Origin of the sequence: Enterobacter sp. JS8-1 (assembly GCF_049187015.1) — a bacterium.
Taxonomy (GTDB): Bacteria; Pseudomonadota; Gammaproteobacteria; order Enterobacterales; family Enterobacteriaceae; genus Enterobacter; species Enterobacter mori.
Genome location: NZ_CP185805.1, coordinates 4,224,782 through 4,279,818 on the forward strand (window position 1 = coordinate 4,224,782; position 55,037 = coordinate 4,279,818).

Consider the following 55,037-nt stretch of genomic DNA (forward strand, 5'->3'; position numbering starts at 1 on the left):
TGCCGTCACTTGCCCGGTCGTCAGAGAGTTATGCTCAATTGCCAGAGAAGCCTGGATTGTACGGATTCGATTCTCTTTGCGCAGTAGCGGAGAGGTTCTTCCTGAATGTGCAGCCCAGTGCCCTAATAGCTCACCGATCTCAACAACCTGATTGAGAATTGAGGGTGTGATGGAAAAAGGAGGCTGGTAGCGGCTCATCTGGACTACTCCCCCTGCTGCTCCAGCGCATACTTATACAGCGCATTTTTCTTCACGCCGTGAATTTCCGCCGCCAGCGCAGCGGCCTTCTTCAGCGGCAGTTCCGCCTGCAGCAGCGCCAGCGTGCGCAGCGCGTCGGCAGGCAGTGCGTCTTCCTGCGCTTTATGCCCTTCGACAATCAGCACCATTTCTCCCTTGCGGCGGTTTTCGTCTTCCTTCACCCACGCCAGCAGTTCGCCCACTGGCGCGCCGTGGATCGTTTCCCAGGTTTTGGTCAGCTCGCGCGCCAGCACCACGTAACGGGATTCACCCCAGACAGTCACCATATCTTCCAGGCTTTCCAGCAGGCGGTGTGTGGATTCGTAAAAAATCAGGGTGCGCGGCTCGGCCTCCAGATCCTTCAATACGTCGCGACGGCCTTTGGATTTAGCTGGCAGGAAGCCTTCATAGCAGAAGCGGTCAGACGGCAGACCTGCGGCGCTTAACGCAGCAATCGCCGCGCACGGCCCCGGCAGCGGCACAACGCGAATACCGGCTTCGCGACAGGTACGCACCAGGTGATAGCCAGGATCGTTGATCAGCGGCGTACCGGCGTCGGAGACCAGCGCAATGTTCTGCCCTTCCTTAAGTTTCGCCACCAGCGTTTCGGCTTTTTGTTGCTCATTGTGATCGTGCAGGGCAAACAAACGGGCGTTAATCGCAAAATGTTGCAGCAGTAAGCCAGTGTGGCGGGTATCTTCAGCGGCAATTAAATCAACAGCTTGCAACACGGTGAGCGCACGTTGGGTAATATCAGACAAATTCCCGATAGGAGTAGGTACAATATAAAGCTGGCCTTGAGAATTATCTGCCGTTTCGTGTTGTTTCATTGTTTCGTCCGTATTGCCGATTTAATATTGAGCATTGCGTAAAAAAAATCACTGGATACAGTATGGTACCGTTAACGTTTCTTCGAAAAAAAGCCACGCGCAGCGTGCCGCTTCTGCTCGCAGCCCTGATCTTTGCAGGCTGTGGCACCCAGGCACCCGATCAGACCGCTGCCCATATGCAGGGATCCGCTCAGGCTGATTCTGGCTTTTATCTGCAACAAATGTCGCAGAGCTCAAATGATACCAAGACCAACTGGCAATTACTCGCCATTCGTGCACTGCTGAAAGAGGGTAAAACCCAGCAGGCCGCCGAACTGTTCAATCAGCTACCGCAGGATCTTAACGACGATCAGCGCCGCGAGCAGGGTCTGCTCTCTGCTGAACTGAAGGTAGCGCAGAAAGATTATGCGGCTGCGAAGAAAATCCTTGGAGACATCGACGTCGGTGCGCTGGACAAAAACCAGCAGTCGCGCTTCTGGCAGGCGGGCATTACCGCCGAGCAGGGTCGCCCTTCCCTGACGCTGCTGCGCGCGCTTATCGCCCAGGAGCCGCTGCTCTCGGGTGCGGATAAACAGAAAAATATCGATGCGACATGGCAGGCGCTCGCCTCCATGACTCAGGAACAGGCGCAAACGCTGGTTATTAACGCCGACGAAAATGTTTTGCAGGGCTGGCTGGATCTGCAGCAGATGTGGTTTAACAACCGCAGCGACCCAACGATGCTGAAAGCAGGTATTACCGACTGGCAAACCCGCTACCCGCAAAACCCGGGCGCGAAAATGCTGCCGACGCAGCTGGTGAATGTGCAGAACTTTAAGCCAGCCTCGACCAGCAAAATCGCGCTGCTTCTGCCGTTGAACGGCCAGGCGGCGGTCTTTGGTCGCACCATTCAGCAAGGCTTTGAAGCGGCGAAAAACGGGACAACTGCCGTAAGCGGTAGTGCCGTACCGGCTCAGTCCGCACAGGCAGCCAACGTGAACGACGTTGTCAGCCCTTCTGCCGCTGAAACCAGCGACCTGACTGCAGCACAAGCGCCAGCGCAGGGGACAATGCAGAACCCGGTCACCGCGCCGACGACGCCACCAGCCGCAACACCTGCACCTGAAGCAGTACAGGCTCCTGCGGAAACTCAGGCTCCCGTGACGGCTGAACAGCCACAACCGCAAGCCGCGCCAGCAGAACAGCAACCTGCCACGCAGCCTCAGGCCGTGGCAACCACCAGCGCCAACCCGAGTGCTGAGCTGAAAATCTACGACACCACCGCTCAACCGCTCGATCAAGTGCTGGCGCAGGTGCAAAAAGATGGCGCGAGCATCGTTGTCGGTCCCCTGCTGAAAAACGACGTGGAAACGCTGATAAAGAGCAACACCACGCTGAACGTGCTGGCGCTTAACCAGCCAGAGAACGTGCAGAACCGTGCCAACATCTGCTACTTTGCTCTCTCGCCAGAAGATGAAGCCCGCGACGCGGCGCGACATATTCACGAACAGGGTAAACAGGCGCCGCTGCTGCTGATCCCGCGCAGCGCGTTGGGCGATCGCGTCGCCAATGCCTTTGCCGATGAGTGGCAGAAGATCGGCGGTGGCGTGGTACTGCAACAGAAATTTGGTTCCGCCTCAGAACTGCGCGCTGGCGTCAACGGCGGCGCAGGTATCGCCCTTAACGGTAGCCCGGTCAGTGCCAGTCTGCCGCAGCAGCAGAGCGTGACCATCGGCGGCCTGACCATTCCGGCCCCTCCTACCGACGCACAAATCAGCGGTGGCGGCAAAGTGGATGCGGCCTACATTGTCGCGACGCCGGAAGAGATTGCTTTCATCAAGCCGATGATTGCGATGCGCAACGGCAGCCAGAGCGGCGCAACCCTCTACGCCAGCTCGCGCAGCGCGCAGGGCACCGCAGGCCCGGATTTCCGTCTGGAAATGGACGGCCTGCAGTACAGCGAAATCCCAATGCTCGCGGGCAGCAACCCGCCTCTGATGCAGCAGGCGCTGAGCTCGGTACGTAACGACTACTCGCTGGCACGTCTGTATGCCATGGGCGTGGATGCGTGGGCGCTGGCAAACCACTTCACCCAGATGCGTCAGGTGCCGGGCTTCGAGCTCAACGGCAACACCGGCGATCTGACCGCCACTCAGGACTGTGTGATTAACAGGAAGTTATCATGGCTCAAATACCAGCAGGGGCAGATCGTCCCGGCCAGTTAAGCCGCAAAGCGACCGGCGATGCGTGGGAGTTAAAAGCGCGTCGCTGGCTTGAAGGCAAAGGACTGCGTTTTATCGCCGCCAACGTCCGCGGGCGCGGCGGCGAAATCGACCTTATCATGAAAGACGATCGGGTCACCGTGTTTGTAGAAGTGCGTTTTCGACAGTCCTCCCGTTTTGGCGGTGCTGCCGCCAGCGTGACGCTCGCCAAACAACATAAATTATTACAGACTGCCCACTTGTGGCTTGCCCGCCATAATGGGAGCTTTGATACTGTGGATTGCCGGTTCGATGTGATAGCCTTCACCGGAAATGAGATCGAATGGCTTAAAAACGCTTTTGGCGAAGACGCATAATTGAGATTTAAAGGGATAACGTGCTCGAAAGAATTAAAGTGTGCTTCACAGAAAGCATTCAAACACAGATTGCCGCGGCGGAAGCCCTCCCGGACGCGATCTCCCGCGCAGCAATGACGCTGGTACAATCTCTTCTGAACGGCAACAAAATCCTCTGTTGTGGCAATGGCACTTCAGCCGCCAACGCACAGCATTTTGCTGCCAGCATGATCAATCGTTTTGAAACAGAACGCCCGAGTTTACCTGCCATTGCACTTAATACCGATAATGTGGTCTTAACAGCGATTGCTAACGATCGTCTGCATGACGAGATTTACGCGAAGCAGGTGCGCGCCTTAGGCCATGCCGGGGACGTGCTGCTGGCCATCTCCACGCGCGGTAACAGCCGGGATATCGTTAAAGCCGTTGAAGCGGCGGTCACCCGCGACATGACCATCGTTGCGCTGACCGGCTATGACGGCGGCGAGCTGGCAGGTTTACTGGGGCCGCAGGATGTGGAAATTCGCATTCCGTCTCACCGTAGCGCGCGTATTCAGGAGATGCACATGCTCACGGTGAACTGCTTATGCGATCTGATCGATAACACGCTTTTCCCTCACCAGGATGATTAAGGAGTTCTAATGAAGGCTTTATCGACCCTTGCAGTCCTTATGTCTGCACTTCTACTTCAGGGATGTATTGCCGCTGCTGTTGTCGGTACCGCAGCTGTCGGCACCAAAGCGGCGACCGATCCGCGTTCTGTCGGGACGCAGGTTGATGACGGTACGCTGGAGCTACGCGTCAACAGTGCGCTGTCGAAAGACGAACAAATCAAGAAAGAAGCGCGTATTAACGTAACGGCTTATCAGGGCAAAGTGCTGCTGGCAGGCCAGGCGCCTAATACCGAATTAGCCTCCCGCGCTAAACAGATCGCGATGGGTGTAGAAGGTACAACAGAGGTGTTCAATGAAGTGCGCCAGGGCCAGCCAATTGGTTTGGGCGATGCGTCTTCCGATACCTGGATCACCACGAAAGTGCGCTCTCAGCTGCTGGGATCGGACCAGGTGAAATCGTCAAACGTGAAAGTGACCACCGAGAACGGCGAAGTGTTCCTGCTGGGTCTGGTGACTGAGCGTGAAGGGAAAGCGGCGGCGGATATCGCCAGCCGGGTGAGCGGCGTGAAGCACGTCACTACCGCGTTTACTTATATCAAGTAATTCACACCTGACGGTAAGCCCGGTAAGCGCCAGCGCCACCGGGCTTTTTTTTACATCAACGCAATACTGCCCACAATCACCCCACTCAACGCCACCAGCCCCGCCGTCAACCACAGCGCTTTCGCGGGGAATGACTTACGCAGCATGATAAGCGACGGCAGGCTGATCGCCGGCAGCGTAATCAGCAGCGCCAGCGCCGGGGCGGTCCCCATGCCAGCCAGCATCATGGTCTGGACAATCGGAATTTCCGCCGCCGTTGGGATCACGAAGAGGCAGCCTGCAACGGCCATCGCAATGACCCACATCAGCGTGTTGTCGATAGCGCCATCCGCATGCGGGAAGAGCCAGACGCGCGCCGCCCCCAATACCAGCACCGCCAGGATATAAACCGGGATGGTGCTCCAGAAAAGCTGCCACAGCGCGATACCCCAGCGCGCAAAAAAACCACCCTGCGGCTCACTGATGTCCAGCTCAACGGCAGCGGTCTCAGGCGCGTTGTCCTTCACCAGTTTTTGCACCAGCGTCGCCACCACCAGCACCGTCGCCAGCCCGGCAACCAGGCGGATCGCAGCAAAATGCCACCCAAGCACAAAGCCCATAAAGACCAGCGTTGCCGGGTTGAGTAGCGGGTTACCCATCCAGAACGCCAGCGCGCCGCCCATCGACACGCGCTGACGACGCATACCCGCCGCAACCGGTGCGGCGCAGCAGGAGCACATCATGCCCGGCAGGGAGAAAATCGTCCCCAGCAGCGTGCCCTGAAAACGTGGCTGGCCGAGTGTTTTCACCAGCCAGTTGCGCGGGATGAGCACCTGTATCAGCGAGCCCAGAATCACGCCCAGTACAGCGGCTTTCCAGACGGCAAGGAAGTAGACCATGGCGTAATCCCACGCCGCCTGAAGCGGGCTGGAATCAGCCTGGGCGAGAATAGATTTACCGATGCTGTGCGTTTCGGCGGCGGTGAAGGCTTTGCCGTAGTACGGCTGCCATTTCACATACCAGAGGCCAACAATGACCACGAGAAAGAAAAGTGCGGGCTTCCACCATTGAACAGGTGTTGCCGCCTGAGATGAAGACTGACCAGTCATAGCATTCCCCGGAGAGTATTAGGTTATTAGCCGGGGGAGTTTACGCCTCGTCCTGGGCGATTTCACGCAGTTTTGCCGAAGGGATAATGTTGACCCCGGCTTTCAACGGTGCCAGCCCTTCTTTTAGCATCGCAAGGGCGACGTCCCGCGCCTCGATAGATTTCAAGTTGCCGGGAAGGATCTTAAACAGCGGGGCCAGGATCGACTCGTTAAATCGACGTTCGTCCCTGTGGCCGCTGAGCATCGAGGGGCGCACAATCGTTAGCTGCTCCCATTTCTGCGCGATCAGCGCATCCTCCATCTTGCCCTTCACCTTGTTGTAGAAAAAAGGCGATCCGGCATTGGCACCCAGCGCGCTGACCACCAGAAAATGTTTGGCCCCCAGTTTTTTCGCCGTGAGCGCCGTGTCCACCACCAGCGTGTAGTCGGCATGGATAAATGCCTCTTTGCTGCCCGCCTCACGCCGCGTGGTACCCAGACAACAAAAGGCGATATCAATGGGATCCTGGACCTGCGCCAGCGCGTCCGTCAGCTGCGGATCGTGCGGGTTAAATACGCCGGAGACGTCCGCCAGCGGCCGACGCGTAGGCGCTGCAATGTAGTTCACGCGGCGATCCTGAATCAGCAACCGCAGCAGATGATCCCCCACCAGCCCGGTGGCGCCCGTAATCAGTACCTGACTCATCGTATCCCCTTTACAGAATTGTCCGTTTGCGAACTCAGCGTGGTCGACCACACTTAGAAGTCTGTTACAGGTAAGTATTTACCACAAGCGGAGAAAAATCAGTCTGAAGCCAAAACAACGGAGGAAGCATGGGCAAGAAAATCGCAGTCTTGATTACCGACGAGTTTGAAGATTCAGAATTCACCTCTCCAGCAGAGGCGTTCCGCAAGGCGGGACACGACGTCATCACCATTGAGAAAGAGGCGGGAAAAACGGTGACAGGCCATAAGGGTGAGGCCAGCGTGACGATTGACGAGTCAATTGATAACGTCAGCCCGTCCGATTTCGACGCTCTGCTGTTACCCGGCGGCCATTCACCCGACTCCCTGCGCGGAGATGAGCGCTTCGTCACCTTCACCCGTGACTTTGTGAGCACCGGTAAGCCGGTATTTGCTATCTGCCACGGCCCACAGCTGCTGATCAGCGCCGAAGTCGTGCGCGGGCGTAAGCTTACCGCCGTGAAGCCGATCGTTATCGATCTGAAAAACGCAGGCGCTGAGTTCTACGATCAGGAGGTGGTCAACGACAAAGACCAGCTGATCACCAGCCGGACCCCGGACGATCTCCCGGCGTTTAACCGCGAAGCGCTACGTCTGCTCGGCGCGTAGCCAGTGCAGCTTCTTGCCAAAGCCCAGGGTGTTGTCGGTAAATTTCAGCTCATCGAGGCGGATTTCCCACACCGGGGCTTTTAGCGCAGCGGCAACGGGAAAGCGGCGCGTGTAGTGCCTACGATGCGCGTCGCTCTCTTCTCCATCCAGCCGACGAATTTCACCTTTGAACTGCACGCCGCGGATCAGCGCGACCGTTTTCGGCTGGCCGTTCACCGTGCCTGCCACCTTTGCGTGCTGGCCGGTCATCTGCGCATGACGCGTGTTGTCTTCACTCATGACGTAAAAAGCCACGCGCTCAGGGTCGTAGTAGTAAAACGCGTTGGCGCACCACATCTCACCCTCGTCACAGACGCACCAGGTGACAACATGCTGCTTCGCCAGCCAGCGGTTAATGGCGGCCAGTGTTTCCATTTTCGTTCTCTCTCATGCTATGGTGCGTTCACCTTAACATACTGAATCTGTTTACCGTGTGCTGGTTTCTCTATCTTGTCCGAACCGCTGATAACGCTCTCTACACCGGGATCACCACCGATGTGGCGCGGCGTTTTTTACAACATCAAACGGGGAAAGGAGCAAAGGCGCTGCGGGGGAAAGGGGAACTGCAGCTGGCATTTTCAGCCGCAGTGGGCGACAGATCGCTGGCGCTCAGGCTGGAATACCGCATCAAGCAGCTCACGAAGCGCCAGAAGGAGCGCCTCGTCACCGGAGACGGCTCCTTTGAGGCGCTACGCGAGAGCCTGATTAAAAGCGATTGAAATGGTCGTGGTAGTCCACCAGGCCATTAACGCCGTTGAGGGCGTCGTCCGCCAGACGGTGCACCTGGAAAGCGGATTCCGTACCCGGCCAGCGGCAACGCAGGTCGTAATGTGCGGCCTGCTCGAAGCCTAATCGACCATAGAACGCCGGATCGCCCAGCGTGACCACGGCGGCATAGCCAAACTCATTCAGCGAGTCCAGCCCTTCATAGACCAGCTGGCGCGCCAGACCTTGCCCGCGATAGTTTTCATCTACCGCCAGCGGTGCCATTCCTACCCACTGAAGATCGTCGCCCTGAACGATGACCGGGCTGAAGGCAACATAGCCGACGACCTGACCTTCATCATCGGTAGCAACCAGACCCAGCGTGATCAGGCCGTCTTCACGGAGATCGTGGACCAGTTGAGCTTCCGCATCGCTCTCAAAAGAGCGGCGCAATAACGCATCGATACCCGGTGCATCAATCCCAATTTCGACTCGAATCAGCATGGCTCACCTACTGAAGTGTGTTTACTGTCCGGCGGGGTTTTCAGCCCGGCCTCAACAAAATCTGCCATTTGCATCAACATCACGCGCAGCGCTTTCGGCATCTGCTCCAGCTCAATGGCATCCATTAAATTCTTCACGTACAGGCCAAGCTCCGTGTCCCCTTCAATCACCAGACGGCGCTGGAAGAAGAGCGTATCCGGATCCTGCTTACGTGCGGCGATCATCAGCAGATCGCTGGCATCAGCGCTAAAGCTCACGTCCGCCTCTGCGGATTCGCACACGATCAGCTGGCCGTTCTCTACGGAGGTAAACCAGCGCAGCCCGATGTCGCGTACCTCAATGCTCAGCCAGCGGCCTTCCAGGAACTCCAGCTCGCCGTCCTGCAGTGCCTGGCGGAACTGCCAGCTCAGGACCTGCTCCAGCACCTGGCGCTTAAGCGCGAACGGTGCCAGCTTGACCGGCACGCTCAGCATAGATGGACCCAATTGTACGAGACGTGAACGCAGTTTCTCCAGCACGAGCTTTACTCCCTGATATCTGTAATCCCGCTATTTTGCCACATCCATTCCAGAACATAGCGGCGTAAATCAACAAACCGTCGTCCGGCTTACCTCATTATTGGTGTCATCAATACGCCATTAGCTGCCTTAAATCAAAAATTGTCGCCTGTGGGTTAATTAAAATCCCAGCTCGTTAACAATTTTGCGATCCCAGCGATCGAGAACATCAGGATAAATTATGGAGCTGCTCTGCCCTGCCGGAAACCTTCCGGCGCTTAAGGCGGCCATCGAAAATGGGGCCGATGCGGTCTATATCGGGCTAAAGGATGATACCAATGCCCGCCATTTTGCTGGCCTCAACTTTACGGAGAAAAAGCTTCAGGAAGCCGTTAACTTCGTTCATCAGCACCGCCGCAAACTGCACATTGCCATCAACACCTTTGCCCATCCTGATGGCTACGCCCGCTGGCAGCGCGCGGTGGACATGGCGGCACAGCTGGGTGCCGATGCACTGATCCTGGCCGACCTTGCCATGCTTGAGTATGCAGCAGAACGCTATCCGCATATTGAGCGCCACGTCTCTGTTCAGGCATCCGCCACCAACGAAGAAGCCGTGCGTTTTTATCATCAAAACTTCGACGTGGCCCGCGTGGTGCTGCCGCGCGTGCTCTCTATTCATCAGGTTAAGCAACTCGCGCGCGTCACGCCAGTGCCGCTGGAAGTTTTTGCCTTTGGCAGCCTGTGCATCATGGCCGAAGGCCGCTGCTATCTCTCCTCTTATTTAACCGGTGAATCGCCGAATACCGTCGGAGCCTGCTCCCCTGCCCGCTTTGTTCGCTGGCAGCAGACCCCTCAGGGGCTCGAGTCTCGCCTGAATGAGGTGCTGATTGACCGCTATCAGGACGGTGAAAACGCCGGTTATCCAACCCTATGCAAAGGCCGCTACCTGGTCGACGGCGAGCGCTACCACGCGCTGGAGGAGCCCACCAGCCTCAACACGCTGGAACTGCTGCCGGAACTGCTGGCGGCCAATATTGCCTCGGTGAAAATCGAGGGTCGCCAACGCAGCCCGGCCTACGTGAGCCAGGTGGCGAAAGTATGGCGTCAGGCCATCGACCGCTGCATGGCGGACCCGCAGAACTACGCTCCGCAGGCGAACTGGATGGAGACGCTCGGTTCGATGTCCGAAGGCACGCAAACCACCCTTGGCGCGTATCACCGTAAATGGCAGTGAGATAACCATGAAATATTCATTAGGACCGGTGCTCTACTACTGGTCAAAAGAGACGCTGGAAGATTTTTACCAACAGGCCGCCGCCAGCAGCGCCGATGTGATTTACCTCGGCGAAGCGGTGTGCAGCAAGCGCCGCGCCACCAAAGTGGGCGACTGGCTGGACATGGCGAAAAGCCTGGCCGGAAGCGGCAAGCAGGTGGTGCTCTCGACGCTTGCGCTGGTGCAGGCGTCTTCCGAACTGGGCGAGCTGAAGCGCTATGTCGAAAACGGCGAATTCCTGCTGGAAGCGAGCGATCTCGGCGTGGTGAACATGTGCACTGAACGCAAGCTGCCGTTTGTCGCGGGCCATGCCCTGAACTGCTATAACGCCGTGACCCTGCGCCTGCTGCTTAAGCAGGGGATGACGCGCTGGTGCATGCCGGTTGAACTCTCCCGCGACTGGCTGGCAAACCTGCTTAATCAGTGCGACGAGCTGGGCATTCGCAATCAGTTTGAAGTGGAAGTGCTGAGCTACGGGCATCTGCCGCTGGCCTACTCCGCCCGCTGCTTTACCGCGCGCTCGGAAGACCGCCCGAAAGACGAATGCGAAACCTGCTGCATCAAGTACCCGAACGGACGCAGCATGCTGTCGCAGGAAAACCAGCAGGTGTTTGTCCTCAACGGCATTCAGACCATGAGCGGCTATGTTTATAACCTCGGCAACGAGCTGGCGTCGATGGACGGTCTGGTGGATATGGTTCGTCTGTCGCCGCTCGATACTGGCGTGTTCGCGATGCTGGACGCCTTCCGCGCCAATGAAAACGGCGCCGCTCCGCTGCCGCTGACGGCAAACAGCGACTGCAACGGTTACTGGAAACGTCTCGCCGGGCTGGAACTACAGGCGTAAAAAAGGCTCACTTTGTTAACAACGGTTATCATTTTTTAATGCAGTATTAAAGATTCACCGTCGACAAAGTGAGCTGTTATGACTGACAAAACCATTCCGTTTTCGGTGCTGGATCTGGCGCCGATCCCTCAGGGCTCCTCGGCTCGAGAAGCCTTTTCGCACTCTCTCGATCTCGCTCAACTGGCCGAAAAGCGTGGCTATCACCGCTACTGGCTGGCCGAGCACCACAACATGGTGGGCATCGCCAGCGCCGCCACCTCGGTACTGATTGGCTATCTGGCGGCAAATACGACTACCCTGCACCTGGGCTCCGGCGGCGTGATGCTGCCTAACCACGCCCCGCTGGTGATTGCCGAGCAGTTTGGCACCCTGAATACGCTCTATCCGGGGCGTATTGATTTGGGCCTTGGTCGCGCGCCCGGCAGCGACCAGCCGACCATGCGCGCCCTGCGTCGCCATATGAGCGGCGATATCGACAACTTCCCGCGCGACGTGGCCGAGCTGGTGGACTGGTTCGACGCGCGCGATCCTAACCCGCACGTGCGCCCGGTCCCGGGCTACGGTGAGAAGATCCCGGTTTGGTTGTTGGGATCAAGCCTGTATAGCGCACAGCTCGCCGCGCAGCTTGGGCTGCCGTTCGCGTTTGCCTCGCACTTCGCACCGGATATGCTGCATCAGGCGTTGCATCTTTACCGCACGAACTTCAAACCGTCCGAGCGTCTGGAGAAGCCGTACGCGATGGTCTGTATCAACATCATTGCCGCCGACAGCAATCGCGACGCGGAATTCCTGTTTACCTCCATGCAGCAGGCATTTGTGAAGCTGCGTCGCGGTGAGACGGGCCAGCTGCCGCCGCCGGTGGAGAATATGCATCAGCTGTGGTCAGCCTCGGAGCAGTATGGCGTTCAGCAGGCGCTGAGCATGTCGCTGGTGGGTGATAAAGCGAAAGTGCGTCACGGGCTGGACGCGGTGCTGCGCGAAACGCAGGCGGATGAAATCATGGTTAACGGCCAGATTTTCGATCATCAGGCGCGATTGCATTCGTTTGAACTGGCGATGCAGGTGAAAGAAGAATTGGTGGGGTAGTTTTTTGCCGGATGGCGGCTTCGCCTTATCCGGCCTACGGTTTTCTCCCTCTCCCTTCGGGAGAGGGCGGGCTGAGGGGATCAGGCCGCACGGTTTAATGGTAAACAGGCAACAGGTTAAAACTCGACAGCACGTGTACCAGCGCGTTGCCAACGCCAAACACCAGGATCAGTGCAATCATCGGCTTGCCGCCCCAGACGCGGAATTTCGGGCTGCCGAAGCGTTTACGTGATTTACGCGCCAGCAGCGCCGGCACAATCGCCGCCCAGATGGTTGCCGCCAGTCCGGCATAGCCGATGGCGTACAGGAAACCGTTCGGCCACAGCAGACCACCCACAATCGGCGGCAGGAAGGTCAGCAGCGCGGTTTTGAAGCGCCCTATCGCAGAATCATCAAAGCCAAACAGATCCGCCAGGTAGTCAAACAGCCCCAGGGTCACGCCAAGGAATGAACTCGCCACCGCAAAGTTAGAGAAGACCACCAGCAACAGATCCAGGCTGCGGCTGTTCAGCACGCCGCTCAGGGCCTGCACCAGCACGTCGATGTTACCGCCCTTCTGCGCAATGCCGATAAATTCTGGACGTGGGATGTTGCCCATCGTCCCCAGCAGCCAAATCACGTACAGCCCCAGCGCCAGCAGCGTACCGTAGACCAGACACTTCACAATGGTGCGCGGATCTTTGCCGTAGTACTTCATCAGGCTCGGCACGTTGCCGTGGTAGCCAAACGACGCCAGACAGAACGGCAGCGTCATCAGCAGGTACGGCGTGTAGGAGGTATTCACTTCGGCGACGTTAAACAGCGTGGCGGGCGTCACGTGCCCCAGCAGGCTGCCGAAGGTCAGGAAGAAGGTGATGACTTTAGCGCCCAACACGATCGCCGTCATGCGGCTCACCGCCCTGGTACTCATCCAGACGATAAACGCCACGCCCAGTGCAAAGCAGAGCCCCGCCAGACGCGCCGGAACGTTCAGCGACATCTCAGCAAAAGTGTGGTGCAGAATCGAACCGCTCGCGGAGATATACGCATAGGTCAGGATGTAGAGCACAAACGCGATGGACAGCCCGTTCACCAGGTTCCAGCCTTTGCCCAGCAGATCTTTGGTAATGGTGTCGAAGCTGGAGCCAATGCGATAGTTCAGGTTCGCCTCAAGGATCATCAGCCCGGAGTGGAGCATGCAGAACCAGGTGAACACCAGCGCCGCCAGCGACCAGAAGAACCACGCACCGGACATGACCACTGGCAGGGAGAACATCCCAGCACCAATGATGGTACCGCCGATGATCACCACGCCGCCAAGCAGCGAGGGTGACGTTTGGGTGGTGGTTAGTGTCGCCATACAGCCATTACTCCAGTCAAAAATGTGGTATGCAGTTTAATGTGCAGCACTGTACCAGTACAGGAGTACAAAGGGAATAAAAAAAGCCCCGATAGCAATTATCGGGGCTGTATATATTACTTTACGTCAGTGGCGTAAGGCTTACGCGTCACGGCGACGGCTTGAGCTGTCATCACGACGTGGGCCACGGCTTTCACGGCGTTCGCCGGAGAAACGACGTGGTTCACCACGACCTTCGCTACGACCGCCTTCACGACGTTCGCCACCGAAGCTGCGGCCACCGCCACGACGCTCGCCACCGCGGTCAGAGCGAGGCTGTGCATCACCCATCAGCTGCATGTTCATCGGCTTGTTCAGGATGCGAGTACGCGTAAAGTGCTGCAGTACTTCGCCCGGCATGCCTTTTGGCAGTTCGATGGTGGAGTGAGTACCGAACAGCTTGATGTTACCAATGTAACGGCTGCTGATGTCGCCTTCGTTTGCAATCGCGCCAACGATATGACGAACTTCAACACCGTCATCACGGCCAACTTCAATGCGGTACAGTTCCATTTCGCCAGCGTCACGACGCTCGCGACGTGGACGGTCTTCACCACCACGCTCTGGACGGTCACCGCGTGGGCCACGATCATTGCGGTCATTACGGTCGCCACGACGTTCGAAACGATCGTCACGGTCACGGAATTCACGCTTAGGACGCATTGGCGCATCTGGTGGCACGATCAGGCTACGTTCGCCCTGAGCCATTTTCAGCAGTGCTGCAGCCAGGGTTTCCATATCCAGCTCTTCGCCTTCAGCGGTAGGCTGAATCTGCGACAGCAGCGCACGGTACTGATCCAGATCGCTGCTTTCCAGCTGCTGCTGGACTTTCGCGGCGAATTTTTCCAGGCGGCGTTTGCCCAGCAGATCTGCGTTTGGCAGGTCAGCTTCTGGAATGGTCAGCTTCATGGTGCGTTCAATGTTACGCAGCAGACGACGCTCGCGGTTCTCAACGAACAGCAGCGCACGGCCCGCACGACCCGCACGACCGGTACGACCGATACGGTGAACGTAAGACTCAGAGTCCATTGGGATGTCGTAGTTAACAACCAGGCTGATACGCTCAACGTCCAGACCACGTGCTGCCACGTCGGTTGCAATCAGGATATCCAGACGACCGTCTTTCAGACGCTCCAGAGTCTGCTCACGCAGGGCCTGGTTCATGTCGCCGTTCAGCGCTGCGCTGTTGTAGCCGCTACGCTCCAGGGCTTCAGCCACTTCCAGGGTCGCGTTTTTGGTACGAACGAAGATGATCGCCGCATCAAAATCTTCTGCTTCCAGGAAACGTACCAGCGCTTCGTTTTTGCGCATGCCGTACACAGACCAGTAGCTCTGGCTGATGTCCGGGCGAGTGGTCACGCTGGACTGAATACGCACTTCCTGCGGCTCTTTCATGAAGCGGCGGGTAATGCGACGGATAGCTTCTGGCATGGTTGCTGAGAACAGAGCGGTCTGATGACCTTCCGGGATCTGCGCCATGATGGTTTCGACGTCTTCGATGAAGCCCATACGCAGCATTTCATCTGCTTCATCCAGTACCAGGCCGCTCAGTTTAGAGAGGTCCAGAGTACCGCGCTTCAGGTGATCCAGCAGACGACCCGGCGTACCGACGACAATCTGTGGGCCCTGGCGCAGGGCGCGTAACTGCACGTCATAACGCTGGCCGCCGTACAGGGCTACCACGTTTACGCCGCGCATATGTTTAGAGAATTCCGTCATTGCTTCAGCAACCTGAACAGCCAGTTCACGGGTTGGAGCCAGGACGAGGATCTGCGGAGCACGCAGGTCCGGATCGATGTTGTTCAGCAGCGGCAGCGAGAACGCTGCGGTTTTTCCGCTACCAGTCTGGGCCATGCCCAGCACGTCACGACCGGCGAGTAAATGCGGTATGCATTCTGCCTGGATCGGAGATGGTTTTTCGTAACCCAGATCGTTAAGGGATTCAAGGATAGGAGCCTTCAGGCCCAGATCTGCAAAAGTGGTTTCGAATTCAGCCATGTAGTACAAGTGCCTCGATATTAATGGCGGCCAGTCTACATAACTCATCGTGAAAATTTTCGGTAATTTTCATTGAAAGTGTGAACCGGCTCAAAGTAGGTGTATTGACGAACAACAACGCCCTCACCAGTTAAGGTGATGGCAATCAAAAGATTACGGGCTGATGTTTATGTCGTCAGCTATTGCTGGTCCGATTCTGCCAGGTCGTCTTGCTCCTGGCCCAAGAGCGATAATTCCAACAATGCATAACGGTGCTCAACGAAGTTGTGTACGTTGTTAGCAACCGCTAATTTGAACAGTGCCGTAGCGCTGTCCATATCCCCCAGACTTAGGTAGTACTTACCTAAATAGAAGTTGGTTTCACTGAGATGCTCAGCGAGCGAGGTGTTATCCGTTGCGTCCGCCTTGAGGCGTTCCATTAGCGTTGCTTCGCTAATGTTGCCCAGGTAGAACTCGACAATGTTCCATCCCCATTGTTCCTTGTCCGATTTCTCGAAGCGCTGTTTCAGTGCTTCTTTGGCCTGCTTCTCATCGAGCTTCTGCTCAACGATGTAAAGCCACAGGCTGCGGAAAGGATCATTAGGATCGTCTTGATAAAACGCCAGCAGATCATCTTGCGCTAACTTATCACGACCGCCGTAATACAATGCGATACCGCGATTCAAGTGCGCGTAGTTGTAAGTTGGATCAAGCTCAAGTACAGAATCAAACGCTTCATAGGCAGCATCAAAATTGCCTGCCTGCGTTAAGTAAATGCCTAAGTAATTGAATACTTCAGGCATATCAGGTCGAATTGCCAGCGCTTGTGAAAAATCATTCCGCGCTAATGCCCTCAGACCGAGACTATCATACAACACTCCGCGCTCATATAAAAGCTGTGCGCGTTCGTCATCGGTTAAAGCCCGACTGGCAAGAATTTGTTCCATGCGTGCCAGAATCACTTCCTGCTGCAAAGTCGGTTGCAATGGCACTGCGAGGACTTCGCTCTTACGCCAGGCAGAGTTGCTGCATCCTGCCAGCGTTAAAGCTGTCGCAACGAAACACCAGCGCAAAAAAGGCTTCATTTCCCACTCCCGAAGACAACTATTGGATGAACGTCCTGTCCCCCGGCGGCTTAACAAGGCGTCCTGCCTGATAATAAACCCTCCGCCGAAGCGGAGGGCAAATGCTACCTTACTCGCCTTGTTCTGCGGCTGGCGCTTCTGGCGCAGCGGCAGGAGACTGCTCGGTTGCTTCTTTAATGCTCAGACGGATACGGCCCTGACGGTCAACTTCCAGAACCTTAACCGGCACTTCCTGACCCATCTGCAGGTAATCGGTCACTTTCTCAACGCGCTTGTCAGCGATCTGAGAGATGTGAACCAGACCTTCTTTACCGCCACCGATGGCAACGAATGCACCAAAGTCAACGATACGGGTCACTTTACCGGCATAGATACGGCCCACTTCGATCTCTGCAGTGATCTCTTCGATGCGGCGGATAGCGAATTTCGCTTTTTCGCCGTCGGTTGCTGCGATCTTCACAGTACCGTCATCTTCGATTTCGATCGTGGTGCCAGTCTCTTCGGTCAGCGCACGGATTACGGAACCGCCCTTACCGATAACGTCTTTGATCTTGTCTGGATTGATCTTGATGGTGTGGATACGCGGAGCGAACTGAGAAATGTCGCCACGTGGCGCGTTAATCGCCTGTTCCATCACGCCCAGGATGTGCAGACGCGCACCTTTAGCCTGGTTCAGAGCAACCTGCATGATCTCTTTGGTGATACCTTCAATTTTGATATCCATCTGCAGCGCAGAGATACCTTCGCGGGAACCCGCGACTTTGAAGTCCATATCGCCCAGGTGGTCTTCGTCGCCCAGGATGTCAGACAGAACAACAAAGTTGTCGCCTTCTTTCACCAGACCCATAGCGATACCAGCCACAGCGGCTTTGATTGGTACGCCTGCATCCATCAGCGCCAGAGAGGCACCACACACGGAAGCCATGGAAGAAGAACCGTTAGATTCGGTGATTTCAGAAACCACACGCACGGTGTACGGGAATTTGTCAGCTTCTGGCATCACTGCCAGTACGCCGCGCTTCGCCAGACGACCGTGACCAATTTCACGACGCTTCGGCGAGCCAACCATACCGGTCTCACCTACGGAGTACGGAGGGAAGTTGTAGTGGAACAGGAAGCTGTCAGTACGCTCGCCCATCAGTTCGTCGATGTTCTGTGCGTCACGTGCGGTACCCAGGGTCGCGGTAACCAGCGCCTGCGTTTCGCCACGGGTGAACAGTGCGGAACCGTGAGTACGAGGCAGTACGCCAGTACGAACGTCCAGACCACGGATCATGTCTTTTTCGCGGCCATCGATACGCGGTTCGCCTGCCAGTACGCGGCTACGAACGGTGTTTTTCTCGATAGCGTGCAGAATTTCGCTCAGCTCGTTAGCGTCCAGGGATTCATCTTCAGCCAACAGCGTCGCGATGGTTTCAGATTTGATGACGTCAACCTGAGCGTAACGCTCTTGTTTGTCGGTGATGCGGTATGCATCGCTCAGACGTGCGCCTGCCAGTGCAGCAACGCGTGCATTCAGCGCGTCGTTAACCGCTTCTGGCTGCCAGTCCCAACGTGGTTTACCGGCTTCTTTCACCAGGTCGTTGATGTTCTGGATAACGATCTGCTGCTGGTCGTGGCCAAATACCACAGCGCCCAGCATCTGGTCTTCGCTCAGCAGTTCAGCTTCGGATTCAACCATCAGAACCGCTGCTTCAGTACCGGCAACCACCAGGTCCAGCTTACTTTCTTTCAGCTCTTCCTGGGTTGGGTTCAGCACATACTGGTCGTTGATGTAGCCAACGCGCGCGGCACCGATTGGGCCATTGAATGGAATACCAGACAGTGACAGGGCAGCGGATGCGCCGATCATAGCAACGATGTCCGGGTTAACCTGTGGGTTAACGGAAACAACGGTCGCGATAACCTGTACTTCGTTAACGAAGCCTTCCGGGAACAGTGGACGAACCGGGCGATCAATCAGACGCGCGATCAGGGTTTCGCCTTCGCTTGGACGGCCTTCACGACGGAAGAAACCACCCGGGATTTTACCGGCAGCGTAGGTACGCTCCTGGTAGTTAACGGTCAGCGGGAAGAAGTCCTGACCTGGTTTAGCTTTTTTCTGGCCAACAACGGTAACGAATACCGCGGTGTCATCCATGCTTACCATAACGGCAGCAGTAGCCTGACGTGCCATCATGCCGGTTTCCAGCGTGACGGTATGTTGACCATACTGGAATTTACGAACTATCGGATTCAGCAAAGTTCTGTCCTTTCTTAAATGTATGACAGCACACCACAGGTGTGCTGACGATTTAACCCGACCTTCTTCGCATCCTCGCGACTAATGACAACCGACACCCCCTTGGGTGAAGCCTCTCATTAGCCGCGCGAACCTCTGCAATGAAGATCATTTATAGCAACAATACAATAGTTTCCAGTGAATTGCTGCCGTCTGGTTGAAAAAAGGGGCCATCAGGCCCCCTTTTCTGAAACTCGCAAGACTTAGCGACGCAGACCCAGACGCTCGATCAGCGCGGTGTAACGTGCAACATCTTTACGTTTCAGGTAGTCGAGCAGTTTACGACGCTGAGAAACCATACGCAGCAGACCACGACGGCTGTGGTGATCTTTTTTGTGCTCTGCAAAGTGACCCTGCAGGTGGTTAATCTGTGCAGTCAGCAGTGCAACCTGAACTTCGGTAGAACCGCTGTCGTTAGTACCACGACCAAACTCAGAAACGATTTTAGCTTTAGCTTCAACGCTTAGAGACATTTTCAAACTCCAGAATATAAAGAATGTAAGGATGCCGATCTCTAATTCAGCAATCCCAGTATACGACTAACACATTGTTAAACAATTTGCAGATCGTTAAGCGGCGATATTCTACTCGTCTCCCCTGCTTATCGCAAGGTGAGGTGTTATCGCCGTCACGCTTCGATCGGATACTCGACGACCAGACGACGCGGCGCAACGCGCCCTTCACCGTCCATTTCGCCCATACCGATGAATTTCCCGTCGTCACCTTCCGTCACGCGTACCAGCCCTTCAAGCGGCGCATCCGCCGTACGAACCGGGTTGCCGTTCTTAAAGTAAACGGACGATGTTAAAGGAAGATTAACGATCGGGAAGTCCGCCGCCGGACTGTCCATTGGCATCAGCAAGGGATCCAGCAATTCTGCTGGCGCTATTCCCTGCACTTCCGCCTGTTCAACCAGCTCGCGAAGATGCTCAAGCGTCACCATGCGTTCGACCGGATACTTGCTGACAGCCAGACGACGCAAGTAAATCACATGCGCCCCGCAGCCCAGCTTTTCACCGAGGTCATCGATGATGGTACGAATATAGGTGCCTTTCGAACAGTGTACTTCCAGCTCCAGCTCATCGCCTTCATGTCGAATGAACAGCAGTTCATACACGGTAATCGGACGGGCTTCACGCGGAACGTCGATGCCCTGGCGCGCATATTCGTAGAGCTTCTTGCCCTGATATTTCAGCGCCGAATACATCGACGGCACCTGCATCGTGTCACCACGGAAGCTTTCCAGCGCCGCATCAAGCTGCTCTGCGCTGAAGGTCACCGGGCGCTCTTCCACGACCTGGCCATCCGCGTCGGAGGTATCCGTGCGCTGGCCCAGTTTAGCGATAACGCGATAACGCTTATCGGAATCCAGCAGATACTGGGAGAACTTTGTCGCCTCTCCCAGGCAAACCGGCAGCATACCGGTCGCCAGCGGATCCAGCGCGCCCGTATGGCCCGCACGGTTAGCGTTAAAAATACGCTTCACTTTTTGCAGTACGTCGTTGCTGGATGCGCCCTGTGGTTTATCCAGCAGCAGTACGCCATGCACGTCGCGACCGCGACGACGAGGACGACTCATCAGTCCTCCTTGCTGTCGTCCGCTGGGTTCACACGACGCTCATCGTCATGTTTCACCACGCTGGTCACCAGGTTGGACATGCGCATACCTTCTACCAGCGAGTTATCGTAGAAGAAGGTCAGCTCAGGCACGATACGCAGACGCATCGCTTTGCCGAGCAGAGAGCGGATGAAACCAGATGCTTCCTGCAGCGCTTTAATGCCGTTTTTCACCGCGGCTTCGTCCTGATCGTTCAGGAAAGTCACGAACACTTTGGCATAAGCCAGATCGCGGGACATCTCAACGCCAGACACGGTGGTCATCATACCAATACGCGGGTCTTTAATTTCACGTTGCAGAATGAGTGCGATCTCTTTTTGCATTTCCTGCGCTACGCGCTGAGGGCGACCGAATTCTTTCGCCATAATAAATTCTCCAGACAAAAAAGGGGCTAAAAGCCCCTTTTAAAATTATTGCCGGGTGGCGCGAGGCGATCCCGGCTTACAATCGGTAATTAAGCGATGGTACGCTGAATTTCGATGATCTCGAACACTTCGATCATATCGCCAACGCGAACGTCGTTGTAGTTCTTCACGCCGATACCACATTCCATGCCGTTACGGACTTCGTTAACGTCATCTTTGAAGCGGCGCAGGGATTCCAGCTCGCCTTCGTAGATAACCACGTTGTCACGCAGTACGCGGATTGGGTTGTGACGCTTGATGTTACCTTCGGTAACCATACAGCCCGCGATCGCACCGAATTTCGGTGATTTGAACACGTCACGTACTTCAGCCAGACCGATGATCTGCTGTTTCAGCTCAGGAGACAGCATGCCGCTCATCGCTGCTTTCACTTCGTCGATCAGGTTATAGATGACGGAGTAGTAGCGCAGATCCAGGCTTTCAGCTTCAATCACTTTACGCGCAGACGCATCCGCACGAACGTTGAAGCCAACCAGGATAGCGTTAGAGGCAGCAGCCAGGGTTGCGTCGGTTTCGGTGATACCACCTACCCCAGAACCGATGATCTTCACTTTCACTTCGTCGGTAGACAGTTTCAGCAAGGAGTCGGAGATCGCTTCCACAGAACCCTGAACGTCAGCTTTCAGAACAACGTTCACTTCGTGAACTTCGCCCTCGGTCATGTTCGCGAACATGTTCTCGAGTTTAGATTTCTGCTGACGAGCCAGTTTAACTTCACGGAATTTACCCTGACGATACAGTGCAACTTCGCGCGCTTTCTTCTCGTCACGCACAACGGTCACTTCGTCACCGGCAGCCGGAACACCGGACAGGCCCAGGATTTCCACTGGAATGGACGGACCCGCTTCCAGGACTTCCTGACCCAGTTCGTTACGCATCGCACGAACGCGGCCGTATTCGAAGCCACACAGAACGATGTCGCCTTTGTTCAGCGTGCCTTCGCGAACCAGAACGGTTGCAACCGGACCACGACCTTTATCCAGGAAAGATTCGATAACCGCGCCGCTTGCCATACCTTTACGAACCGCTTTGAGCTCCAGAACTTCAGCCTGCAGCAGGATAGCGTTCAGCAGGTCGTCAATACCGGTACCCGCTTTTGCAGATACTGGGATGAACTGTGCTTCACCGCCCCACTCTTCCGGCATAACGCCGTACTGAGACAGTTCGTTCTTCACGCGATCCATATCGGCTTCTGGCTTATCGATTTTGTTGACTGCAACAACCAGAGGTACCTGCGCCGCTTTTGCGTGCTGGATAGCTTCAATGGTCTGTGGCATCACGCCATCGTCTGCCGCAACAACCAGTACAACGATATCCGTTGCCTGAGCACCACGAGCACGCATTGAGGTAAACGCTGCGTGGCCTGGGGTATCCAGGAAGGTGATCATGCCGTTTTCGGTTTCTACATGGTAAGCACCGATGTGCTGGGTAATACCACCCGCTTCGCCGGATGCCACTTTAGTAGAGCGAATGTAGTCAAGCAGAGAGGTTTTACCGTGGTCAACGTGACCCATGATGGTCACAACAGGTGCACGCGGTTCAGCCGCTGCGCCAGTGTCACGGTCGCTCATTACTGCTTCTTCCAGCTCGTTTTCACGACGCAGGATAACTTTGTGGCCCATCTCTTCAGCAACCAGCTGTGCGGTTTCCTGGTCGATGACCTGGTTGATGGTCGCCATTGCACCCAGCTTCATCATCGCTTTGATGACCTGAGAGCCTTTAACGGCCATCTTGTTAGCCAGATCGCCAACGGTGATGGTTTCACCAATCACAACGTCACGGTTAACGGCCTGAGCTGGCTTCTGGAAGCCCTGCTGCAGAGCGGAACCTTTACGCTTGCCGCCTTTACCACCGCGAACGGCTGCACGCGCTTCTTCACGGTCAGCTTTAGATTCAGCGTGCTTGTTACCTTTTTTCGCTGGACGCGCGGCTTTGGTGTTGCGACCACGGCCACGGCCGCCTTCAACTTCACGGTCGTTGTCGTCTTCAGCCTGACGCGCGTGCTGAGAAGTGGTCACATGATAGTCGCTGGTGTCTTCAGTCGTTTCAGCGGTATTCACGCCATTCTTCTCGTTTTCTTCTGCCATACGGCGCGCTTCTTCAGCAACACGGCGAGCTTCTTCTTCCAGCTTACGGCGGGCTTCTTCTTCCGCTTTACGCTTCAGCTCGGCAGCTTCATTTTCACGGCGGGCTTTTTCAGCCTGGGCGGTTTTGGTCATTTCGTCTGTCTGTTGATTGCTCACTTTGTCTTTTTCCGCAGCGTCACGCTTCACTTTATCACTTGCGTCGCGTTTCGCTTTTTCTGCGGCCTCACGTTCAGCTTTTAATTCTGCTTCACGTTTGGCGGTTGCTTCCGCCGCACGCTGAGCTTGTTCTTCCGCTTCACGCTGTGCCTGCTCTTCCGCAGCAAGGCGTTCTGCCTCTTGCGGATCACGTTTTACAAAGGTGCGCGTCTTGCGGACTTCAATTTGTACCGATTTACTTTTGCCACCGGTACCAGGGATGTTTAACGTGCTACGCGTTTTGCGCTGCAGCGTTAACTTGTCAGGCGTAGAGCCGTGTTCACGGTTCAGGTGCGTTAACAAGGTTTGTTTTTCTTGCGCGGTCACCGAGTCATCAGCGGACTTCGGGATCCCTGCATCAGCAAATTGCTGTACCAGGCGGTCCACGGAGGTCTGAATCTCAGCAGCCAGCGATTTTACAGTTACATCAGTCATGCTGTTCCTTCCTGCTACAGTTTATTACGCTTCGTCGCCGAACCAGCAAATATTACGTGCGGCCATGATGAGCTCGCCGGCTTTCTCGTCGGTTAAACCTTCGATATCAGCCAGGTCATCAACGCCTTGCTCAGCGAGATCTTCCAGCGTACAAACACCACGGGCAGCCAGCTTGAACGCAATCGCACGATCAAGACCTTCCAGATTCAGCAGGTCATCAGCCGGCTTCTTATCGCCAAGGCTTTCTTCCTGAGCCAGTGCCAGGGTGGTCAGTGCGTTTTTAGCGCGTTCACGCAGGGCTTCAACAGTCTGTTCATCCAGACCGTCAATTTCCAGCAGCTCTTTCATTGGCACATAGGCCAGTTCTTCCAGCGTAGAGAAACCTTCTTCAACCAGAACAGTGGCGAAATCTTCGTCAATATCGAGGTATTTAGTGAAGGTATCGATCGCCGCATGGGCTTCAGCCTGATGCTTAGCCTGCAGGTCGTCAACGGTCATCACGTTGAGTTCCCAGCCGCTCAGCTGTGACGCCAGACGTACGTTCTGACCGTTACGGCCAATCGCCTGCGCCAGGTTGCCCGCTTCTACAGCGATATCCATGGTGTGTTTGTCTTCGTCAACAACGATAGACGCTACATCAGCCGGAGCCATTGCGTTGATCACGAACTGCGCCGGGTTGTCGTCCCACAGAACGATATCGATACGCTCGCCGCCCAGTTCGGTCGAAACCGCCTGAACACGCGCGCCGCGCATACCGACGCAAGCACCGACCGGGTCGATACGCTTGTCGTTGGTTTTCACCGCGATTTTCGCACGGGAACCCGGATCGCGAGCCGCCGCTTTGATCTCAATAACTTCTTCACCGATTTCCGGCACTTCGATACGGAACAGTTCAACCAGCATTTCTGGTTTAGAACGGGTCACGAACAGCTGTGCACCACGCGCTTCAGGACGCACGGCGTACAGAACACCACGGATACGGTCGCCTGGACGGAAGTTTTCACGCGGCAGCATGTCTTCGCGCAGGATTACGGCTTCAGCGTTACCCGGCATCCCTTCGGATTTGATCTCCAGAGAGATGTTGTCGCGATTCACTTTCTTCACCACGCCGGTGATGATTTCGCCTTCCTGATCGCGGAACTGATCGACAACCAGCGCGCGCTCGGCTTCGCGAACTTTCTGCACGATAACCTGTTTAGCGGTCTGGGTCGTGATACGGTCGAAGGTCACAGATTCAATCTGATCTTCAACGTATTCACCCACGTTCAGACTTTCGTCTTCATAACGCGCCGCTTCCAGCGTGATCTCTTTGGTCGGCTGGGTCACTTCTTCAACGATTACCCAACGACGGAATGTATCGAAGTCACCGCTTTTACGATCGATTTCTACGCGAACATCGATCTCTTGTTCGTATTTTTTCTTGGTTGCTGTAGCCAGTGCACTTTCCAGCGCTTCGAAAATCTTCTCACGCGGCAGTGATTTCTCGTTGGAGACGGCTTCAACAACAGCCAAAATTTCTTTGTTCATCGCGGGCTTTTCACCTCAATCCAGACTGTTAAAAGTGGGGAACCAGGTTCGCCTTCTGGATATTACTCAGCGCGAACACTTCATCTTTGCCGTCGACTGTCACCGTGATCATTTCACCATCAACGGCTTTGATAATTCCCTGCCATTTACGGCGGTTCTGTACGGCCATACGCAGAACGAGAGCCACTTCTTCACCGGTAAAGCGCACATAGTGCTCGGCCGTGAACATCGGGCGATCGAGGCCAGGTGAGGAAACTTCCAGGTTGTACGCAACGGTAATCGGGTCTTCAACATCAAGAACCGCACTCACCTGGTGGCTAACATCAGCACAATCATCAACATTGATGCCATCTTCACTATCAATATAGATGCGCAGCGTCGATGTACGGCCGCGAACGAATTCGATGCCGACCAGTTCGTAGCCCAGTGCTTCGACCGGTGCAGTAATCATCTCTGTTAATTTTTGCTCTAATGTGGACAAGCCCACCCCCAAGACATAAAAAAAGGGCGTAAAGCCCAGTTATTCTGTAGTCAGATAACAAAAAACCCCGATAAATCGGGGCTTTAGATAACTGAACCCTATAGCCACAACTGTGGCCTGGAGCACTCTCCGAAAGAATTTTTTCAAATCCAGCTACGAAGGCTCTAAGTCTTCACAGTATATTTGAAAAAGAACTTTATGGGAAAGTGGTTGCGGGGGCCGGATTTGAACCGACGACCTTCGGGTTATGAGCCCGACGAGCTACCAGGCTGCTCCACCCCGCGCCTGAAACGTGGCAAATTCTACGCGTTTTAGGTAGAAAATGCAAATAATGCTGGGATTTGGTACCGAAGACGGGACGTAAAATCGGCGTTCAGTATATTGATAGTTGACCCCGCCTGTCAAGGCGACTTCCGCCAGATCGATTAGACCAAATTTTTTACAAAAAACGCATGAGTCTCTTCCGGTCTTCGGCAAAAGATGATTAAATGAATACTCACTTATTTTGCATAAAAATGCACAAGAGAGCGAAAGCGGTCTCTAATCAGTCAATCAAGCAGGGTTTTATTATATGACGACGATTCTCAAGCATCTTCCGGTAGGACAACGTATTGGCATCGCTTTCTCAGGCGGCCTGGATACCAGCGCTGCACTGCTGTGGATGCGCCAAAAGGGAGCGGTTCCGTATGCATATACTGCGAACCTGGGACAGCCAGATGAGGAAGATTATGACGCGATCCCTCGTCGTGCCATGGAGTATGGCGCAGAGAACGCACGACTGATTGACTGCCGCAAACAGCTGGTAGCCGAAGGTATCGCTGCGATTCAGTGCGGTGCTTTTCATAACACCACTGGCGGCCTGACCTATTTCAATACCACTCCGCTGGGCCGCGCCGTGACGGGCACCATGCTGGTTGCCGCCATGAAAGAAGATGGCGTGAATATCTGGGGTGACGGCAGTACCTATAAAGGCAACGATATCGAACGTTTCTATCGTTATGGCCTGCTGACCAACGCCGAGCTGCAGATTTACAAACCGTGGCTGGATACTGACTTCATCGACGAACTGGGTGGTCGTCATGAGATGTCTGAATTCATGATTGCCTGCGGTTTTGACTATAAGATGTCCGTCGAAAAAGCGTACTCCACCGACTCCAATATGCTGGGTGCAACGCACGAAGCGAAAGACCTGGAATTCCTGAACTCCAGCGTGAAGATCGTTAACCCGATCATGGGCGTGAAGTTCTGGGACGAGAACGTCAAAATTCAGGCTGAAGAAGTCACCGTACGCTTCGAGCGCGGCCATCCGGTTGCTCTGAACGGTAAAACTTTCTCAGACGACGTTGAGCTGATGCTGGAAGCTAACCGCATTGGCGGTCGTCACGGTCTGGGCATGAGCGATCAGATTGAAAACCGTATCATCGAAGCGAAAAGCCGTGGCATCTATGAAGCCCCGGGAATGGCGCTGCTGCACATCGCTTACGAGCGCCTGCTGACCGGTATTCATAACGAAGACACTATCGAACAGTATCACTCTCATGGTCGTCAGTTGGGTAAACTGCTGTACCAGGGCCGCTGGTTCGATCCGCAGGCGCTGATGCTGCGTGATGCACTGCAGCGTTGGGTGGCAAGCGCGATCACCGGTGAAGTAACGCTGGAACTGCGTCGCGGCAATGACTACTCCATCCTGAATACCGTGTCTGACAACCTGACCTATAAAGCAGAACGTCTGACCATGGAGAAAGGTGATTCGGTCTTCTCTCCGGATGACCGTATCGGTCAACTGACCATGCGTAACCTGGACATCACCGATACCCGTGAGAAGCTGTTCAACTATATTGAGAATGGCTTGCTTTCCGCGAACTCAGGTAACGGACTGCCGCAGGTTGAGAACCTGGAACACAGCGATAAGAAGTAATCGACTGCAAGACATGCAAAAGGCGCCCAACAGGCGCCTTTTTTATTTGGTATTTTTAGGGCGGGTAAGCGCAGCGCCACCCGTCATTTTGGCCGCCACCACAATATACAGACGAAAAAAAAGACGTCTTGCGACGTCTTTCTTCTGGAATATTGGTACCGAGGATGGGACTCGAACCCACAAGCCCGTTAGGGCACTACCACCTCAAGGTAGCGTGTCTACCAATTCCACCACCTCGGTACTGAATACTTACTGCGGGATATCGCTGGTCGGCTTAGCCGGTGCAGCTGGCTGAGTTTGCTCAGTTTTCGCTGGCGCGCTCAGATTTTCCCACTCGCTTCCTTTACTGGTCTTGTTGCTGTTGATATTACCCAGCACCAGACTGATGATGAAGAACAGCGTAGCCAGAATCGCCGTTGTACGGGTCATGAAGTTCGCAGAACCACTTGAACCAAACAGCGTACCGGAAGCGCCTGCTCCGAAGGAGGCTCCCATATCAGCGCCTTTACCTTGCTGCAGCATGATCAGCGCTACAAGAGCGATGGCTACAATAAGGAAAATAACTAAAAGAGCTTCGTACATAATCAACCTGTTCCTTGCGGATTTGCCGCATACCAATGCTTCGACCAATTAGCAGGATTTTTGTTTCCCACTGAAGCGGGTGTGAATACTAACCAAAGCGAATGACCTTCGCAAGGGCATTTTCGACGCATTGTATCAACTGCGGAAAAAAACAGCAAAAAGCCATTAAATGCTTAAAACAAAGGCGGCAAGCGCCGCCTTTTTAAACACTTACTGTGAAAAGTTATGCAGCTTTCACCGCATCCGCAATGCGATGCGCGAATTCAGTCACCTGCGCTTCGTCTTCGCCTTCAACCATCACGCGAATCAGTGGCTCGGTACCCGATTTACGCAGCAGTACACGGCCACGATTGCCCAGGGCCGCTTCAACGTCAGCCATCACCGCTTTCACGTTGTCATTTTCAAGCGGATCGCCTTTACCCGCTGTGAAACGCACGTTAACGAGGATTTGCGGGAACATCTTCATACCGCTGCAGAGATCGTGCAGGCTCATATGGTTGCGCGCCATGGCAGCAACAACCTGCAGACCCGCCACGATGCCGTCACCGGTGGTGGTTTTATCGAGCAGGATCACGTGACCGGAGTTTTCCGCACCGATTCGCCAGCCCTTCTCCTGCAATTTTTCCAGCACATAGCGGTCTCCCACTTTCGCGCGGACAAACGGAATACCGAGCTGTTTCAGCGCCAGCTCAAGGCCCATGTTGCTCATCAGCGTACCTACCGCGCCGCCACGCAGCTGCCCTTGACGCAGACCTTCACGTGCAATGATGTAGAGGATCTGATCGCCGTCGACCTTGTTACCTTCGTGGTCAACCATGATCACACGGTCACCGTCGCCATCGAGAGCAATACCCAGATCGGCTTTTTCCGCCAGCACGCGCGCCTGCAGGGCACGCACGTCCGTCGCTCCCACTTCTTCGTTGATGTTAAGACCATCCGGCTCACAGCCGATGGTGATGACTTTCGCACCCAACTCGCGGAAAACATTCGGAGCAATGTGGTAGGTCGCGCCGTTTGCACAGTCCACCACAATTTTAAGATGGGCCAGACTCAGCTCATTCGGGAAGGTGCCTTTGCAGAATTCGATATAGCGACCCGCGGCATCGACGATACGGTTCGCTTTACCCAGCTCAGCGGAGTCGACACAGGTGATCTCTTTTTCCATTTCCGCTTCAATGGCCTCTTCAACATCATCCGGCAGCTTGGTGCCGTCAATGGAGAAGAACTTGATGCCGTTGTCGTAGAACGGGTTATGAGAAGCCGAGATAACAATCCCCGCTTCCGCACGGAAGGTGCGCGTCAGGTAAGCCACAGCAGGCGTTGGCATTGGGCCTGTAAAGGAGGCAGAAAGCCCCGCCGCTGCCAGACCGGCTTCCAGCGCAGATTCCAGCATATAGCCTGAAATACGGGTGTCTTTACCGATGATGATCTTACGGGAACCATGACGTGCAAGCACCTTGCCAGCAGCCCAACCCAGCTTCAGGACAAAATCAGGGGTGATTGGAGCATCGCCTACGCGCCCACGGATACCATCGGTACCAAAATATTTACGATTACTCATAGCGTTTGTTTTCCTTCGCTGCCAGTGTGGCTTCCACCACACGCATGGCTTCTACTGTTTCTTTTACGTCATGGACACGAATAATGTGCGCGCCTTGCATCGCCGCGATCACCGCGCAGGCCAGGCTACCACTCAGGCGTTCACTCGGCCCCACATTCAGCAACTGCCCAATCATCGACTTTCTCGACATCCCCACCAACAACGGCAGGCCGAAGTGATGAAATTCTGATAAGCGCGCAAGCAGCGCATAATTGTGAGAGAGATTTTTACCGAAACCGAACCCCGGGTCGAGCAGCAATTTCTCTTTTGCGATACCCGCACGCTCGCAGCGCGCAATATGCTCAATAAAGAAGCGATTCACATCGGCAAAGACATCGTCGTACTTCGGCGCTTCCTGCATGGTTTTCGGCTGCCCCTGCATGTGCATCAGGCAGACCGGTAGGCCAGTTTCCGCCGCCGCCTCAATCGCGCCAGGCTCAGTCAGTGAGCGAATGTCATTGATAATGTGAGCGCCCACTCTCGCCACTTCACGAATCACCTCAGGTTTCGACGTGTCAACGGAGATCCACACCTCAAATCGCTGAGCAATAGCCTCAACCACGGGCACCACGCGCGCCAGCTCTTCTTCCACAGAAACGTCCGCCGCGCCCGGGCGCGTCGATTCTCCACCGACATCAATGATGGTGGCACCTGCATTGATCATTAAATTTGCGTGCTTAACCGCCTCGATAAGCGTGTTATGCGTGCCGCCGTCAGAGAAGGAGTCAGGGGTAACATTCAGGATCCCCATCACATGCGGATGCGAGAGATCGAGATGCGAGTCCTGGGCGAAGAGTTTCATGGCTAAAATCCCTGGTATTTATAAGGTTTAACGGATAAGAAAAACCCCGGAGCAAGCTCCAGGGTTTGAAGTACAGACAAACATTTCAACAGAAGAGACTTACTTGTCGCCCAACTGTTCTGACATGGTATTACCCGGGTTTGGCGTACGCGGTTCATCAACCGGGCGCGGCGCACGCGGGGTGCCATTATTGTCAGAATTGTTGGAAGCACCTGGATCTTCCCAGCCAGCTGGCGGACGCACTTCACGGCGTGCCATCAGGTCGTCAATCTGCGGTGCATCGATGGTCTCATATTTCATGAGCGCATCTTTCATCGAATGCAGGATATCCATATTGTCGTTCAGGATCTGGCGAGCACGTGCATAGTTACGCTCTACCAAAGATTTTACTTCCTGGTCGATGATACGTGCCGTCTCATCGGACATATGTTTCGCTTTAGCCACAGAACGGCCCAGGAACACTTCACCCTCTTCCTCTGCATACAGCAGCGGACCGAGTTTGTCGGAGAAGCCCCACTGCGTCACCATGTTACGTGCCAGGTTTGTCGCGACTTTGATGTCGTTGGACGCACCGGTAGAAACATGTTCAACACCATAGATAATCTCTTCTGCCAGACGACCGCCGTACAGGGTCGAGATCTGGCTTTCCAGCTTCTGACGGCTGGCGCTGATCGCGTCGCCTTCAGGCAGGAAGAAGGTCACACCCAGCGCGCGACCACGTGGGATAATCGTCACTTTATGAACCGGATCGTGTTCCGGTACCAGGCGACCGATAATCGCGTGACCTGCTTCGTGGTATGCCGTGGACTCTTTCTGCGCTTCCGTCATCACCATGGAGCGACGTTCCGCACCCATCATGATTTTGTCTTTCGCTTTCTCGAACTCCACCATGGACACCACGCGTTTGTTACCGCGAGCGGCAAACAGGGCAGCTTCGTTGACCAGGTTAGCCAGGTCCGCACCGGAGAAGCCCGGGGTACCGCGCGCAATAATTGCTGCGTCGATATCTGGCGCCAGCGGTACACGACGCATGTGGACTTTCAGAATCTGTTCACGACCACGAACATCCGGCAGACCCACCACGACCTGACGGTCGAAACGGCCTGGACGCAGCAGCGCTGGGTCAAGTACGTCCGGACGGTTAGTCGCCGCGATAACGATAATACCTTCGTTACCTTCGAAGCCGTCCATTTCAACCAGCATCTGGTTCAGCGTCTGCTCACGTTCATCATGACCACCGCCCAGACCTGCGCCACGCTGGCGGCCTACGGCGTCGATTTCATCGATGAAGATGATGCACGGTGCTGCCTTCTTGGCCTGTTCGAACATGTCACGCACACGAGATGCACCCACACCCACGAACATTTCTACGAAGTCAGAACCTGAAATAGTAAAGAACGGCACCTTCGCTTCACCCGCGATAGCTTTCGCCAGCAGGGTTTTACCGGTACCCGGAGGACCCACCATCAGAACGCCTTTCGGGATCTTACCGCCCAGTTTCTGGAAACGGCTCGGCTCACGCAGGTATTCAACCAGTTCGCCCACTTCTTCTTTTGCTTCGTCACAACCTGCAACGTCAGCAAACGTGGTCTTGATCTGATCTTCCGTCAGCATACGCGCTTTGCTCTTACCGAACGACATGGCACCTTTGCCACCGCCGCCCTGCATCTGACGCATAAAGAAGATCCAGACGCCGATAAGAAGCAGCATCGGGAACCAGGAAATGAAGATAGAAGCCAGCAGGCTTGGTTCTTCTGGCGGCTCGCCGACCACTTTGACGTTTTTAGTCAGAAGGTTATCGAGCAGCTTAGGATCGTTCACCGGGATGTAGGTCGTGTAACGGTTACTATCTTTCTTGGTAACGTTTATCTCACGTCCGTTGATACGCGCTTCGCGAACCTGGTCCTGATTGACCTCCTGCAGGAAGGTAGAATAATCCACCTTGCGGCCATTCGACTCGCTGGGCCCAAAGCTCTGGAATACTGACATCAGCACGACGGCAATGACCAGCCAGAGAATTAGGTTTTTCGCCATGTCACTCAAGGGATTAACCTCACATTACAACTGTGTTAAAAACAGCGTCAGGATACTCTATATCCAGTTTCATTCAAACTTTCGCCTGAAATCTACCGGTTATCATTTTCGCCCGGTCGCTACAATATACACTTCACGGGAACGCGCCCGGGAAGAGTCCGGCTTACGAACTTTAACCTTCGCAAACAGGGAGCGAATTTCCTTAAGGTACTCCTCGAAACCTTCGCCCTGAAACACCTTCACAACAAAACTACCACCAGGCGCTAGTACATCACGACACATTTCTAACGCTAGCTCCACCAGATACATGCCGCGGGGGATATCCACCGCCGGTGTTCCGCACATATTTGGTGCCATATCAGACATGACAACCTGGACCTTACTGTCACCCACACGTTCAAGTAACGCTTTTAGCACTAATTCATCACGAAAATCGCCCTGAAGGAAGTCGACACCGACGATGGGATCCATTGGTAAAAGATCGCATGCGATGATTCGACCCGCTCCGCCGATCTGCGTTACCGCATACTGGGACCATCCGCCAGGGGCAGCACCGAGGTCAACAACCGTCATCCCCGGTTTAAAAAGTTTGTCACTTTGCTGTATTTCATCAAGTTTAAACCAGGCGCGGGAACGTAACCCCTTTTTCTGCGCCTGCAGAACATATTTATCGCTAAAGTGTTCCTGAAGCCAGCGGCTGGAACTGGCAGAACGCTTTTTACCTGTCATTTAACTTTTCCGTCCGGGTTCATCGTTGCTTACCTTTGACGTAAATTTCTACGCTGCTATTTGGCGATATTAGGGAGATGGCGGTAGAATGAACCGTTTTCAATCCCAACGTAAGCAAAAATATACGATGAATCTGAGTACTAAACAAAAACAGCACCTTAAAGGTCTGGCACATCCGCTCAAGCCTGTAGTTATGCTTGGCAACAATGGTTTGACCGAAGGGGTGCTTGCCGAGATTGAACAAGCGCTGGAACACCACGAGCTGATCAAGGTGAAAATCGCCTCTGAAGACAGAGACACTAAAAACCTGATCGTGGAAGCCATCGTGCGCGAAACCGGCGCCTGTAATGTACAGGTCATCGGTAAAACGCTGGTGCTCTACCGCCCATCTAAAGAGCGCAAAATCTCGCTGCCACGTTAAGGATATCCCTAATCGAACACATTTTCTGTGTAAAACGAGGGATTTCTGTCAGCAGGTGAGCAAAATGCCACGCTCCTTGAGTTGTTAAAAGGCCGCTATGCGGCCTTTTTCTTTTCTTTACAATGTATCAACATCTCAGTGGAGAAGCGAATTACAGGTACTCGACCTTAATAATTTCGTATTCCACTTCACCACCTGGGGTACGGATCACGACTACATCGTCTTGCTCTTTGCCAATCAGGCCACGCGCGATGGGTGAGTTCACTGAAATCAGGTTCTGCTTAAAGTCAGCCTCATCGTCACCCACGATGCGGTAGGTCTGCTCTTCGTCGTTGTCCAGATTCAGGACGCTCACGGTACAACCAAAGATCACGCGGCCATTGTTTGGCATCTTAGTGATGTCGATCACCTGCGCATTAGACAGCTTTGCTTCGATGTCTTTAATACGCCCTTCACAGAAGCCCTGCTGCTCACGCGCCGCATGGTATTCAGCGTTCTCTTTCAGGTCGCCATGCTCGCGCGCATCCGCGATAGCGGCGATGATTTCAGGGCGACGCACGGATTTCAGGAAATCCAGCTCTTCGCGCAGTTTTTCGGCACCACGTAAGGTCATCGGAATAGCTTGCATTTGTTATACCTCTTAAACATTCCTGTTGGGAGCAGTGTTCCCTGCTCCTGCCCCCCTAAGCGGGCAAGAAGCAAAAAGAAAACCGACCCGGGAGCAACGCCCCAGGTCAGCAGCAATTTTTCAATTTGATACGCATTTTACCGCGAAGTTCACTATGGGTCATCGTTTACTTTGCAGTGCTATGCACCGTAGTATGACGGTTTGTTTTCGGGTTGTTAGCGCGAGATTATGCGATTTTCCAGTTTTATCATCGGATTGACTACCAGTATGGCGTTCGCCGCTCAGGCCGCGAACGTTGATGAGTACATTAATCAGCTGCCCGCAGGCGCTAATCTTGCGCTAATGGTGCAGAAGGTTGGCGCCCAGGCCCCTGACATTGACTTTCACAGTCAACAGATGGCGCTGCCTGCCAGTACCCAGAAGGTGATCACTGCGCTCGCCGCCCTGCTTCAGCTTGGCCCTGACTTCCGGTTTACTACCACGCTTGAAACCAAAGGTAACGTCGAAGGGGGCGAACTGAAAGGCGATCTGATTGCCCGCTTTGGGGGTGATCCAACCTTCAAGCGCCAGGATATCCGCAATATGGTGGTGGTGCTGAAAAAATCCGGCGTGACAAAAATCGATGGCAACGTGCTGATCGATACCTCCATTTTCGCCAGCCACGATAAAGCGCCTGGCTGGCCGTGGAATGACATGACGCAGTGCTTTAGCGCCCCGCCTGCTGCGGCCATCGTTGACCGTAACTGCTTCTCCGTGTCGCTCTACAGCGCCCCCAAGCCGGATGATTTAGCCTTTATCCGCGTAGCGTCCTATTACCCGGTCACGATGTTCAGCCAGGTACGCACATTAGCAAAAGGATCGCCGGATGCGCAGTATTGCGAACTTGACGTCGTGCCGGGCGATCTTAACCGTTTCACTCTCACCGGCTGCCTGACGCAGCGTGCCGATCCGTTGCCGCTGGCCTTCGCCATTCAGGACGGAGCGGGTTATGCGGGTGCGATACTGAAAGACGAACTGAAACAGGCTGGCATCACCTATTCTGGCTCACTGATGCGTCAGACACAGGTTAATCAACCGGGTACCGTCATCGCCAGCAAGCAGTCTGCGCCACTACATGACCTGCTTAGGATTATGCTGAAAAAGTCAGATAACATGATTGCTGACACCGTGTTCCGCATGATTGGTCACGCCCGTTTCGGCGTACCCGGTACCTGGCGTGCGGGGTCAGACGCCGTTCGTCAGATCCTGCGCCAGCAGGCGGGGATCGATCTTGGTAATACCATCGCCGTCGATGGCTCCGGGTTATCGCGTCACAATCTGATCTCCCCAGCCACCATGATGCAAGTGCTTCAGTACATTGCCCAACATGACACTGAGCTAAACTTTATTTCGATGCTGCCACTTGCCGGGCATGACGGTTCGCTTCAGTATCGGGCAGGGCTTCATGCTGCGGGTGTTGATGGCAAAGTGTCAGCGAAAACAGGTTCGCTGCAGGGGGTTTATAACCTTGCAGGCTTTATCACCACAGCCAGCGGACAACGCATGGCATTCGTGCAGTATCTTTCCGGCTATGCCGTCGAACCGACCGATCAGCGTAATCGCCGTATTCCACTGGTGCGCTTCGAAAGCAGGCTATACAAGGACATCTACCAGAATAACTAACGATGAAACTACTCATAGTTGAAGACGATTTGTTATTGCAGGAAGGGTTGGCGCTCGCGCTGGCGAATGAAGGATACGCGCTCGATTGCGCCGCTACGGCGGCAGAAGCCGATGCGCTGATCCAGAGCGGTGAATATAGCCTGGTGATCCTCGATTTAGGTTTACCGGATAAAGACGGCGCGACGCTGCTCAGCCAGTGGCGCCGCCGTGGCGTTGAAAATCCCGTGCTGATCCTCACGGCGCGCGATGCCATTGAAGACCGCATTCACGGTCTGGACGCCGGTGCGGATGATTATCTGGTTAAACCTTTTGCCCTCGCAGAACTTCAGGCGCGTGTGCGGGCACTGATCCGCCGCTATCAGGGACACAGCGATAACATGCTGACCGATGGTGATATTACGCTGAATCTTCAGACGCAGCAGGTGTTGCGTAAGTCCCAGCCTGTCGAAGTGACCCCAAAAGAATTTGCCCTCCTGACGCGTCTCATCATGCGGAGCGGTCAAACAGTACATCGCGAGACGCTGCAGCAGGATATCTACTCCTGGCAGGACGATCCGGGTTCAAATACCCTTGAAGTTCATATTCACAATCTGCGCCGCAAGCTCGGCAAAGAACGGATCAAAACAGTCCGTGGCGTTGGATACCGCCTGGAGAGCCAGAAATGAACAGTATGCGTCGGCGATTAATGGTTTTGCTGGCGATTATCTTGCTGTTTTTTCAGTTAATAAGCGTCATCTGGTTATGGCATGAAAGCCGTGAACAGATTGGCTTTCTGGTGAATGAAACACTCTCGGCGAAAGCACGTAACAAGCACGTTGAGAAAGAGATCCGTGAAGCGATTGCGTCGCTGCTGGTCCCTTCTCTGGTGATGGTCGGTTTTACCCTGCTCTTCTCCTTCTGGGCGGTGACCTGGATAACCCGGCCGCTTAACAAATTACGGGCCAGCCTGGCCAACCGGTCAGCCGACAATCTGACGCCGCTGCCCATGTATTCCGATATGGAAGAAATTGGCGCAGTGACGACATCGCTAAACCAACTGCTGGCGCGTCTTGATCACACCCTACAGCAGGAGCGTCTTTTCACCGCTGATGCCGCACACGAGCTACGCACACCGCTTGCCGGGATTCGGTTACATCTGGAATTAATGGCCCAGTCTGGCTCACCACAAGCCACCACGTTGATTAGTCGTATCGATCAGTTGATGCACACCGTTGAGCAACTGCTCATGCTGGCGCGAGCCGGACAGGCGATGGCAAGCGGTCACTACGATACCGTCAACTGGACAGAGAATATTATTGCGCCGCTGGGTCTTGAGCTCGAAGCCAAAGACCATACGGTGATATGGCCCGCTAAAAGCACGCTTACCGTGCAGGGAGACGCCGTACTCCTGCGCCTGATGCTCAGAAATTTGCTGGAGAATGCCGCCCGCTATAGCCCAACGGGGACGACCATCGAAGTGAAATTAGTGGAAATTGACGGCGGAACGCAGGTCAGCGTGGTGGATCAGGGCCCCGGAATCGATGAGGCACATCGACAGTCCATTACCGAGCCTTTCCGTCGGCTCGACCAGCGCTACGGTGGCAGCGGCCTGGGGCTGAGTATTGTTCAGCGTATCGTTCAACTCCACCATGGTAATTTAATGCTGGAGAACGGCGCTGAGGGCGGCTTAATCGCCAGCTGCTGGTTGCCGTCGACGTTAGGATAAAAAAAAGCCCCTTAGCGGGGCTTCTTTCAGGTATTAATGCTTGTAGATGAACTCAACGCCTTCTTCGTCGTCTTCATCCCAGTCATCGTCCCAGTCTTCATCATCGTCTTCCGCTTCCAGCTCTTCGAGCTGCTGACGGTGGTAGTCATCCCACATGAATTCGACTTTTTCAGGCTGTTTCGCCTCTTCCGCCTGAACGATTGGGTTCTCGATGATAAAGGTCATCACATCCCAGCAGAGATCTTTCACGCCAACCTGGCTTGCCGCAGAGATCAGGTAATATTTATCTTCCCAACCCATCGCTTCAGCAATGGCTTTCGCTTTTGCTTCAGCTTCGGCTTTATCCATCAGGTCGATCTTGTTGAAGACCAGCCAGCGTGGCTTACCTGCGAGTTTTTCGCTGTATTTTTCCAGTTCGCCAATGATGATACGGGCGTTTTCGACCGGATCGGACTCATCGATTGGATTAATATCAACGATGTGCAGCAATACGCGGCAGCGCTCAAGGTGTTTCAGGAAGCGAATACCCAGTCCTGCGCCTTCTGCTGCGCCCTCGATCAAACCAGGGATATCAGCGACAACAAAGCTCTTTTCGTGGTCCATACGGACAACGCCCAGGCTTGGCACCAGCGTCGTAAACGGATAATCCGCCACTTTTGGCTTAGCGGCTGATACAGCACGGATAAACGTCGATTTACCGGCGTTAGGCATACCCAGCATACCGACGTCAGCCAGCAGCATCAGTTCCAGCTGCAGCTCGCGCGTATCGCCCGGTGTCCCCATGGTTTTCTGACGCGGAGCACGGTTAACCGATGACTTAAAACGGCTGTTACCCAGACCGTGCCAGCCACCTTTAGCAACCAGCAGGCGCTGACCGTGTTTGGTCATATCACCCATGGTTTCACCGGTGCCCTGGTCAATCACACGCGTACCGACCGGAACCTTGATGTTGACGTCTTTACCACGTTTACCCGTACAGTCACGGCTCTGGCCGTTCTGGCCGCGCTCGGCACGGAAAGATTTTTCGAAACGGTAGTCGATCAGCGTGTTGAGGTTTTCATCCGCCTCCAGCCACACGTCACCACCATCGCCACCGTCACCGCCGTCAGGGCCGCCACGAGGAATATATTTTTCACGGCGGAAGCTTACACAACCGTTACCGCCATCACCTGCCACGACCAGAATCGTCGCTTCATCAACAAACTTCATTTTACTCTCCGTAACTCATTCGCCTGAGCGGGGGACTACTACGACCGCTTCATTTTTGCGCCAACGCCCCCAGAGACGATGACCAATGGCGGAATACATCGCACCCGCAACCACGACAAACGCACCGAGATAACCCAACAAGTTGAGCATCGGCTTGACGAAGACATCGGGCCAGGCCATTGATAACAAATCTGAAAATAACAGCGTAAACAGCGGAGTCAGCGTGATTAACGCACTGACCTGCGCTGCCTGCCAGCGCGCCATTGCCTCAGCCAGCGCGCCATAACCGACCAGCGTATTAAGCCCACAAAAGATGAGGCACGCCAGTTGCCAGTCGCTAAGCTGAGTAATCGCACCCGGCTTTGCTAACGGCAGTAATGCTATTGTACACAAAGTGTACAATAAAAGGAGGATCTGCGGTGAGGCCAGACGACGCAATAACACCTTTTGTGCGACGCCATAACTCACCCAGACCGTTGCTGCCCCGACACCGAAAATCACACCCCAGGTGTAATCCGTCAGGCGGGTGAAAATCTCAACCAGGCTGGTGTTGAAAAACATCACCAGACCACAGAGCAGCATGCTCGCCCCGATAATCTGCGTTCCGCGCATCTTCTCCTTGAGGATAAAGACGCTGGCGACCATCATGCCGACCGGTGAAAGCTGGCCGATCACCTGCGACGCCGTGGGGCTGAGGTATTGCAGGGAGGAGCTAAACAGGATGAAGTTACCGAACAGACCGCCCGTCGCAATAGCCAGTAAAACCAGCCAGCGCGGCTTTCGGAAGAGACGCAGCGGTGGAAGCTTACCTTTGATCGCCAGAATGGCACCGAGGCCTATGCTTGCCATCAGGAAGCGATAAAACACTACCGTCGGCGGCTCCATCACGTCCAGTACCTGCTTCATTGCAATTGGCAGTGCACCCCAGCACATTGCGGTGGTGAGCGCCAAAAGAATACCTATGCCGGCCTGCTGCTTCATGCCCGTTTTCCCTACAGAAAATTTTCCGGGTTTCCAATGTAAAAAGCCCCGCAACACGTTGCGGGGCTTTAATCCGTTACCGGACCGAGAAAACCTTACTCAGCAACGATGCTGATGTATTTACGGTTGTTCGGGCCTTTAACTTCAAATTTCACTTTACCGTCTGCTTTAGCAAACAGAGTGTGGTCACGACCGCAACCTACGTTGTTGCCAGCGTGGAATTTGGTACCACGTTGACGAACGATGATGCTACCCGCCAGAACGGATTCGCCACCGAAACGCTTAACGCCAAGGCGTTTAGCTTCTGAATCGCGACCGTTACGTGTGGAGCCGCCAGCCTTTTTATGTGCCATTTAAATCTCTCCTCAGGTCTTAGGCGCTGATGCCAGTAATTTTCACATCAGTGAACCACTGACGGTGGCCCTGCTGCTTACGGTAGTGCTTACGACGACGAAACTTAACGATTTTAACTTTCTCGCCACGACCGTGTGCAACAACTTCAGCTTTGATCACGCCGCCATCAACGAAAGGAACGCCGATTTTGACTTCTTCACCGTTTGCGATCATCAGAACTTCAGCGAATTCAACAGATTCGCCAGTTGCGATGTCCAGCTTTTCCAGGCGAATGGTCTGACCTTCGCTTACTCGGTGTTGTTTACCACCACTTTGGAAAACCGCGTACATATAAACTCCGCTTCCGCGCACATCCTCGTATGAATCAGAGTGCGCTATAAATATTCACAATAGGGCGCGAATATTACGCAAAACGCGAGCCTTTGACAAGTGCTACCATCAATACATGAAGAAAAAAAACACAACACGTACGGTAACGTTTATCTGAGCCGTTTTTTCAGTACAATCAGCGATACTATTGATAAACCGAAACCCTTTGTGAACCCACACTCCGTGGGATAAACAGGATAAAAAGCCCGGCTTTTGCGATGAATTTAGAAAAAATCAACGAGTTAACCGCGCAAGATATGGCGGGTGTGAATGCAGCAATCCTGGAGCAACTCAACTCTGATGTTCAGCTGATCAATCAGTTGGGCTATTACATCGTTAGCGGCGGCGGTAAACGCATTCGCCCGATGATTGCCATTCTGGCCGCTCGCGCCGTTGGCTATCAGGGAAATGCCCACGTCACGATTGCGGCCCTGATCGAATTTATCCACACAGCCACGCTGCTGCATGATGACGTGGTGGATGAATCAGACATGCGCCGTGGCAAAGCAACCGCGAACGCAGCATTTGGCAACGCAGCCAGCGTTCTGGTGGGGGATTTCATCTATACCCGTGCTTTCCAGATGATGACCAGCCTCGGCTCGCTGAAAGTGCTGGAAGTGATGTCTGAAGCGGTAAACGTTATCGCTGAAGGTGAAGTCCTGCAGTTGATGAACGTTAACGACCCGGATATCACCGAAGAAAACTACATGCGCGTGATTTACAGCAAGACGGCGCGCCTGTTTGAAGCGGCGGCGCAATGCTCTGGCATCCTTGCTGGCTGCACTGAAGCCCAGGAAAAAGGGCTTCAGGATTATGGCCGTTATCTGGGGACTGCCTTCCAGCTGATCGATGATTTGCTGGACTACAGTGCCGATGGCGAAACGCTCGGCAAAAACGTTGGGGATGACCTGAACGAAGGTAAACCAACGCTGCCGCTGCTCCATGCAATGCGTCACGGAACCCCCGAGCAGGCGAAACTGATCCGTGAAGCGATCGAGCAAGGAAATGGTCGCCATCTTCTGGAACCTGTACTGGAAACAATGGCACTCTGCGGATCGCTGGAATGGACGCGTCAGCGTGCTGAAGAAGAGGCAGATAAAGCCATCGAAGCACTTCAGGTGATTCCGGGCAGCCCGTGGCGTGATGCGCTGATTGGCCTTGCCCATATCGCCGTTCAACGCGATCGTTAATCCTTCCCCCTTCTCCCCGTGGCTACACGGGGAGATTCTAATAAGCACCAATAAATTCCATAACCATGTTAAATCATCGGCTTACATCCCGCATGAATAAAGCCATGTCATATTCTGAATATTGCTTCCAGTAACGCGAACTTTTTAGAACACATGTTCGAAGAAGGTATAGTAGCCCTGTCATTTCAGAAGAAATGGCGTGGGTGAAAACGAACACAAGGACAGCTTTATGGATATGAAACTGATCGACTGGCACTCAGCGGATATTATTGCGGCACTGCGCAAAAAAGGGACATCACTGGCGGCGGAATCGCGCCGTAACGGGTTGAGTTCATCGACGCTGGCAAACGCACTGACTCGCCCGTGGCCGAAGGGAGAATTGATTATTGCGACGGCGCTGGAAACGCACCCGTGGATCATCTGGCCGTCACGCTATCACGACCCCATAACTCACGAATTTATCGACAGAACGCGCACGATGCGCCAGAAGAAGTTGCAGAAGGAGCAGTCGAAGTAACACTGCAAATTTGACAGCATCAGCAATCCCCCGGCCTTTACAGGCCAGGGGGGTGCAAGAACGATTACTCGCCTTTCACACGCTCGATATTTGCACCCAGCGCGCGCAGTTTGTCTTCGATACGCTCATAGCCACGATCGATGTGGTAGATACGGTCAACAACGGTCGTCCCTTCCGCGATACACCCAGCCAGCACCAGGCTTGCAGACGCACGAAGATCGGTTGCCATCACCTGCGCACCAGACAGTTTTTCCACGCCGTGGCAAATGACCGTGTTGCTTTCGATCTCAGCGTGTGCGCCCATACGGATGAGTTCCGGTACGTGCATAAAGCGGTTCTCGAAGATGGTTTCAGTGATGAAGCCAGTGCCTTCAGCAACCAGGTTTAACAGCGTAAACTGAGCCTGCATGTCCGTCGGGAACGCAGGATGCGGTGCAGTACGCACATTGACGGCTTTTGGACGCTGGCCGTGCATATCAAGGCTGATCCAGTCTTCGCCGATTTCGATATCCGCACCCGCATCGCGCAGTTTAGCCAGCACCGCATCCAGGGTATCAGGCTGTGCGTTGCGACAAACAATCTTACCGCCAGAGATCGCCGCAGCGACCAGGAAAGTACCGGTTTCGATACGGTCCGGCAGAACGCGATAAACACCGCCGCCAAGGCGTTCAACGCCTTCGATGGTGATACGGTCAGTGCCCTGGCCGGAAATCTTCGCACCCAGCGCCACGAGGAAGTTTGCGGTATCCACAATTTCCGGTTCACGTGCGGCGTTTTCGATGATGGTCGTGCCTTCTGCCAGCGTCGCCGCAGACATAATGGTGACGGTAGCGCCCACGCTCACTTTGTCCATGACAATGTGTGCACCTTTCAGACGACCGTTAACGGACGCCTTGACGTAACCTTCTTCCAGTTTGATCTCCGCGCCCAGTTTCTCCAGGCCAAAGATGTGCAGGTCAACCGGACGCGCACCGATGGCGCAGCCGCCCGGCAGTGATACCTGACCCTGACCAAAACGCGCCACCAGCGGGCCAAGCGCCCAGATGGATGCGCGCATGGTTTTCACCAGATCGTATGGCGCAGAGAAGTTGTTCACGTTGCTGGCGTCGATCCAGACGGAGCCGTTACGCTCGACTTTCGTGCCCAACTGGGTGAGCAACTTCATGGTGGTGTCGATATCTTTCAGCTTAGGTACGTTCTGAATTTCTACCGGCTCTTCCGCGAGCAATGCAGCAAAGAGGATGGGCAGCGCAGCGTTTTTTGCGCCAGAAATTGTGACTTCGCCCTGGAGACGCGTTGGCCCCTGTACACGAAATTTGTCCATGTAATTGCTCTCTTATAAATTCAACCGTGCTGCGGGCGTCTCGCCCTCAGCTCAAAAACCGTTTAGTTTGCGATCGCGTGCCCACTCTTGCGGGGTGAACGCTTTAATCGACAGGGCGTGGATGCGGTTATCCGCAATGTATTCCATCAGCGGCGCATAGACAGCCTGCTGTTTCTTCACACGACTCATCCCGTCAAAGATCTCACCCACAGCAATAACCTGGAAGTGACTGCCATCGCCTGAGACGTGGACTTCCTGAAGGGTGAGTGCATTCATCAGCACTGCCTGGATTTCATTATTTTCCATGGGGTCTATATCATCTGATAGTGAAAACAAGCCCAACATCTTAGAGCAAAGTGGCGTCGTCTTAAACAAGCAAAAAGCCCCGACGATGAAACTGTCAGGGCTTTCAGAAGTAACGCACTGAAAATATTAGTGCGGTAAAACGTCCTGAGGCAGGTTATAAAGCTGCGCCAGGGTCATGACGTTATCGCTCGCGCCGTGAAGCCTGACGCTTGCTCCCTGCGTTTTACCCACTGCGATCAGATGGGTGAGCAGCGCAACACCCGCCGTATCGACCCGCGAGACATCGCTTAAATCAATCAGCGTCACGCCCTGCATGGCTTCGTGGCGTTTATCCCACAGCGGGTTCAGCAGATCCTGATCGAGCTCACCAGACAGCTTTAACGTCTCGCCTTCACGCGACCAGCTCAGTTGCTGCGACATTACTTTTTCTCGTCCAGGGTAATTTTCTGACGAGAGATAGACTGCAGCTGTGCGGTCAGGCCATCAATGCCTTTCGTGCGCAGCAGGTCGCTCCACTCGTTCTGTTTGGTGGTGATCATGCTCACCCCTTCGGCAATCATGTCATACGCCTGCCAGTTTCCAGTCTGGCTGTTTTTACGCCACTGGAAGTCCAGACGAACCGGCGGACGGCCGTTAGGATCGTTAATCGTCACGCGGATAGGCACGATGGTGGCATCGCCCAGCGGCTGTTCAGGCGCAATCTGGTAGGTCTGGCCGTGGTACATGGCCAGCGCCTGGCCGTAAGCCTGTTTCAGGTATTCACGGAACGCAGCAAAGTAAGCCTCACGCTGTGCAGGGGTCGCATCTTTGTAGTAACGGCCCAGCACCAGCGCGCCTGCATATTTGATCTGCACATACGGCAACAGTTCCTGATCGACCACATCACGCAGGTAATCAGGATTAGCACGAATCTTCGGCTGTTCGTTTTTAAGACGATCGAAGGTTTTCTTCGCGGCCGCGTCCATCTGTTTGTACGGGTTGCTCTGATCTGCAGCCTGTGCCGCAGTGAGAGGGGCAATGACCAACATGGCAACCATTAGCAGTCGTTTAAACATGAATGACTTCTCCTGAAATTAATTCGCAGCACCAGGGGTTGGCGCAACATTGGTAGGGTCTTCACTCTGCGCAGGGGCAGCGTCAGACTTTTTATCATCCCCTTTACTGTTGTAAAGGAACTGACCAATCATATCTTCCAGCACCATCGCGGACTTCGTATCCTGGATCACGCTCCCGTCTTTAAGGATAGTCGTTCCCAGCTCAGGATCTTCAAAGCCAACGTTAAGTGCCAGATATTGTTCGCCAAGCAGACCGGAGGTACGGATGGAGAGCGAGCTGGTATCAGGAATGTGGTTATAACGCTCTTCAATATCCATCGCTACGCGCGGCAGATAGGTTTTCTCATCCAGCGTAATGTCTGATACGCGTCCAATCACCACGCCGCCAATACGGACCGGTGAGCGCGCCTTCAGGCCACCGATGTTATCGAAGGTGGCATAAACGCGATACGTCGGCTCGGTGCGGACAGAGGTGATATCCGCCGCTCTCAGGCAGATAAACAGGGCTGCCAGCAGCGCCAGTAACAGGAATACGCCAACCCAAATTTCATTTTTTCTCGTTTGCATGAACTCAATTCCCAAACATCAGTGCGGTGAGCACAAAATCCAGACCCAGTACGGCCAGCGACGAATGAACGACGGTACGTGTCGTTGCACGGCTGATGCCTGCCGAGGTTGGAATAGCATCATACCCGTTGAATAACGCAATCCAGGTGACCGTAATGGCAAAGACCACGCTCTTGATTAGACAGTTCACAAGATCCATCCGCAGGTCGATGGCGTCCTGCATCGCGGACCAGAAGAAACCGGCATCAATACCTTTCCAGTGCACGCCGACTAACGACCCACCCCAGATACCGACCGCCACAAAGAGGATAGTCAGCAGCGGTAACGAAATCACACCCGCCCAAAAACGCGGTGAGATGACGCGACGCAGCGGATCGACCGCCATCATTTCCATACTGGAAAGTTGCTCGGTGGCGCGCATCAATCCGATTTCTGCCGTTAAGGCAGAGCCCGCGCGTCCGGCGAACAGCAGCGCAGCAACAACCGGCCCCAGCTCACGCAGTAGCGAGAGCGCCACCAGCATTCCGAGGCTGGTTTCCGCACTGTAGGTTGTCAGCACCAGGTAGCCTTGCAGCCCAAGCACCATACCAATAAACAGACCGGACACGATGATGATCAGCATCGACAACACGCCGACATTATAAAGTTGCCGCACCAGCAAAGGCGCATGCTTGCGGAATTCCGGTTTGCCGACCAGCGCGTTGAATAACATCAATCCGGCACGCCCGAACGTCCTGATGGTTTTTATGCCACGGTGTCCGAGCGCAGCCAACGCATTTAACAGCATGAGTGGCTTAACTCCCTATTCCCAGTAAATCGTCACGATAGTCGCCAGCCGGGTAGCGGAATGGCACAGGGCCATCGGCAATACCGTCGAGGAACTGCCGCACCCGCGGATCGCAATTTTCCTGCAGCGCCTGGGCGCTACCGTGTGCGACGATCTTTTTGTCCGCCACGATGTAGGCGTAATCGGCAATGCTCAACACTTCCGGCACATCGTGAGATACCACAATGCAGGTGACGCCCAGCGCGCTGTTTAATTCAGAAATTAACTTCACCAGCACGCCCATGGTGATAGGGTCTTGTCCCACAAACGGTTCGTCAAACATGATTAAATCGGGTTCAAGCGCAATGGCACGCGCCAGCGCGGCACGGCGAGCCATACCGCCAGAGAGTTCAGACGGCATCAATTTCGCCGCGCCCCGCAGACCAACGGCTTCAAGCTTCATCATGACGGTGCTTTTCAGCAGTTCGGGCGGTAGATGGGTATGTTCACGCAGCGGGTACGCCACGTTGTCAAAGACGTTCATATCCGTGAACAAAGCCCCCGACTGAAAGAGCATGCTCATGCGTTTGCGGACGGTATACAGACGCGAGCGCGACATCTCCGGGACGTTCTCGCCGTCGAAGAGGATTTCGCCGCCGTCCGGGGGAATTTGCCCCCCAATAAGACGCAGCAACGTCGTTTTACCGATCCCTGACGGGCCCATAATGGCGGTGATTTTGCCATGCGGCACAGTCAGCGAAATATCATCAAATATCAATCGGTTGCCGCGAGAGAAACTGACACCACGGACATCGACTAAATTCGCCATCGTTTGGCTCATTTATGGTTCCTTTCTTACCCTGCCTCAGGCTAAGCATGAGGCTTAAATCAGCCCTAAACGCCACATTTTTACAGAATATTGCCTGTAGCGGTTAGCGAAAGCTGGCATTTGTTTTACTTTTCCGGCGCATAAAGTCAAAATTAGGAATTCGTTACGACTCAGGCTGTATGCAGCGCCAACAATTCCTGCGCGGTGGACCGGCAAGTATACCTGAAGAAAGGACTTTTGATGCTTTTAGCAACAGCACTGTTAATAATTGGTTTACTTTTGGTGGTCTACAGTGCTGACCGTTTAGTGTTTGCCGCATCAATTTTGTGCCGACTGATTGGCGTCCCCCCTCTCGTCATCGGAATGACGGTTGTTAGTGTTGGCACCTCTCTCCCTGAAATCATCGTCTCTGTCACGGCATCGCTGCATGACCAGACAGACCTTGCTATTGGCACCGCGATTGGCTCCAACATCGTCAACATCCTACTGATTTTAGGTTTAGCCGCATTGCTGCACCCATTTCGCGTGCATTCCGATGTTCTGCGCCGTGAATTGCCGCTAATGTTAATCGTAAGCCTGCTGGCGGGCTATGTGCTGTATGACGGGGTGCTGAGCTACGATGATGGCATTTTCTTGCTCGCTCTCGCCGCGATATGGCTGCTGTATAGTGTTAAAATCGCCCGTCAGGCAGAAAAACAGGGGCACGACAGCCTGACCCGAGAACAGGTTGCCGAACTCCCGCGTGAAGGTACGCTGCCCGTGGCGTTATTGTGGCTGGGCGTCGCGCTGATCATTATGCCGATGGCAACGCGCATGGTCGTCGACAACGCGACGGTGCTGGCAAACTATTTCGCCATGAGCGAACTGACAATCGGCCTGACGGTGATTGCTATCGGTACCAGTCTGCCTGAGCTGGCCACCGCCATCGCGGGCGCGCGCAAAGGTGAAGATGATATCGCCATTGGTAATATCATCGGCTCGAATATTTTCAATATCGCGATCGTGACGGGCCTGCCAGCCCTGATCTCACCGGGGCCGTTTAACCCGATGGCGTTCACGCGCGATTACGGAGTGATGTTGCTTGTCAGCGTCATTTTTGCCCTGCTCTGCTGGCGGCGGCAACGACAAATTGGCAAAGGCGCAGGCGCACTGCTGACGGGTGGATTTATCGTATGGATGGCGATGCTGTACTGGCTCTCGCCGCTTCTCTCTGGGTAAACGGAAACGCATTATGTCGCAAATAGAATTGCAGCCGGGTTTTGACTTTCAGAAAGCAGGAAAAGAGGTTCTGGAGATTGAACGTGAAGGTCTGGCGCAGTTAGATCAGTACATTAATCAGGATTTTAGTCTGGCATGTGAGAAGATACTCTACTGTGCCGGTAAAGTCGTGGTAATGGGAATGGGCAAGTCCGGCCACATTGGACGCAAAATGGCGGCAACCTTTGCCAGCACGGGAACGTCATCGTTCTTCGTGCACCCAGGGGAAGCGGCGCACGGCGACCTCGGGATGGTCACCCCACAGGACGTGGTTATCGCGCTGTCAAATTCCGGTGAATCCAATGAGATCCTGGCCCTGATCCCGGTACTGAAGAGACTACAGGTCCCGCTTATCTGTATGACCAGCCGCCCGGAAAGCAGCATGGCGCGTGCGGCGGATATTCATCTGTGCGTAAAAGTGCCCAAAGAAGCCTGCCCGCTTGGCCTTGCGCCAACGTCCAGCACGACGGCAGCACTGGTGATGGGCGATGCCCTTGCCGTTGCGCTGCTTGAAGCCCGTGGTTTTACCCCTGAAGATTTTGCGCTTTCTCACCCAGGCGGTGCGCTGGGCCGTAAGCTGCTGCTCAGGGTCAACGATATTATGCACACGGGCGATGAGATCCCTCACGTCAGCAAAGAGGCTTCCCTGCGCGACGCGTTACTGGAAATTACCCGTAAAAATCTGGGTATGACGGTGGTGTGCGACGATCTGATGAAAATTCAGGGAATATTCACCGACGGCGACTTACGCCGGGTGTTCGATATGGGCGTGGACGTTCGCACATTGGGTATCGCAGACGTCATGACGCCAGGCGGAATTCGCGTGCGTCCGGGCATCCTTGCGGTAGATGTCCTGAACCTGATGCAGTCCCGTCATATTACCGCAGTGATGGTTGCCGATGGCGACCAGTTGCTGGGTGTGGTACATATGCATGATCTTCTGCGCGCAGGCGTAGTGTAATGAAGGATAAGACAATGAGTAATGCGGGTGCATCCCTTGCAACCTGTTATGGTCCGGTAAGCGCGCACATGATGGCAAAGGCGGAAAACATCCGTCTGTTGATCCTTGATGTGGATGGCGTGCTCTCCGATGGCCTGATTTATATGGGCAACAGCGGCGAAGAGCTGAAAGCATTTAACGTTCGCGACGGGTACGGCATTCGTTGCGCGCTCACGTCCGGCATTGAAGTTGCTATTATCACCGGACGGAAAGCTAAACTTTTAGAAGACCGCTGCGAAACGCTGGGTATTACCCATTTGTATCAGGGGCAGTCCGACAAAATGGTCGCCTTTAACGATTTGCTGGCGAAGCTGGCAATCGCACCTGAGAACGTGGCCTATGTTGGCGATGATTTGATCGACTGGCCGGTAATGGCGGAAGTGGGTTTGAGCGTAGCGGTTGCTGACGCGCATCCGCTGCTTCTCCCACGCGCGGATTACGTCACCCGGATCAACGGTGGACGTGGGGCGGTCCGTGAAGTCTGCGATCTGCTTCTGCTCGCGCAGGGCAAGCTTGATGAGGCCAAAGGGCAATCGATATGAGTAAAACCAGACGTTGGGTTATCATTCTGCTTTCGCTTGTCGCATTGGTACTGATTGGCGTGAACCTTGCCGACCGTGACGATGCACAAACAGAAGTGGTTAATACGAGCGATCCAACCTATAAAAGCGATCACAGTGATACTGTGGTGTATAGCCCTGAAGGTGCGCTGAACTATCGCCTGATTGCCCAGCATGTGGAATATTTTTCCGATGACGGTATCTCGTGGTTTACCCAACCGGTGATGACCACTTTTGATACTGACAAAAACCCGACATGGTCAATTAAGTCAGACCGGGCAAAACTGACAAATGACCGTATGCTTTATCTGTACGGCCACGTTGAAGTCAACGCCCTGACCGCTGACTCACAACTGCGCAAAATTACGACGGATAACGCCCAGATCAACCTGGTGACCCAGGACGTGACTTCGCAAGATTTGGTCACGCTGTATGGCACAACATTTAATTCCAGCGGTTTAAGAATGCGCGGGAACTTACGCAGCAAAAACGCCGAGCTGATTGAAAAGGTTAGAACCTCCTATGAAATTCAAAACAAACAAACTCAGCCTTAAAGCCATTATCGCCAGCGCACTGCTGGCGGCCAGTCTTCCCGCGATTGCTGTGACTGGCGATACCGAACAGCCGATTCATATCGAATCCGACACTCAGTCCCTTGATATGCAAGGTAACGTCGTCACCTTCACCGGTAACGTCGTGATGACCCAGGGCACCATCAAAATTAACGCCGATAAAGTGGTCGTTACCCGTCCGGGCGGCGAGCAGGGCAAAGAGATTATTGATGGCTATGGTAATCCTGCCACGTTCTACCAGATGCAGGACAACGGCAAACCGGTGAAAGGCCGTGCCTCGCATATGCACTATGAGCTGGCGAAGGATCTGGTCATCCTGACCGGTAACGCCTATCTGGAACAGTTGGACAGCAATATTACCGGCGACAAGATCACCTATCTGGTCAAAGAGCAGAAAATGCAGGCCTCCAGCGAGAAAGGCAAACGCGTCACCACCGTGCTGGTTCCATCGCAGCTGCAGGATAAAGGCAAAGGCCAGGCTCCGGCACAAAAGAAGAGTAACTAATTCGTTATGGCAACATTAACTGCAAAAAACCTCGCGAAAGCGTATAAGGGCCGCCGTGTCGTCGAAGATGTCAGCCTGACCGTCAACTCCGGCGAAATTGTGGGTTTGCTTGGCCCTAACGGTGCAGGGAAAACCACTACCTTCTACATGGTGGTGGGCATTGTGCCGCGTGATGCTGGCAACATCATCATTGATGACGAAGACATTAGCCTGCTGCCGCTGCACGCGCGCGCGCGCCGTGGTATCGGCTACCTGCCGCAGGAAGCCTCAATCTTTCGTCGTTTGAGCGTCTACGACAACCTGATGGCCGTGCTGCAGATCCGTGACGACCTGACCAGCGAGCAGCGCACCGACCGCGCCAACGAGCTGATGGAAGAGTTTCATATCGAACATCTTCGCGACAGTCTTGGTCAGGCGTTGTCCGGGGGGGAGCGTCGTCGTGTCGAGATTGCACGTGCGCTGGCCGCCAACCCGAAATTCATCCTGCTGGATGAACCCTTCGCGGGCGTTGACCCGATCTCCGTTATTGATATCAAACGCATTATCGAACACCTGCGCGACAGCGGGCTTGGCGTGCTGATCACCGACCACAACGTCCGTGAAACGCTGGCCGTCTGTGAACGCGCCTACATTGTGAGCCAGGGCCATCTGATTGCCCACGGTACACCGCAGCAAATCCTCGAAGATGAGCATGTTAAGCGCGTGTACCTTGGGGAAGACTTCAGACTCTGATAGGGTAGAGGTAACGTAACGCCGAACCGGAGAAAAATGCTCTGAACATGAAGCAAGGTTTGCAATTAAGGCTCAGCCAACAACTGGCGATGACGCCGCAGCTACAGCAGGCGATTCGTCTGTTGCAGCTGTCCACGTTAGAACTCCAGCAGGAGCTCCAGCAGGCGCTGGACAGTAATCCGTTGCTGGAGCAAACCGATCTTCATGACGAGGTAGAAACCCAGCAAACGCAGGACACTGAAACGCTCGACACCGCTGATGCGCTCGAACAAAAAGAGATGCCGGACGAGCTGCCGCTGGATGCCAGCTGGGATGAAATCTACACCGCCGGAACCCCTTCCGGCACGCGTGCAGACTACCAGGATGACGAGCTACCGGTTTATCAGGGTGAAACCACCCAGTCACTACAGGATTACCTGATGTGGCAAGTGGAGTTGACCCCCTTCTCTGATACCGACCGCGCCATTGCGACCTCGATTGTCGATGCCGTTGACGATACGGGTTATTTAACCGTAACCCTGGACGACATCCTGGAAAGTATCGGCGACGACGAGATAGAACTCGAAGAGATCGAAGCGGTTCTAAAACGCATTCAGCGTTTCGACCCGGTCGGTGTGGCCGCGAAAGATCTCCGCGATTGCCTGCTGATCCAACTGTCGCAGTTCGCCAAAGAGACGCCGTGGATTGAAGAAGCCCGCTTAATCATCAGCGATCATCTTGATCTGCTGGCTAACCACGATTTCCGCTCCCTGATGCGCGTCACGCGCCTGAAGGAAGAGGTGCTGAAAGAAGCGGTGAATCTGATCCAGTCTCTCGATCCGCGTCCCGGCCAGTCGATCCAGACCAGCGAACCGGAATATGTCATTCCGGATGTGTTAGTCAGAAAACACAACGGTCGCTGGGTAGTTGAGCTGAACTCAGACAGCATTCCTCGCCTGCAAATCAACCAGCAGTACGCCTCCATGTGCACCAGCGCGCGCAATGACTCCGATAATCAATATATTCGTAGCAATTTGCAGGAAGCACGCTGGCTGATTAAAAGTCTGGAGAGTCGAAATGACACGCTGCTGCGCGTGAGCCGCTGTATTGTTGAACAACAGCAGGCTTTTTTTGAGCAGGGCGAAGAGTTTATGAAACCGATGGTACTGGCGGACATCGCCCAGGCCGTCGAGATGCATGAATCAACCATTTCTCGCGTGACCACGCAGAAGTATCTGCACAGTCCACGCGGTATTTTTGAGCTTAAGTATTTCTTCTCCAGTCATGTGAATACCGAAGGCGGCGGCGAAGCCTCGTCAACGGCCATTCGCGCACTGGTGAAGAAGTTGATCGCCGCGGAGAACCCCGCGAAGCCACTGAGTGACAGTAAGTTAACCACCATGCTGTCCGACCAGGGTATTATGGTGGCACGTCGTACTGTTGCGAAGTATCGAGAGTCTTTATCCATTCCGCCGTCTAACCAGCGTAAACAACTGGTTTGACACAACCGATAAGGAAGACACTATGCAGCTCAATATCACAGGACACAACGTCGAGATTACTGAGGCTTTACGCGAGTTTCTGAACACGAAGTTCGCGAAGCTCGAACAGTATTTCGAAAGGATCAATCAGGTCTATATTGTGTTGAAAGTGGAGAAAGTGACTCATATCTCGGATGCAACCCTGCACGTTAACGGGGGTGAACTCCATGCCAGTGCGGAAGGGCAAGACATGTACGCGGCTATCGACGGCTTGATTGATAAGCTTGCGCGACAGCTCAATAAACATAAAGATAAACTGAAACAACACTAATTGTCCGGGCAGTTAACGGGTGCAGGACGGCCTGTTGTGCGACACAACAGGCCATTTGTACAGTTAGCGCTTAGGTGAAATTATGATGAACAACGATTCGGCTCTTCAACTGAGCAATGTCCTTAACCAGGAATGTACCCGCAGTGGGGTTCACTGCCAGAGCAAAAAACGTGCGCTGGAGATCATCAGTGAACTGGCCGCAAAACAGCTGGGCCTGCCGCCACAGGTGGTGTTCGAAGCTATCCTGACCCGTGAAAAAATGGGCAGTACCGGCATCGGCAACGGCATCGCGATCCCGCATGGCAAACTCGAAGAAGACACCTTGCGTGCCGTCGGCGTGTTTGTGCAGCTTGAAACACCCATCGCCTTTGATGCCATTGATAACCAGCCCGTCGATCTCCTCTTCGCGCTGCTGGTGCCAGCAGACCAGACAAAGACCCATCTGCATACGTTGTCGCTGGTCGCTAAACGCCTGGCCGATAAAACCATTTGCCGTCGACTGCGTTCAGCGCAAAGTGATGAAGAGCTCTTCCAGATTATCACTGAAGCAGAAGGCAATCAGGATGATGCGTAACCGGGAGATGGCCTTCACATCTGTTGTCCTGAGGAGAAACGGAACATGGTGCTGATGATCGTCAGTGGTCGCTCGGGGTCGGGGAAATCCGTCGCCCTGCGCGCGCTGGAAGATATGGGGTTTTACTGCGTAGATAACCTGCCGGTGGTGCTGTTGCCGGATCTGGCGCGGACGCTCGCGGACAGACAAATTTCTGCCGCCGTCAGCATCGATGTCCGTAACATGCCAGAATCACCTGAGGTCTTTGAACAGGCCATGAGCAATCTGCCAGAGTGCTTCTCGCCTCAGCTGTTGTTTCTTGATGCCGATCGTAACACCCTGATCCGTCGCTACAGCGATACCCGTCGTTTGCACCCGCTTTCCAGTAAAAACCTTTCACTGGAAAGTGCCATCGACGAAGAGAGCGATCTGCTGGAACCGCTGCGCTCCCGGGCCGACCTGATTGTTGACACCTCCGAAATGTCCGTGCACGAACTGGCGGAAATGCTGCGAACCCGCCTGCTGGGTAAACGCGAGCGTGAATTGACGATGGTGTTTGAATCCTTCGGCTTTAAGCACGGTATTCCTATCGATGCGGATTATGTTTTCGACGTGCGCTTCCTGCCGAACCCGCACTGGGATCCCAAACTGCGTCCAATGACCGGTCTGGATAAGCCCGTGGCGGCCTTCCTCGACAGACACACAGAAGTTCACAATTTTATCTACCAGACGCGAAGCTACCTTGAGCTATGGTTACCTATGCTGGAGACAAACAATCGTAGCTATCTGACGGTAGCGATTGGCTGTACCGGCGGTAAACATCGTTCGGTTTATAT

The 55,037-nt window shown here is 54.5% G+C and carries 61 protein-coding genes and 2 tRNA genes (2 of these 63 running past the window's edge); 26 read left to right on the forward strand and 37 right to left on the reverse strand.

The features are described 5' to 3' along the window. Both ACOQH0_RS20105 and rsmI read right to left on the reverse strand, forming a co-directional pair. Window positions 1-198 carry the 5' end (the start) of a Fic family protein gene (locus ACOQH0_RS20105; protein WP_421511093.1) on the reverse strand. The gene continues 783 nt to the left of window position 1, outside the view, so 198 of the gene's 981 nt are visible here — the first part of the coding sequence; its start codon is at window positions 196-198; its stop codon lies beyond the left edge, outside the window. Window positions 199-203: 5 nt separating this feature from the next. Then, window positions 204-1,067 (reverse strand): 16S rRNA (cytidine(1402)-2'-O)-methyltransferase, encoded by an 864-nt coding sequence (gene rsmI / locus ACOQH0_RS20110; RefSeq protein WP_063146524.1) that lies wholly within the window; start codon window positions 1,065-1,067, stop codon window positions 204-206. Window positions 1,068-1,129: 62 nt separating this feature from the next. Here rsmI and ACOQH0_RS20115 point away from each other — a divergent pair, with 62 nt between their 5' ends. Genes ACOQH0_RS20115 through dolP form a run of 4 tightly spaced genes read left to right on the forward strand, consistent with a single transcriptional unit; the run spans window position 1,130 to window position 4,820 of the window. Next, complete coding sequence (locus tag ACOQH0_RS20115) at window positions 1,130-3,271, forward strand: penicillin-binding protein activator (RefSeq protein WP_421511094.1); 2,142 nt, start codon at window positions 1,130-1,132, stop codon at window positions 3,269-3,271. After that, window positions 3,229-3,624, forward strand: a complete 396-nt coding sequence (locus ACOQH0_RS20120; protein WP_120159677.1) for a YraN family protein — start codon at window positions 3,229-3,231, stop codon at window positions 3,622-3,624. Before ACOQH0_RS20115 ends, ACOQH0_RS20120 begins: the two co-directional genes overlap by 43 nt. Window positions 3,625-3,644: 20 nt before the next feature. Beyond that, the gene (gene diaA / locus ACOQH0_RS20125; RefSeq protein ID WP_003861754.1) at window positions 3,645-4,235 is read left to right on the forward strand and encodes a DnaA initiator-associating protein DiaA; all 591 of its coding nucleotides are present in this window, start codon (window positions 3,645-3,647) and stop codon (window positions 4,233-4,235) included. Between the two features lie 9 nt (window positions 4,236-4,244). Beyond that, window positions 4,245-4,820, forward strand: coding sequence for a division/outer membrane stress-associated lipid-binding lipoprotein (dolP, locus tag ACOQH0_RS20130; RefSeq protein WP_089599837.1), 576 nt, complete (start codon window positions 4,245-4,247; stop codon window positions 4,818-4,820). Between the two features lie 50 nt (window positions 4,821-4,870). On the opposite strand, the gene ACOQH0_RS20135 is transcribed toward dolP, so the two are convergent. Continuing rightward, window positions 4,871-5,908 carry a permease gene (locus ACOQH0_RS20135; protein WP_010435957.1) on the reverse strand — a complete coding sequence of 346 codons (1,038 nt, stop codon included), beginning with the start codon at window positions 5,906-5,908 and terminating at the stop codon, window positions 4,871-4,873. A gap of 40 nt (window positions 5,909-5,948) precedes the next feature. After that, a complete protein-coding gene (locus tag ACOQH0_RS20140; protein ID WP_348555949.1) occupies window positions 5,949-6,593 on the reverse strand; it encodes an NAD(P)H-binding protein in 645 nt (214 codons plus the stop codon). Window positions 6,594-6,721: 128 nt separating this feature from the next. Between ACOQH0_RS20140 and ACOQH0_RS20145 the strand changes: the two genes are divergently transcribed. Beyond that, window positions 6,722-7,240: a type 1 glutamine amidotransferase domain-containing protein gene (locus ACOQH0_RS20145; RefSeq protein ID WP_042715100.1), complete on the forward strand. Its 519-nt coding sequence runs from the start codon at window positions 6,722-6,724 to the stop codon at window positions 7,238-7,240. Here ACOQH0_RS20145 and ACOQH0_RS20150 read toward each other — a convergent pair. Then, window positions 7,220-7,654 (reverse strand): YhbP family protein, encoded by a 435-nt coding sequence (locus ACOQH0_RS20150; protein ID WP_421511095.1) that lies wholly within the window; start codon window positions 7,652-7,654, stop codon window positions 7,220-7,222. The genes ACOQH0_RS20145 and ACOQH0_RS20150 overlap by 21 nt on opposite strands. A 14-nt stretch (window positions 7,655-7,668) precedes the next feature. Here ACOQH0_RS20150 and ACOQH0_RS20155 point away from each other — a divergent pair, with 14 nt between their 5' ends. Continuing rightward, entirely contained in the window at window positions 7,669-7,998 is a 330-nt protein-coding gene (locus ACOQH0_RS20155; RefSeq protein ID WP_045260079.1) for a GIY-YIG nuclease family protein, read from the forward strand. Here the strand turns inward: ACOQH0_RS20155 and ACOQH0_RS20160 are convergent. Then, window positions 7,985-8,488 (reverse strand): GNAT family N-acetyltransferase, encoded by a 504-nt coding sequence (locus tag ACOQH0_RS20160; RefSeq protein WP_010435964.1) that lies wholly within the window; start codon window positions 8,486-8,488, stop codon window positions 7,985-7,987. The two genes, ACOQH0_RS20155 and ACOQH0_RS20160, sit on opposite strands and share 14 nt — an antisense overlap. Continuing rightward, entirely contained in the window at window positions 8,482-9,006 is a 525-nt protein-coding gene (ubiT, locus tag ACOQH0_RS20165; RefSeq protein ID WP_421511096.1) for a ubiquinone anaerobic biosynthesis accessory factor UbiT, read from the reverse strand. The genes ACOQH0_RS20160 and ubiT overlap by 7 nt, the downstream gene beginning before the upstream one ends. A gap of 220 nt (window positions 9,007-9,226) precedes the next feature. Here ubiT and ubiU point away from each other — a divergent pair, with 220 nt between their 5' ends. The 3 genes from ubiU (at window position 9,227) to ACOQH0_RS20180 (ending at window position 12,194) form a co-directional block, all read left to right on the forward strand. Then, window positions 9,227-10,222 carry a ubiquinone anaerobic biosynthesis protein UbiU gene (ubiU, locus tag ACOQH0_RS20170; RefSeq protein ID WP_421511097.1) on the forward strand — a complete coding sequence of 332 codons (996 nt, stop codon included), beginning with the start codon at window positions 9,227-9,229 and terminating at the stop codon, window positions 10,220-10,222. Window positions 10,223-10,229: 7 nt separating this feature from the next. Continuing rightward, a complete protein-coding gene (locus tag ACOQH0_RS20175) occupies window positions 10,230-11,108 on the forward strand; it encodes a U32 family peptidase (protein WP_421511098.1) in 879 nt (292 codons plus the stop codon). A gap of 78 nt (window positions 11,109-11,186) precedes the next feature. Next, window positions 11,187-12,194, forward strand: coding sequence for a luciferase-like monooxygenase (locus ACOQH0_RS20180; protein ID WP_047646424.1), 1,008 nt, complete (start codon window positions 11,187-11,189; stop codon window positions 12,192-12,194). A 94-nt stretch (window positions 12,195-12,288) separates the two neighbouring features. On the opposite strand, the gene mtr is transcribed toward ACOQH0_RS20180, so the two are convergent. The 12 genes from mtr to ACOQH0_RS20240 form a co-directional block, all read right to left on the reverse strand. Beyond that, window positions 12,289-13,533, reverse strand: coding sequence for a tryptophan permease (gene mtr, locus ACOQH0_RS20185; protein WP_421511099.1), 1,245 nt, complete (start codon window positions 13,531-13,533; stop codon window positions 12,289-12,291). A gap of 141 nt (window positions 13,534-13,674) precedes the next feature. After that, window positions 13,675-15,570 (reverse strand): DEAD/DEAH family ATP-dependent RNA helicase, encoded by a 1,896-nt coding sequence (locus ACOQH0_RS20190; RefSeq protein ID WP_174340073.1) that lies wholly within the window; start codon window positions 15,568-15,570, stop codon window positions 13,675-13,677. Further along, the gene (yrbN, locus tag ACOQH0_RS20195; protein ID WP_098946273.1) at window positions 15,563-15,643 is read right to left on the reverse strand and encodes a protein YrbN; all 81 of its coding nucleotides are present in this window, start codon (window positions 15,641-15,643) and stop codon (window positions 15,563-15,565) included. The genes ACOQH0_RS20190 and yrbN overlap by 8 nt, the downstream gene beginning before the upstream one ends. A 106-nt stretch (window positions 15,644-15,749) precedes the next feature. Further along, entirely contained in the window at window positions 15,750-16,634 is an 885-nt protein-coding gene (gene nlpI / locus ACOQH0_RS20200; RefSeq protein ID WP_003861782.1) for a lipoprotein NlpI, read from the reverse strand. 109 nt (window positions 16,635-16,743) lie between these two features. Continuing rightward, window positions 16,744-18,876 (reverse strand): polyribonucleotide nucleotidyltransferase, encoded by a 2,133-nt coding sequence (gene pnp, locus ACOQH0_RS20205; RefSeq protein WP_089599830.1) that lies wholly within the window; start codon window positions 18,874-18,876, stop codon window positions 16,744-16,746. Window positions 18,877-19,118: 242 nt separating this feature from the next. Further along, window positions 19,119-19,388, reverse strand: a complete 270-nt coding sequence (rpsO, locus tag ACOQH0_RS20210; RefSeq protein ID WP_003861789.1) for a 30S ribosomal protein S15 — start codon at window positions 19,386-19,388, stop codon at window positions 19,119-19,121. A gap of 155 nt (window positions 19,389-19,543) precedes the next feature. Next, window positions 19,544-20,494 (reverse strand): tRNA pseudouridine(55) synthase TruB, encoded by a 951-nt coding sequence (truB, locus tag ACOQH0_RS20215; protein ID WP_172701276.1) that lies wholly within the window; start codon window positions 20,492-20,494, stop codon window positions 19,544-19,546. Next, window positions 20,494-20,898, reverse strand: coding sequence for a 30S ribosome-binding factor RbfA (gene rbfA / locus ACOQH0_RS20220; RefSeq protein WP_010435986.1), 405 nt, complete (start codon window positions 20,896-20,898; stop codon window positions 20,494-20,496). Before rbfA ends, truB begins: the two co-directional genes overlap by 1 nt. Window positions 20,899-20,987: 89 nt before the next feature. Next, window positions 20,988-23,675, reverse strand: coding sequence for a translation initiation factor IF-2 (gene infB, locus ACOQH0_RS20225; RefSeq protein WP_089599828.1), 2,688 nt, complete (start codon window positions 23,673-23,675; stop codon window positions 20,988-20,990). A 24-nt stretch (window positions 23,676-23,699) separates the two neighbouring features. Then, on the reverse strand, window positions 23,700-25,202 hold the full coding sequence (gene nusA, locus ACOQH0_RS20230) for a transcription termination factor NusA (RefSeq protein WP_089599826.1): 1,503 nt from the start codon (window positions 25,200-25,202) through the stop codon (window positions 23,700-23,702). Between the two features lie 28 nt (window positions 25,203-25,230). Next, window positions 25,231-25,683: a ribosome maturation factor RimP gene (rimP, locus tag ACOQH0_RS20235; protein WP_032639709.1), complete on the reverse strand. Its 453-nt coding sequence runs from the start codon at window positions 25,681-25,683 to the stop codon at window positions 25,231-25,233. A gap of 207 nt (window positions 25,684-25,890) precedes the next feature. Beyond that, window positions 25,891-25,967 (reverse strand) — tRNA-Met (locus ACOQH0_RS20240). Window positions 25,968-26,254: 287 nt separating this feature from the next. On the opposite strand from ACOQH0_RS20240, the gene argG reads away from it, so the two are divergent. Continuing rightward, the gene (gene argG, locus ACOQH0_RS20245; RefSeq protein WP_010435998.1) at window positions 26,255-27,601 is read left to right on the forward strand and encodes an argininosuccinate synthase; all 1,347 of its coding nucleotides are present in this window, start codon (window positions 26,255-26,257) and stop codon (window positions 27,599-27,601) included. Window positions 27,602-27,754: 153 nt separating this feature from the next. On the opposite strand, the gene ACOQH0_RS20250 is transcribed toward argG, so the two are convergent. From ACOQH0_RS20250 to rlmE, 6 genes are all read right to left on the reverse strand, one after another. Then, window positions 27,755-27,841: transfer RNA gene (locus ACOQH0_RS20250), tRNA-Leu, on the reverse strand. Window positions 27,842-27,850: 9 nt separating this feature from the next. After that, window positions 27,851-28,183, reverse strand: a complete 333-nt coding sequence (gene secG, locus ACOQH0_RS20255) for a preprotein translocase subunit SecG (protein WP_003861803.1) — start codon at window positions 28,181-28,183, stop codon at window positions 27,851-27,853. A 223-nt stretch (window positions 28,184-28,406) separates the two neighbouring features. Beyond that, entirely contained in the window at window positions 28,407-29,744 is a 1,338-nt protein-coding gene (gene glmM / locus ACOQH0_RS20260) for a phosphoglucosamine mutase (RefSeq protein ID WP_010436000.1), read from the reverse strand. After that, a complete protein-coding gene (folP, locus tag ACOQH0_RS20265) occupies window positions 29,737-30,585 on the reverse strand; it encodes a dihydropteroate synthase (protein ID WP_010436001.1) in 849 nt (282 codons plus the stop codon). Before folP ends, glmM begins: the two co-directional genes overlap by 8 nt. A gap of 99 nt (window positions 30,586-30,684) precedes the next feature. Next, the gene (gene ftsH / locus ACOQH0_RS20270; protein WP_010436002.1) at window positions 30,685-32,619 is read right to left on the reverse strand and encodes an ATP-dependent zinc metalloprotease FtsH; all 1,935 of its coding nucleotides are present in this window, start codon (window positions 32,617-32,619) and stop codon (window positions 30,685-30,687) included. Window positions 32,620-32,721: 102 nt separating this feature from the next. Further along, a complete protein-coding gene (rlmE, locus tag ACOQH0_RS20275; RefSeq protein WP_010436004.1) occupies window positions 32,722-33,348 on the reverse strand; it encodes a 23S rRNA (uridine(2552)-2'-O)-methyltransferase RlmE in 627 nt (208 codons plus the stop codon). Between the two features lie 127 nt (window positions 33,349-33,475). On the opposite strand from rlmE, the gene yhbY reads away from it, so the two are divergent. After that, the gene (gene yhbY, locus ACOQH0_RS20280) at window positions 33,476-33,769 is read left to right on the forward strand and encodes a ribosome assembly RNA-binding protein YhbY (protein ID WP_003861814.1); all 294 of its coding nucleotides are present in this window, start codon (window positions 33,476-33,478) and stop codon (window positions 33,767-33,769) included. 151 nt (window positions 33,770-33,920) lie between these two features. Here the strand turns inward: yhbY and greA are convergent, their stop codons facing one another. Continuing rightward, window positions 33,921-34,397, reverse strand: a complete 477-nt coding sequence (gene greA / locus ACOQH0_RS20285; protein ID WP_420985720.1) for a transcription elongation factor GreA — start codon at window positions 34,395-34,397, stop codon at window positions 33,921-33,923. A 228-nt stretch (window positions 34,398-34,625) separates the two neighbouring features. Here greA and dacB point away from each other — a divergent pair, with 228 nt between their 5' ends. From dacB to pmrB, 3 genes are read left to right on the forward strand one after another with little or no spacing between them, the layout of a single operon-like run. Beyond that, complete coding sequence (dacB, locus tag ACOQH0_RS20290; RefSeq protein WP_421511100.1) at window positions 34,626-36,059, forward strand: serine-type D-Ala-D-Ala carboxypeptidase; 1,434 nt, start codon at window positions 34,626-34,628, stop codon at window positions 36,057-36,059. 2 nt (window positions 36,060-36,061) lie between these two features. Next, complete coding sequence (pmrA, locus tag ACOQH0_RS20295; protein WP_089597742.1) at window positions 36,062-36,724, forward strand: two-component system response regulator PmrA; 663 nt, start codon at window positions 36,062-36,064, stop codon at window positions 36,722-36,724. After that, window positions 36,721-37,764: a two-component system sensor histidine kinase PmrB gene (gene pmrB, locus ACOQH0_RS20300; RefSeq protein ID WP_421511101.1), complete on the forward strand. Its 1,044-nt coding sequence runs from the start codon at window positions 36,721-36,723 to the stop codon at window positions 37,762-37,764. Before pmrA ends, pmrB begins: the two co-directional genes overlap by 4 nt. A gap of 33 nt (window positions 37,765-37,797) precedes the next feature. On the opposite strand, the gene cgtA is transcribed toward pmrB, so the two are convergent. The 4 genes from cgtA to rplU form a co-directional block, all read right to left on the reverse strand. Next, window positions 37,798-38,973 (reverse strand): Obg family GTPase CgtA, encoded by a 1,176-nt coding sequence (gene cgtA / locus ACOQH0_RS20305; RefSeq protein WP_029739622.1) that lies wholly within the window; start codon window positions 38,971-38,973, stop codon window positions 37,798-37,800. Between the two features lie 15 nt (window positions 38,974-38,988). After that, window positions 38,989-39,954 (reverse strand): DMT family transporter, encoded by a 966-nt coding sequence (locus tag ACOQH0_RS20310; RefSeq protein ID WP_421511102.1) that lies wholly within the window; start codon window positions 39,952-39,954, stop codon window positions 38,989-38,991. A 95-nt stretch (window positions 39,955-40,049) separates the two neighbouring features. Further along, window positions 40,050-40,307, reverse strand: a complete 258-nt coding sequence (gene rpmA, locus ACOQH0_RS20315; RefSeq protein ID WP_004385076.1) for a 50S ribosomal protein L27 — start codon at window positions 40,305-40,307, stop codon at window positions 40,050-40,052. Between the two features lie 19 nt (window positions 40,308-40,326). Beyond that, on the reverse strand, window positions 40,327-40,638 hold the full coding sequence (gene rplU / locus ACOQH0_RS20320) for a 50S ribosomal protein L21 (protein WP_010436026.1): 312 nt from the start codon (window positions 40,636-40,638) through the stop codon (window positions 40,327-40,329). A 257-nt stretch (window positions 40,639-40,895) separates the two neighbouring features. Here rplU and ispB point away from each other — a divergent pair, with 257 nt between their 5' ends. Together ispB and sfsB are read left to right on the forward strand one after the other, a co-directional pair. Beyond that, window positions 40,896-41,867 (forward strand): octaprenyl diphosphate synthase, encoded by a 972-nt coding sequence (ispB, locus tag ACOQH0_RS20325; RefSeq protein ID WP_421511103.1) that lies wholly within the window; start codon window positions 40,896-40,898, stop codon window positions 41,865-41,867. 229 nt (window positions 41,868-42,096) lie between these two features. Then, window positions 42,097-42,384 (forward strand): DNA-binding transcriptional regulator SfsB, encoded by a 288-nt coding sequence (gene sfsB, locus ACOQH0_RS20330; RefSeq protein WP_010436030.1) that lies wholly within the window; start codon window positions 42,097-42,099, stop codon window positions 42,382-42,384. A gap of 64 nt (window positions 42,385-42,448) precedes the next feature. On the opposite strand, the gene murA is transcribed toward sfsB, so the two are convergent. The 7 genes from murA to mlaF all read right to left on the reverse strand — a co-directional run bounded on the left by murA (window position 42,449) and on the right by mlaF (window position 47,243). Continuing rightward, a complete protein-coding gene (gene murA, locus ACOQH0_RS20335) occupies window positions 42,449-43,708 on the reverse strand; it encodes a UDP-N-acetylglucosamine 1-carboxyvinyltransferase (RefSeq protein ID WP_089597743.1) in 1,260 nt (419 codons plus the stop codon). A 51-nt stretch (window positions 43,709-43,759) separates the two neighbouring features. Then, a complete protein-coding gene (gene ibaG / locus ACOQH0_RS20340) occupies window positions 43,760-44,014 on the reverse strand; it encodes a BolA family iron metabolism protein IbaG (RefSeq protein ID WP_010436035.1) in 255 nt (84 codons plus the stop codon). A 126-nt stretch (window positions 44,015-44,140) separates the two neighbouring features. Further along, window positions 44,141-44,434: a lipid asymmetry maintenance protein MlaB gene (gene mlaB, locus ACOQH0_RS20345; protein WP_010436037.1), complete on the reverse strand. Its 294-nt coding sequence runs from the start codon at window positions 44,432-44,434 to the stop codon at window positions 44,141-44,143. Continuing rightward, window positions 44,434-45,069 carry a phospholipid-binding protein MlaC gene (gene mlaC / locus ACOQH0_RS20350; RefSeq protein ID WP_010436040.1) on the reverse strand — a complete coding sequence of 212 codons (636 nt, stop codon included), beginning with the start codon at window positions 45,067-45,069 and terminating at the stop codon, window positions 44,434-44,436. The genes mlaB and mlaC overlap by 1 nt, the downstream gene beginning before the upstream one ends. 18 nt (window positions 45,070-45,087) lie before the next feature. Further along, window positions 45,088-45,636, reverse strand: coding sequence for an outer membrane lipid asymmetry maintenance protein MlaD (mlaD, locus tag ACOQH0_RS20355; RefSeq protein ID WP_010436042.1), 549 nt, complete (start codon window positions 45,634-45,636; stop codon window positions 45,088-45,090). Between the two features lie 4 nt (window positions 45,637-45,640). Further along, window positions 45,641-46,423 carry a lipid asymmetry maintenance ABC transporter permease subunit MlaE gene (gene mlaE, locus ACOQH0_RS20360; protein WP_010436044.1) on the reverse strand — a complete coding sequence of 261 codons (783 nt, stop codon included), beginning with the start codon at window positions 46,421-46,423 and terminating at the stop codon, window positions 45,641-45,643. 7 nt (window positions 46,424-46,430) lie between these two features. Then, window positions 46,431-47,243, reverse strand: a complete 813-nt coding sequence (gene mlaF, locus ACOQH0_RS20365) for a phospholipid ABC transporter ATP-binding protein MlaF (protein WP_010436047.1) — start codon at window positions 47,241-47,243, stop codon at window positions 46,431-46,433. Between the two features lie 228 nt (window positions 47,244-47,471). Between mlaF and ACOQH0_RS20370 the strand changes: the two genes are divergently transcribed. The 10 genes from ACOQH0_RS20370 to rapZ form a co-directional block, all read left to right on the forward strand. After that, complete coding sequence (locus ACOQH0_RS20370; RefSeq protein WP_089597745.1) at window positions 47,472-48,449, forward strand: calcium/sodium antiporter; 978 nt, start codon at window positions 47,472-47,474, stop codon at window positions 48,447-48,449. A gap of 13 nt (window positions 48,450-48,462) precedes the next feature. Beyond that, window positions 48,463-49,449 (forward strand): arabinose-5-phosphate isomerase KdsD, encoded by a 987-nt coding sequence (kdsD, locus tag ACOQH0_RS20375; protein WP_010436053.1) that lies wholly within the window; start codon window positions 48,463-48,465, stop codon window positions 49,447-49,449. A gap of 14 nt (window positions 49,450-49,463) precedes the next feature. Continuing rightward, on the forward strand, window positions 49,464-50,030 hold the full coding sequence (gene kdsC / locus ACOQH0_RS20380; RefSeq protein WP_010436057.1) for a 3-deoxy-manno-octulosonate-8-phosphatase KdsC: 567 nt from the start codon (window positions 49,464-49,466) through the stop codon (window positions 50,028-50,030). Continuing rightward, window positions 50,027-50,602: an LPS export ABC transporter periplasmic protein LptC gene (gene lptC / locus ACOQH0_RS20385; protein WP_182945987.1), complete on the forward strand. Its 576-nt coding sequence runs from the start codon at window positions 50,027-50,029 to the stop codon at window positions 50,600-50,602. Before kdsC ends, lptC begins: the two co-directional genes overlap by 4 nt. Beyond that, a complete protein-coding gene (lptA, locus tag ACOQH0_RS20390) occupies window positions 50,571-51,125 on the forward strand; it encodes a lipopolysaccharide ABC transporter substrate-binding protein LptA (protein WP_010436059.1) in 555 nt (184 codons plus the stop codon). Before lptC ends, lptA begins: the two co-directional genes overlap by 32 nt. Window positions 51,126-51,131: 6 nt before the next feature. Then, complete coding sequence (lptB, locus tag ACOQH0_RS20395) at window positions 51,132-51,857, forward strand: LPS export ABC transporter ATP-binding protein (RefSeq protein WP_010436061.1); 726 nt, start codon at window positions 51,132-51,134, stop codon at window positions 51,855-51,857. A gap of 47 nt (window positions 51,858-51,904) precedes the next feature. Beyond that, window positions 51,905-53,338 (forward strand): RNA polymerase factor sigma-54, encoded by a 1,434-nt coding sequence (gene rpoN, locus ACOQH0_RS20400; RefSeq protein ID WP_089597748.1) that lies wholly within the window; start codon window positions 51,905-51,907, stop codon window positions 53,336-53,338. 22 nt (window positions 53,339-53,360) lie between these two features. Further along, window positions 53,361-53,648 (forward strand): ribosome hibernation promoting factor, encoded by a 288-nt coding sequence (gene hpf / locus ACOQH0_RS20405; RefSeq protein ID WP_010436063.1) that lies wholly within the window; start codon window positions 53,361-53,363, stop codon window positions 53,646-53,648. An 82-nt stretch (window positions 53,649-53,730) separates the two neighbouring features. After that, window positions 53,731-54,222 (forward strand): PTS IIA-like nitrogen regulatory protein PtsN, encoded by a 492-nt coding sequence (ptsN, locus tag ACOQH0_RS20410; RefSeq protein WP_010436064.1) that lies wholly within the window; start codon window positions 53,731-53,733, stop codon window positions 54,220-54,222. 45 nt (window positions 54,223-54,267) lie between these two features. Continuing rightward, a protein-coding gene (gene rapZ / locus ACOQH0_RS20415; protein ID WP_010436066.1) for an RNase adapter RapZ crosses the window boundary here: on the forward strand, window positions 54,268-55,037 show its 5' portion. It continues 85 nt past the right edge of the window; 770 of the gene's 855 nt are visible here — the first part of the coding sequence; it begins with the start codon at window positions 54,268-54,270; its stop codon lies beyond the right edge, outside the window.

Bases quoted from the DNA above. Each gene is read 5' to 3' on its own strand.
- rsmI (WP_063146524.1), bottom strand. From the start codon at position 1,067: ATGAAACAACACGAAACGGCAGATAATTCTCAAGGCCAGCTTTATATT.
- ACOQH0_RS20115 (WP_421511094.1), top strand. From the start codon at position 1,130: ATGGTACCGTTAACGTTTCTTCGAAAAAAAGCCACGCGCAGCGTGCCG.
- ACOQH0_RS20120 (WP_120159677.1), top strand. From the start codon at position 3,229: ATGGCTCAAATACCAGCAGGGGCAGATCGTCCCGGCCAGTTAAGCCGC.
- dolP (WP_089599837.1), top strand. From the start codon at position 4,245: ATGAAGGCTTTATCGACCCTTGCAGTCCTTATGTCTGCACTTCTACTT.
- ACOQH0_RS20135 (WP_010435957.1), bottom strand. From the start codon at position 5,908: ATGACTGGTCAGTCTTCATCTCAGGCGGCAACACCTGTTCAATGGTGG.
- ACOQH0_RS20140 (WP_348555949.1), bottom strand. From the start codon at position 6,593: ATGAGTCAGGTACTGATTACGGGCGCCACCGGGCTGGTGGGGGATCAT.
- ACOQH0_RS20145 (WP_042715100.1), top strand. From the start codon at position 6,722: ATGGGCAAGAAAATCGCAGTCTTGATTACCGACGAGTTTGAAGATTCA.
- ACOQH0_RS20150 (WP_421511095.1), bottom strand. From the start codon at position 7,654: ATGGAAACACTGGCCGCCATTAACCGCTGGCTGGCGAAGCAGCATGTT.
- ACOQH0_RS20155 (WP_045260079.1), top strand. From the start codon at position 7,669: ATGCTATGGTGCGTTCACCTTAACATACTGAATCTGTTTACCGTGTGC.
- ACOQH0_RS20160 (WP_010435964.1), bottom strand. From the start codon at position 8,488: ATGCTGATTCGAGTCGAAATTGGGATTGATGCACCGGGTATCGATGCG.
- ubiU (WP_421511097.1), top strand. From the start codon at position 9,227: ATGGAGCTGCTCTGCCCTGCCGGAAACCTTCCGGCGCTTAAGGCGGCC.
- ACOQH0_RS20175 (WP_421511098.1), top strand. From the start codon at position 10,230: ATGAAATATTCATTAGGACCGGTGCTCTACTACTGGTCAAAAGAGACG.
- ACOQH0_RS20180 (WP_047646424.1), top strand. From the start codon at position 11,187: ATGACTGACAAAACCATTCCGTTTTCGGTGCTGGATCTGGCGCCGATC.
- mtr (WP_421511099.1), bottom strand. From the start codon at position 13,533: ATGGCGACACTAACCACCACCCAAACGTCACCCTCGCTGCTTGGCGGC.
- ACOQH0_RS20190 (WP_174340073.1), bottom strand. From the start codon at position 15,570: ATGGCTGAATTCGAAACCACTTTTGCAGATCTGGGCCTGAAGGCTCCT.
- yrbN (WP_098946273.1), bottom strand. From the start codon at position 15,643: ATGAAAATTACCGAAAATTTTCACGATGAGTTATGTAGACTGGCCGCC.
- nlpI (WP_003861782.1), bottom strand. From the start codon at position 16,634: ATGAAGCCTTTTTTGCGCTGGTGTTTCGTTGCGACAGCTTTAACGCTG.
- rpsO (WP_003861789.1), bottom strand. From the start codon at position 19,388: ATGTCTCTAAGCGTTGAAGCTAAAGCTAAAATCGTTTCTGAGTTTGGT.
- truB (WP_172701276.1), bottom strand. From the start codon at position 20,494: ATGAGTCGTCCTCGTCGTCGCGGTCGCGACGTGCATGGCGTACTGCTG.
- rbfA (WP_010435986.1), bottom strand. From the start codon at position 20,898: ATGGCGAAAGAATTCGGTCGCCCTCAGCGCGTAGCGCAGGAAATGCAA.
- infB (WP_089599828.1), bottom strand. From the start codon at position 23,675: ATGACTGATGTAACTGTAAAATCGCTGGCTGCTGAGATTCAGACCTCC.
- nusA (WP_089599826.1), bottom strand. From the start codon at position 25,202: ATGAACAAAGAAATTTTGGCTGTTGTTGAAGCCGTCTCCAACGAGAAA.
- argG (WP_010435998.1), top strand. From the start codon at position 26,255: ATGACGACGATTCTCAAGCATCTTCCGGTAGGACAACGTATTGGCATC.
- secG (WP_003861803.1), bottom strand. From the start codon at position 28,183: ATGTACGAAGCTCTTTTAGTTATTTTCCTTATTGTAGCCATCGCTCTT.
- glmM (WP_010436000.1), bottom strand. From the start codon at position 29,744: ATGAGTAATCGTAAATATTTTGGTACCGATGGTATCCGTGGGCGCGTA.
- folP (WP_010436001.1), bottom strand. From the start codon at position 30,585: ATGAAACTCTTCGCCCAGGACTCGCATCTCGATCTCTCGCATCCGCAT.
- ftsH (WP_010436002.1), bottom strand. From the start codon at position 32,619: ATGGCGAAAAACCTAATTCTCTGGCTGGTCATTGCCGTCGTGCTGATG.
- rlmE (WP_010436004.1), bottom strand. From the start codon at position 33,348: ATGACAGGTAAAAAGCGTTCTGCCAGTTCCAGCCGCTGGCTTCAGGAA.
- yhbY (WP_003861814.1), top strand. From the start codon at position 33,476: ATGAATCTGAGTACTAAACAAAAACAGCACCTTAAAGGTCTGGCACAT.
- greA (WP_420985720.1), bottom strand. From the start codon at position 34,397: ATGCAAGCTATTCCGATGACCTTACGTGGTGCCGAAAAACTGCGCGAA.
- dacB (WP_421511100.1), top strand. From the start codon at position 34,626: ATGCGATTTTCCAGTTTTATCATCGGATTGACTACCAGTATGGCGTTC.
- pmrA (WP_089597742.1), top strand. From the start codon at position 36,062: ATGAAACTACTCATAGTTGAAGACGATTTGTTATTGCAGGAAGGGTTG.
- pmrB (WP_421511101.1), top strand. From the start codon at position 36,721: ATGAACAGTATGCGTCGGCGATTAATGGTTTTGCTGGCGATTATCTTG.
- cgtA (WP_029739622.1), bottom strand. From the start codon at position 38,973: ATGAAGTTTGTTGATGAAGCGACGATTCTGGTCGTGGCAGGTGATGGC.
- ACOQH0_RS20310 (WP_421511102.1), bottom strand. From the start codon at position 39,954: ATGAAGCAGCAGGCCGGCATAGGTATTCTTTTGGCGCTCACCACCGCA.
- rpmA (WP_004385076.1), bottom strand. From the start codon at position 40,307: ATGGCACATAAAAAGGCTGGCGGCTCCACACGTAACGGTCGCGATTCA.
- rplU (WP_010436026.1), bottom strand. From the start codon at position 40,638: ATGTACGCGGTTTTCCAAAGTGGTGGTAAACAACACCGAGTAAGCGAA.
- ispB (WP_421511103.1), top strand. From the start codon at position 40,896: ATGAATTTAGAAAAAATCAACGAGTTAACCGCGCAAGATATGGCGGGT.
- sfsB (WP_010436030.1), top strand. From the start codon at position 42,097: ATGGATATGAAACTGATCGACTGGCACTCAGCGGATATTATTGCGGCA.
- murA (WP_089597743.1), bottom strand. From the start codon at position 43,708: ATGGACAAATTTCGTGTACAGGGGCCAACGCGTCTCCAGGGCGAAGTC.
- ibaG (WP_010436035.1), bottom strand. From the start codon at position 44,014: ATGGAAAATAATGAAATCCAGGCAGTGCTGATGAATGCACTCACCCTT.
- mlaB (WP_010436037.1), bottom strand. From the start codon at position 44,434: ATGTCGCAGCAACTGAGCTGGTCGCGTGAAGGCGAGACGTTAAAGCTG.
- mlaC (WP_010436040.1), bottom strand. From the start codon at position 45,069: ATGTTTAAACGACTGCTAATGGTTGCCATGTTGGTCATTGCCCCTCTC.
- mlaD (WP_010436042.1), bottom strand. From the start codon at position 45,636: ATGCAAACGAGAAAAAATGAAATTTGGGTTGGCGTATTCCTGTTACTG.
- mlaE (WP_010436044.1), bottom strand. From the start codon at position 46,423: ATGCTGTTAAATGCGTTGGCTGCGCTCGGACACCGTGGCATAAAAACC.
- mlaF (WP_010436047.1), bottom strand. From the start codon at position 47,243: ATGAGCCAAACGATGGCGAATTTAGTCGATGTCCGTGGTGTCAGTTTC.
- ACOQH0_RS20370 (WP_089597745.1), top strand. From the start codon at position 47,472: ATGCTTTTAGCAACAGCACTGTTAATAATTGGTTTACTTTTGGTGGTC.
- kdsD (WP_010436053.1), top strand. From the start codon at position 48,463: ATGTCGCAAATAGAATTGCAGCCGGGTTTTGACTTTCAGAAAGCAGGA.
- kdsC (WP_010436057.1), top strand. From the start codon at position 49,464: ATGAGTAATGCGGGTGCATCCCTTGCAACCTGTTATGGTCCGGTAAGC.
- lptC (WP_182945987.1), top strand. From the start codon at position 50,027: ATGAGTAAAACCAGACGTTGGGTTATCATTCTGCTTTCGCTTGTCGCA.
- lptA (WP_010436059.1), top strand. From the start codon at position 50,571: ATGAAATTCAAAACAAACAAACTCAGCCTTAAAGCCATTATCGCCAGC.
- lptB (WP_010436061.1), top strand. From the start codon at position 51,132: ATGGCAACATTAACTGCAAAAAACCTCGCGAAAGCGTATAAGGGCCGC.
- rpoN (WP_089597748.1), top strand. From the start codon at position 51,905: ATGAAGCAAGGTTTGCAATTAAGGCTCAGCCAACAACTGGCGATGACG.
- hpf (WP_010436063.1), top strand. From the start codon at position 53,361: ATGCAGCTCAATATCACAGGACACAACGTCGAGATTACTGAGGCTTTA.
- ptsN (WP_010436064.1), top strand. From the start codon at position 53,731: ATGATGAACAACGATTCGGCTCTTCAACTGAGCAATGTCCTTAACCAG.